Source organism: Streptomyces sp. DSM 15324 (genome assembly GCF_001514285.1).
Classification (GTDB): Bacteria; Actinomycetota; Actinomycetes; order Streptomycetales; family Streptomycetaceae; genus Streptomyces.
Window position 1 is genome coordinate 1 of the sequence record NZ_KQ949040.1, and the last position, 43,513, is coordinate 43,513.

39 protein-coding genes, 1 tRNA gene and 10 pseudogenes are annotated in these 43,513 nt (G+C 68.2%); 22 read left to right on the plus strand and 28 right to left on the minus strand.

The window, feature by feature from the left end:
* Positions 1-1,148 (minus strand): annotated as a pseudogene (locus tag AQJ58_RS37700) (FtsK/SpoIIIE domain-containing protein); the annotation flags it as partial.
* Positions 1,148-1,498, minus strand: coding sequence for an SCO3933 family regulatory protein (locus AQJ58_RS37705; RefSeq protein WP_067258828.1), 351 nt, complete (start codon positions 1,496-1,498; stop codon positions 1,148-1,150). The pseudogene AQJ58_RS37700 and the gene AQJ58_RS37705, both read right to left, overlap by 1 nt.
* 167 nt (positions 1,499-1,665) lie before the next feature.
* Between AQJ58_RS37705 and AQJ58_RS37710 the strand changes: the two genes are divergently transcribed.
* A complete protein-coding gene (locus tag AQJ58_RS37710; RefSeq protein ID WP_067258830.1) occupies positions 1,666-2,445 on the plus strand; it encodes a GntR family transcriptional regulator in 780 nt (259 codons plus the stop codon).
* Positions 2,446-2,855: 410 nt separating this feature from the next.
* Here the strand turns inward: AQJ58_RS37710 and AQJ58_RS37715 are convergent, their stop codons facing one another.
* Positions 2,856-3,074 carry a hypothetical protein gene (locus tag AQJ58_RS37715; RefSeq protein WP_324613858.1) on the minus strand — a complete coding sequence of 73 codons (219 nt, stop codon included), beginning with the start codon at positions 3,072-3,074 and terminating at the stop codon, positions 2,856-2,858.
* Positions 3,075-3,470: 396 nt separating this feature from the next.
* Positions 3,471-4,031 carry an ATP-binding protein gene (locus AQJ58_RS37720; protein WP_067258834.1) on the minus strand — a complete coding sequence of 187 codons (561 nt, stop codon included), beginning with the start codon at positions 4,029-4,031 and terminating at the stop codon, positions 3,471-3,473.
* 211 nt (positions 4,032-4,242) lie between these two features.
* On the opposite strand from AQJ58_RS37720, the gene AQJ58_RS37725 reads away from it, so the two are divergent.
* Positions 4,243-5,616: an NsdA family TPR-like regulatory protein gene (locus AQJ58_RS37725; protein WP_067258836.1), complete on the plus strand. Its 1,374-nt coding sequence runs from the start codon at positions 4,243-4,245 to the stop codon at positions 5,614-5,616.
* A gap of 135 nt (positions 5,617-5,751) precedes the next feature.
* The gene (locus AQJ58_RS43625; protein WP_159056386.1) at positions 5,752-6,336 is read left to right on the plus strand and encodes a hypothetical protein; all 585 of its coding nucleotides are present in this window, start codon (positions 5,752-5,754) and stop codon (positions 6,334-6,336) included.
* Between the two features lie 12 nt (positions 6,337-6,348).
* On the opposite strand, the gene AQJ58_RS37730 is transcribed toward AQJ58_RS43625, so the two are convergent.
* The 4 genes and pseudogenes from AQJ58_RS37730 to AQJ58_RS45155 all read right to left on the minus strand — a co-directional run bounded on the left by AQJ58_RS37730 (position 6,349) and on the right by AQJ58_RS45155 (position 8,580).
* Positions 6,349-7,263, minus strand: coding sequence for a phosphotransferase enzyme family protein (locus tag AQJ58_RS37730; protein WP_067258838.1), 915 nt, complete (start codon positions 7,261-7,263; stop codon positions 6,349-6,351).
* Positions 7,264-7,528: 265 nt separating this feature from the next.
* Positions 7,529-7,729, minus strand: a pseudogene (locus AQJ58_RS37735) (phosphoribosyltransferase); the annotation flags it as partial.
* A 23-nt stretch (positions 7,730-7,752) separates the two neighbouring features.
* Positions 7,753-8,328, minus strand: coding sequence for a dCTP deaminase (gene dcd / locus AQJ58_RS37740; protein WP_067258840.1), 576 nt, complete (start codon positions 8,326-8,328; stop codon positions 7,753-7,755).
* 72 nt (positions 8,329-8,400) lie between these two features.
* A complete protein-coding gene (locus tag AQJ58_RS45155; protein WP_079079471.1) occupies positions 8,401-8,580 on the minus strand; it encodes a hypothetical protein in 180 nt (59 codons plus the stop codon).
* Between the two features lie 274 nt (positions 8,581-8,854).
* Here AQJ58_RS45155 and AQJ58_RS37745 point away from each other — a divergent pair.
* Positions 8,855-8,928, plus strand: a tRNA-Gly gene (locus AQJ58_RS37745).
* 89 nt (positions 8,929-9,017) lie between these two features.
* Here the strand turns inward: AQJ58_RS37745 and AQJ58_RS42055 are convergent.
* From AQJ58_RS42055 to AQJ58_RS37760, 4 genes and pseudogenes are all read right to left on the minus strand, one after another.
* Positions 9,018-9,537, minus strand: a pseudogene (locus AQJ58_RS42055) (site-specific integrase); the annotation flags it as partial.
* Positions 9,512-9,988 (minus strand): annotated as a pseudogene (locus tag AQJ58_RS42060) (DUF2637 domain-containing protein); the annotation flags it as partial. The pseudogenes AQJ58_RS42060 and AQJ58_RS42055, both read right to left, overlap by 26 nt.
* Before the next feature lie 55 nt (positions 9,989-10,043).
* Positions 10,044-11,417 (minus strand): FtsK/SpoIIIE domain-containing protein, encoded by a 1,374-nt coding sequence (locus AQJ58_RS37755; protein ID WP_067258844.1) that lies wholly within the window; start codon positions 11,415-11,417, stop codon positions 10,044-10,046.
* A 5-nt stretch (positions 11,418-11,422) separates the two neighbouring features.
* Positions 11,423-11,623: pseudogene (locus AQJ58_RS37760) on the minus strand (hypothetical protein); the annotation flags it as partial.
* 441 nt (positions 11,624-12,064) lie between these two features.
* Here AQJ58_RS37760 and AQJ58_RS37765 point away from each other — a divergent pair.
* Positions 12,065-13,343 (plus strand): annotated as a pseudogene (locus AQJ58_RS37765) (IS110 family transposase).
* 141 nt (positions 13,344-13,484) lie between these two features.
* Here AQJ58_RS37765 and AQJ58_RS42065 read toward each other — a convergent pair.
* The 6 genes and pseudogenes from AQJ58_RS42065 to AQJ58_RS45160 all read right to left on the minus strand — a co-directional run.
* Positions 13,485-14,819 carry a serine/threonine-protein kinase gene (locus tag AQJ58_RS42065; protein ID WP_079079472.1) on the minus strand — a complete coding sequence of 445 codons (1,335 nt, stop codon included), beginning with the start codon at positions 14,817-14,819 and terminating at the stop codon, positions 13,485-13,487.
* Positions 14,820-15,900: 1,081 nt separating this feature from the next.
* The gene (locus tag AQJ58_RS37770) at positions 15,901-16,476 is read right to left on the minus strand and encodes a hypothetical protein (protein WP_067258846.1); all 576 of its coding nucleotides are present in this window, start codon (positions 16,474-16,476) and stop codon (positions 15,901-15,903) included.
* A gap of 512 nt (positions 16,477-16,988) precedes the next feature.
* On the minus strand, positions 16,989-17,423 hold the full coding sequence (locus tag AQJ58_RS37775) for an NUDIX domain-containing protein (protein ID WP_067258848.1): 435 nt from the start codon (positions 17,421-17,423) through the stop codon (positions 16,989-16,991).
* 330 nt (positions 17,424-17,753) lie between these two features.
* A complete protein-coding gene (locus AQJ58_RS37780; RefSeq protein WP_067258850.1) occupies positions 17,754-18,092 on the minus strand; it encodes an XRE family transcriptional regulator in 339 nt (112 codons plus the stop codon).
* Positions 18,089-18,475: a type II toxin-antitoxin system RelE/ParE family toxin gene (locus AQJ58_RS37785; RefSeq protein WP_234360440.1), complete on the minus strand. Its 387-nt coding sequence runs from the start codon at positions 18,473-18,475 to the stop codon at positions 18,089-18,091. Before AQJ58_RS37785 ends, AQJ58_RS37780 begins: the two co-directional genes overlap by 4 nt.
* A gap of 425 nt (positions 18,476-18,900) precedes the next feature.
* Positions 18,901-19,106 (minus strand): annotated as a pseudogene (locus AQJ58_RS45160) (hypothetical protein); the annotation flags it as partial.
* On the opposite strand from AQJ58_RS45160, the pseudogene AQJ58_RS37795 reads away from it, so the two are divergent.
* Positions 19,101-19,720 (plus strand): annotated as a pseudogene (locus tag AQJ58_RS37795) (methyltransferase domain-containing protein); the annotation flags it as partial. The pseudogenes AQJ58_RS45160 and AQJ58_RS37795 sit on opposite strands and share 6 nt — an antisense overlap.
* Positions 19,721-20,159: 439 nt before the next feature.
* Here AQJ58_RS37795 and AQJ58_RS37800 read toward each other — a convergent pair.
* Positions 20,160-20,807 (minus strand): TetR/AcrR family transcriptional regulator, encoded by a 648-nt coding sequence (locus tag AQJ58_RS37800; RefSeq protein ID WP_067258856.1) that lies wholly within the window; start codon positions 20,805-20,807, stop codon positions 20,160-20,162.
* Positions 20,808-20,990: 183 nt separating this feature from the next.
* On the opposite strand from AQJ58_RS37800, the gene AQJ58_RS37805 reads away from it, so the two are divergent.
* Genes AQJ58_RS37805 through AQJ58_RS37820 form a run of 4 tightly spaced genes read left to right on the plus strand, consistent with a single transcriptional unit; the run spans position 20,991 to position 25,564 of the window.
* The gene (locus AQJ58_RS37805) at positions 20,991-22,547 is read left to right on the plus strand and encodes a bifunctional 3-(3-hydroxy-phenyl)propionate/3-hydroxycinnamic acid hydroxylase MhpA (RefSeq protein ID WP_067258858.1); all 1,557 of its coding nucleotides are present in this window, start codon (positions 20,991-20,993) and stop codon (positions 22,545-22,547) included.
* The gene (locus AQJ58_RS37810; RefSeq protein WP_067258860.1) at positions 22,544-23,638 is read left to right on the plus strand and encodes an alpha/beta hydrolase family protein; all 1,095 of its coding nucleotides are present in this window, start codon (positions 22,544-22,546) and stop codon (positions 23,636-23,638) included. The genes AQJ58_RS37805 and AQJ58_RS37810 overlap by 4 nt, the downstream gene beginning before the upstream one ends.
* Before the next feature lie 7 nt (positions 23,639-23,645).
* Positions 23,646-24,515, plus strand: a complete 870-nt coding sequence (locus AQJ58_RS37815) for a dioxygenase family protein (RefSeq protein ID WP_067258862.1) — start codon at positions 23,646-23,648, stop codon at positions 24,513-24,515.
* Positions 24,512-25,564: a maleylacetate reductase gene (locus AQJ58_RS37820; RefSeq protein ID WP_067258864.1), complete on the plus strand. Its 1,053-nt coding sequence runs from the start codon at positions 24,512-24,514 to the stop codon at positions 25,562-25,564. The genes AQJ58_RS37815 and AQJ58_RS37820 overlap by 4 nt, the downstream gene beginning before the upstream one ends.
* 537 nt (positions 25,565-26,101) lie before the next feature.
* On the opposite strand, the gene AQJ58_RS37825 is transcribed toward AQJ58_RS37820, so the two are convergent.
* Positions 26,102-27,109, minus strand: coding sequence for a hypothetical protein (locus tag AQJ58_RS37825; RefSeq protein ID WP_159056387.1), 1,008 nt, complete (start codon positions 27,107-27,109; stop codon positions 26,102-26,104).
* Positions 27,110-28,486: 1,377 nt separating this feature from the next.
* On the opposite strand from AQJ58_RS37825, the gene AQJ58_RS37835 reads away from it, so the two are divergent.
* Both AQJ58_RS37835 and AQJ58_RS37840 read left to right on the plus strand, forming a co-directional pair.
* Positions 28,487-28,900, plus strand: a complete 414-nt coding sequence (locus tag AQJ58_RS37835) for an RICIN domain-containing protein (protein WP_159056388.1) — start codon at positions 28,487-28,489, stop codon at positions 28,898-28,900.
* Positions 28,901-29,135: 235 nt separating this feature from the next.
* Positions 29,136-29,594, plus strand: coding sequence for a hypothetical protein (locus AQJ58_RS37840; protein WP_067258874.1), 459 nt, complete (start codon positions 29,136-29,138; stop codon positions 29,592-29,594).
* Between the two features lie 117 nt (positions 29,595-29,711).
* Here AQJ58_RS37840 and AQJ58_RS37845 read toward each other — a convergent pair whose 3' ends face one another.
* The 3 genes from AQJ58_RS37845 to AQJ58_RS43630 form a co-directional block, all read right to left on the minus strand.
* The gene (locus AQJ58_RS37845) at positions 29,712-30,086 is read right to left on the minus strand and encodes a winged helix-turn-helix domain-containing protein (protein WP_067258876.1); all 375 of its coding nucleotides are present in this window, start codon (positions 30,084-30,086) and stop codon (positions 29,712-29,714) included.
* Positions 30,083-30,856, minus strand: a complete 774-nt coding sequence (locus AQJ58_RS37850; protein ID WP_234360434.1) for a hypothetical protein — start codon at positions 30,854-30,856, stop codon at positions 30,083-30,085. Before AQJ58_RS37850 ends, AQJ58_RS37845 begins: the two co-directional genes overlap by 4 nt.
* A 133-nt stretch (positions 30,857-30,989) precedes the next feature.
* Complete coding sequence (locus AQJ58_RS43630) at positions 30,990-31,181, minus strand: hypothetical protein (protein WP_159056389.1); 192 nt, start codon at positions 31,179-31,181, stop codon at positions 30,990-30,992.
* On the opposite strand from AQJ58_RS43630, the gene AQJ58_RS37855 reads away from it, so the two are divergent.
* Both AQJ58_RS37855 and AQJ58_RS37860 read left to right on the plus strand, forming a co-directional pair.
* Positions 31,170-31,382, plus strand: coding sequence for an oxygenase MpaB family protein (locus AQJ58_RS37855; protein ID WP_107122258.1), 213 nt, complete (start codon positions 31,170-31,172; stop codon positions 31,380-31,382). The two genes, AQJ58_RS43630 and AQJ58_RS37855, sit on opposite strands and share 12 nt — an antisense overlap.
* Positions 31,346-31,762 (plus strand): hypothetical protein, encoded by a 417-nt coding sequence (locus AQJ58_RS37860; protein ID WP_067258882.1) that lies wholly within the window; start codon positions 31,346-31,348, stop codon positions 31,760-31,762. Before AQJ58_RS37855 ends, AQJ58_RS37860 begins: the two co-directional genes overlap by 37 nt.
* Before the next feature lie 74 nt (positions 31,763-31,836).
* Here the strand turns inward: AQJ58_RS37860 and AQJ58_RS37865 are convergent, their stop codons facing one another.
* On the minus strand, positions 31,837-32,550 hold the full coding sequence (locus AQJ58_RS37865; protein WP_067258884.1) for a TetR/AcrR family transcriptional regulator: 714 nt from the start codon (positions 32,548-32,550) through the stop codon (positions 31,837-31,839).
* A gap of 51 nt (positions 32,551-32,601) precedes the next feature.
* A complete protein-coding gene (locus AQJ58_RS37870; protein WP_067258886.1) occupies positions 32,602-34,218 on the minus strand; it encodes a gamma-glutamyltransferase family protein in 1,617 nt (538 codons plus the stop codon).
* A 184-nt stretch (positions 34,219-34,402) separates the two neighbouring features.
* Between AQJ58_RS37870 and AQJ58_RS37875 the strand changes: the two genes are divergently transcribed.
* From AQJ58_RS37875 to AQJ58_RS37890, 4 genes are all read left to right on the plus strand, one after another.
* Positions 34,403-35,278 (plus strand): ABC transporter substrate-binding protein, encoded by an 876-nt coding sequence (locus AQJ58_RS37875; RefSeq protein ID WP_079079474.1) that lies wholly within the window; start codon positions 34,403-34,405, stop codon positions 35,276-35,278.
* 41 nt (positions 35,279-35,319) lie between these two features.
* Positions 35,320-36,165 carry an amino acid ABC transporter permease gene (locus tag AQJ58_RS37880; RefSeq protein ID WP_067259002.1) on the plus strand — a complete coding sequence of 282 codons (846 nt, stop codon included), beginning with the start codon at positions 35,320-35,322 and terminating at the stop codon, positions 36,163-36,165.
* Between the two features lie 85 nt (positions 36,166-36,250).
* Positions 36,251-37,018 carry an amino acid ABC transporter ATP-binding protein gene (locus tag AQJ58_RS37885; protein ID WP_067259004.1) on the plus strand — a complete coding sequence of 256 codons (768 nt, stop codon included), beginning with the start codon at positions 36,251-36,253 and terminating at the stop codon, positions 37,016-37,018.
* Positions 37,019-37,478: 460 nt separating this feature from the next.
* Positions 37,479-37,829: a helix-turn-helix domain-containing protein gene (locus tag AQJ58_RS37890; RefSeq protein WP_067258888.1), complete on the plus strand. Its 351-nt coding sequence runs from the start codon at positions 37,479-37,481 to the stop codon at positions 37,827-37,829.
* Between the two features lie 99 nt (positions 37,830-37,928).
* On the opposite strand, the gene AQJ58_RS37895 is transcribed toward AQJ58_RS37890, so the two are convergent.
* From AQJ58_RS37895 to AQJ58_RS43635, 3 genes are all read right to left on the minus strand, one after another.
* Complete coding sequence (locus tag AQJ58_RS37895; RefSeq protein WP_067258890.1) at positions 37,929-38,822, minus strand: nuclear transport factor 2 family protein; 894 nt, start codon at positions 38,820-38,822, stop codon at positions 37,929-37,931.
* Between the two features lie 36 nt (positions 38,823-38,858).
* Positions 38,859-39,062 carry a hypothetical protein gene (locus AQJ58_RS37900; RefSeq protein WP_067258892.1) on the minus strand — a complete coding sequence of 68 codons (204 nt, stop codon included), beginning with the start codon at positions 39,060-39,062 and terminating at the stop codon, positions 38,859-38,861.
* A 109-nt stretch (positions 39,063-39,171) separates the two neighbouring features.
* On the minus strand, positions 39,172-39,393 hold the full coding sequence (locus AQJ58_RS43635) for a hypothetical protein (protein ID WP_159056390.1): 222 nt from the start codon (positions 39,391-39,393) through the stop codon (positions 39,172-39,174).
* 622 nt (positions 39,394-40,015) lie between these two features.
* Between AQJ58_RS43635 and AQJ58_RS43115 the strand changes: the two are divergent.
* The 4 genes and pseudogenes from AQJ58_RS43115 to AQJ58_RS37915 form a co-directional block, all read left to right on the plus strand.
* Positions 40,016-40,084 (plus strand): annotated as a pseudogene (locus AQJ58_RS43115) (DUF2520 domain-containing protein); the annotation flags it as partial.
* Positions 40,085-40,823: 739 nt separating this feature from the next.
* Positions 40,824-41,879, plus strand: a complete 1,056-nt coding sequence (locus AQJ58_RS37905) for a LacI family DNA-binding transcriptional regulator (RefSeq protein WP_067258894.1) — start codon at positions 40,824-40,826, stop codon at positions 41,877-41,879.
* Positions 41,880-42,047: 168 nt separating this feature from the next.
* The gene (locus AQJ58_RS37910; protein ID WP_067258896.1) at positions 42,048-43,292 is read left to right on the plus strand and encodes a sugar ABC transporter substrate-binding protein; all 1,245 of its coding nucleotides are present in this window, start codon (positions 42,048-42,050) and stop codon (positions 43,290-43,292) included.
* A gap of 20 nt (positions 43,293-43,312) precedes the next feature.
* Positions 43,313-43,513, plus strand: a pseudogene (locus AQJ58_RS37915) (sugar ABC transporter permease); the annotation flags it as partial.

Consider the following 43,513-nt stretch of genomic DNA (forward strand, 5'->3'; position numbering starts at 1 on the left):
ACGGCCACCCCGCGCTCTTCCGGTGTGATCGCTTGGGCGACGGCCACGGCGTCCTTGTTGAGGTCGCCGAGGGTCATTTCTGCCGTGCCGGGGTCGTTGACCCGGTGGCAGATGCGGCCCCCGAGCTAAGCACGCAGCGCCGTCACGCCAGGGCCGAGGTCGGACCCGACGCGTTGGCCGGCCACGACCAGGTGGATGCCGAGGGCGGCGCCGAGCTGGGCCAGCCGCAGCAGGAGCGTGGAGCACTGGTCGGCTTCCGCCTTGCTCTCTCGGGTGCCGTCGGACAGGTACAGCTCCGCGATCTCGTCGACCAGGACCACGACCGGCACGGGCCGGAGCTTGTCCGGGAGCTCCCAGATGGAACGGACCCCGGCCGACCGGCACGCACTCATCCGATCCTGCATGTCGACCACCAGCGCGGAGAGCACCGCCACCGCCTCACGCCTGCACGTGGCCAGCGCGGTCAGCCGTGCGGTGAACAGGCCAAGCTCCATGCCGCCCTTGCAGTCGATGCCGACCAGGGCAACGCGCTGTGTGGCGAGTTGGGTGATAAGCCGGGCCAACAGGGTCGACTTGCCCGAGCGGGTGGCCCCGACGATCAGCCAGTGCGGCACCAGACGCAGGTTCATCACCCACGCCCCTCCCGTCTCCAACGCACCGATCAGCGCGGAGAGCAGTTCGGCCGGAGCCGTGGCTAAGCCCGGCCGCTCCAGCGGATCACTTGCCATGGCGGTCAGCAGCACGAGGCCGCGTTCCGGCGAGGTGACCCGCACCGCGTGGACCTTCCACGCGTGCACGAACGCGTCCGCCGCCTTCAGATAGGTCGCCGGGGTCTGACCCGCGTGCAGCCGCACCAGCACCGACAATCCCATCGGGGTGACGTGCGGAAAGGAACAGCGCGGGGCCACCGGCCGCACCGGGTCCCCCTTCACCAGCAGGTGACCGACGAGCGTGCGCGCCGGAAGCCGCGACACCGCCAGGTCGTTGAGGACCGCGACCCGCCGCCAGGTCGACACCACGCGCCACGCGGTGACCGGGTAGCCGACGAGGTACCAGTGCCAGAGCGGGCGGTGCCGGCGCACCAGGTCACCGGCCACGAGCATCCAGGCGAGCACAGCCAGGGCGAGGGCGATGACGTACGGCTCCATCACGCCTCACCACCCTTGCGCGCCGCCGCCGGTGCACCGTGCACGGGCGTGATCGCGTCGGCCCGGAAGCTGACGCCGTGGCGGTCGCCCATCGACCACATGAACGCCACCAGCCCGGTGACCTTGACGATCTGTCCTTCCTCGATCCCGGTCGGCTGACCGCTGACGGCGATCTCGATGACGGAGATCCGCCGCCGGTCCTGCCGCACGGTCACGGCCACGGTGTAGACGGGGTTGCCGTCCCGGTCCTTCTTCACCTCCTGTGTCTCGGAGTTGCTGATCTTCACTTCAGGCGCGATGGCGCACCGCAGTACGCCCAGCCGCGCCGTGTCCACGGGAATGGACTGCATTTCTTCGGCCTCCCTGGCCAGTCACGACGCCAGACTCCTTCTGACGTCACTTGTCCTTACGAGTGAAGAGTGTGGAGTGCTGTACGGCGAGTGCGCAACTACTTATGCTGACGAGTGACGCCGCACGTGCGACGTGCCTATGACCCCGACCCGTCGGAGATGCCCAGATGTCGGAGATCCAGCGCCCCGGAGCCCTCTACCAGCAGGTGGCCGCCGCCATCCGCGAAGCGATCCTGTCGGGCGAGTTCGCACCCGACTCCCTGTTGCCGTCCGAGGCCCAGCTCATGGCCCGCTACGCCGTGTCCCGCCCGACCGTCCGCAACGCCATCGCGGCCCTGCGCGCGGAAGGCCTGATCGATGTCCGGCACGGCAAGGGGAGCTTTGTGCGCTCCGACGGACAGCCGTCGTTGACGATCGAGCGCAGGATCAGCCGCACCGCCGACGGGAGGTTCGTCATGCCCAACGGTGACGTGTGGCAGGAGACCGAGGAGCCGAGCACGTACCGCACGCATACCAGCGAGGCGACCGGCCGACTCCTTGAACTTGGCAAGGAGGAAGCCCTGTTCGGCTGTGACCGGCTGCTGTTCGACCCGAGCACGGGCACGCGCGCGATGCACCGAACCCTGATCCCGTTCGTCGTGGCCGATGAAGTCCAGCTGCTTACCGAGGAGCCGTGCAAGCGCCCGGCCGCGTTCTACCGGCTGCTCACCGAGGACGGCCACAAGCTCACGTGGTCGGAGTCCGTACGCGCCCGCATGCCCCTGCCCGACGAGCGCACCACGCTCCAGCTCCCCGACGCGACCCCGATCCTGCACCTGTCCCGCGTCACCCACGACACCGACGACCGGCCCCTGATCCTCGAAGAACTCCGCATCGGAGCAGACCGCGCCGAACTCACCTACCGGATCACCGCCGACAAGCAGCCCGCGCGACGCACCCGAGCCTGACCGGCAAGCCGGATCGGTCGAAACAGCCTTCACTTCCTCAAGGGCGCGCCTGCGGCGCGCCGGGTCGCCCGACCGCCCCGGCCGGGCGTGCGGCGTGACCGCCGGTCCCGGCCGAGCGCCGGACGCCCCACACCGCAGCAGGCCCGAGGAGTCGAGGCGACGAACGGTCACCGAGGGCCGGAGCGCACGGGGCCGGGGGTCGCCGGCCGGAGAGATTTTAGGCAGCTCCCATGGGGCGAGCCTCGAAGAACAGGGGGCCCATCGGGCACAACCGCGGGCAGGTGCACCACCTGCCCGATTCGCCTGAGCAGCGTAAGGCCCCCTGTTCACTCGCCCCATGGCAGCTACCGCCCAAAATCTCTCCGACCGACGACGTGCCCACGTGCACCGCCCACCGGCGGACACACCCCTCACAGCGTCCCGCCGTCATCGTCGACGAGCCCCGCCAGGAGCCCCGCGAGCCGCACGGCCGCACCGGGGGCGCCCACCAGACGGACCACACCGCGCCCCACGTCGTCCGTCGAAGCCACCGCGCGTAGCTGCGACGGATCGAACTCCGCCGCGAGAAGCGCAAGGTTCACCTGATCAGCAGCCGCCCGCGCCACACGCCAGCCCGCCATGTAGTCCACGCCACGCACCCAAAGGCCGTGATCCGCCCCTGTCACGTCGGGCCCGTCGTCCGGCCCGTGATCACCAGTACCGATTGCCTTACTCACTTCAGACCCCGATCTAGGTAACGGATCGTCAACTTCCTTTGACCGGGGCAGAAATGCAGCACGACGGCCCCGGTACCATCAGGCACCGGGAACCGCCGTGTTCCCAGCCGGGCCACCCTTCGCTTTCCAGGGCATACGGGGTGGCCCGGTCTCGGTATTGGGTTGTGAAGCGCGGCCCCTCACTCAGGGGGATTGGGAGAGCCCCGGCGAGGGGCCACACCTCTTGGCCGGAGTGGTCACCTCCAGCCGGGGACCGAGCCGTCGTCCGCTCCCGATCGCGTGGGAGTGGCGGGGGTGACGGCCCGGAGATCAGCAGGGTTTTCGCTCGATGGCGCCGCCGTCACGGTCGAAGCGGCACCAGATGGTCTTGCCGCCCTGATCGCCAGGACGCCACCAGACCGACGAGGCCAGCCGCTGAACGATGAACAGTCCACGGCCGTTGTCCGGCAGAACTGCTTCCGACAGCTCACCCGCCAGACCGGGCGAGAAAGCGTCTCCCAGCGGCAGGAGCGGGGGCGAGGAGTCCTCATCCGCGACGCCGATGAACACCCACTTGGGCCAGACCTTGAACGTCAGGTCGATACGCCGGGCACCACCAGGACGAGCGAGACCGCGTTCCGGCACCACGTGGTTGACCACGTTGCCGACCAGTTCGGACACGACCAGCCGGGCGTCATCCACGAACTCACCCGCGCCCGCATCCGTCAGGAACACAGCCGTCATGTCACGGGCGACCCGCGCCGTGTTCGGTGACTCGGCGAACAGCGAGGCCGTCAGGAAGTGCCCGCCGTCCGACGGATCCGGCGCGGCGAACCAGTGGTCGAACGCGTCGACCTCACGCGCAAGGCGTTCAGCTCTTCTTGCCTCCATCACGTCCCTCTCCGGGCCCCGTACGGCCCCTCATGGCACCGCTTGCATCACGCAAGCCAGTAGACGGGCAGACGGGCGTGACCGGGAGCGTTCACCAGGGGGTTCACATGAACACCGGCAAAGGCGAAGGGGGTTCACCAATGAACCCCCTTGGGCGAAACTCCCGTGACAGGATGAACACTCGCCGTCATTCTCGGGTTGGCAGGGGAGCATGAGCCGGGAGCAGAACGCGCAACTGATCGCAGTCATGGCCGAAGCTCAGGTCTCGAACAAGGGACTGGCCAAGCGCATGCAGGACGCCGCCGCACAGCGCGGCACCAGTCTCGGGACCACACATATCGCAGTGCAGCGATGGCGCGACGGCTCAGGTATCAAGCCCGAGACGGCAGCGATCATGGCAGACGTTCTCTCGGCCAAGCTAGGACGACGAGTCTCCCCCGGCGATCTCGGCTTTTTCGGCCACACCAGGGCAAGCGCTCCGGAGCCGACCGGCTACCCCAGCACGCTCCCGGAAGCCCTTGATGTTCTTGACGGACTCGCCCAGGAGCGCGCCGACGCGCCTACGACAGGCCGGCTGATCGTCGCTGACGCAGACCTCAGCTCGGCAGTCCTGTCATGGATGATCGCCCGTCCCGACGGCATCGAGGCCGACCGGCCGGCGCAACAGCGCGTCGGCATGCGCGACGTGCGCGCGATCAGGGACGCCGCCGCCACCTTCATGCAACTCGACTTCAAGTACGGCGGAGGCCACGGCCATCGGGCGTTACGCCACTACTTCCGCTACGAGGTCCTGCCCCTGCTGAGCGTGAGCTACAGCGCGAAGGTGGGAACGGCCCTGTTCGGCGCCGCAGCCGAGGTCTCCCAGTTACTCGCGTGGACCGCGTACGACACCGGCAACCACCGACTTGCCCACCGCTACCTCACGTCCACGCTGCGCCTGTCCCAGGTCATCGACGACCGCATGTTCGGGGCCCGCATTCTCGGCAACCTCAGCCACCAGGCGAACTACCTGGGCAACCACGCCCAGGCCATCCAGCTTGCCCGCGCAGCCGTCGAGGGCGCCAAAGGACGCGCCACCCCACGCGCCATGGCGAACTACTCGGCCATGGAGGCACGCGCCCTGTCCAACGCAGGCGATCGCATCGCAGCCACCCGAGCGATGAACGAGGCCGCACGACACTTCGAGCGCGCCGACACCGCCGAGGACCCGGCATGGCTCAGCTACTTCGACGAAGCCGAACTCATGGGCGAACTCTGCCACTGCTTCCGCGACCTCAAGATGCGACGCGAAGCCGTCGAACAGGCCCAGCGAGCCGTGGACAGCACCGATCCGAAGTACGCCCGCACCCTCGGTTTCTGCCGCATGGTGCTAGCACAGAGCCAGCTACTCAACGGCGAGTTGGAAGCCGCCCTCACCACCGCGAGCCTGGCGATCGAGGCTGGCGATTCCCTCCAGTCCACCCGCTTCCAGCGCTATGTCACCGATTTCCAGCGTGAGGCCGCCGCACACTCCGGGAGCCCCACCATGGTCGCCTTCAACGAGAGGGTACGCGACGCGTTCGCACGTTTGGACGAGGACGAGTAATGAACCGCAAGAAAACACCCAGAGCGGCGAAGCGAAATAGGCAATCTCAAGCAATATAACGACACCATCAGAAGGGTTCGACCAATCAATGCCACCGCATAGACAAGACACCGTGCGGATTTTTAGCATTAAATCATGAACTTATTTTCATTCCTTGCCGGCATCGTCACATCCGCTACCGCTTTCGCGGGTGTCGCATATGCGTCCTGGCGGCAAAGCATCACCACCGAGACCGCCGCCCGCGAAGCGGCAGATTCCCAACGAGCCGCTCGAATCATCGATTACCTACAGAATCGCCATGGCCCACGGAGGGAGGCTTACTCCGCCCTATCTCAGCGGTTCCGCAAGTTTCAGCGAGCCATGGAGAGCTGCCACGAACAAGCTCAGGAGGGAAACGCCCAAGGATTAAGTACCCATTTGCCATCATACCCGCAACAAACCGACGAGTTCGAACTCGCCGTTATCAACGTACAGCTAGAGGGTCCCGGAAAAGTTTCCCGCGCAGCACTGAACCTTTCCTCGGCCTGCATTCAATGGTACGACGAAATGCGGGAATGGGAAAAGGCGCTGCGCGGCGACCCTGATGCAAATTCCGAACCGAATTACCCCTTCCTGGTCGAGGTAGCAGGGATGGAAGCAGTAAGAAAATACTCCGAGTTCATGGACGCCGCGTCTGGAGGATTGAATGAGGATGACTCTGATCCTGACGGAGCGCTGTAACCCCCCACCGCATCACCAAGGACACCAATTGCGCGGAGCGTCATCGTCGCGCAGTCCAGCAATGCGTCGGCGGTACTCGGCCGCAGTCTCTTCGTTCTCCTGAACGTTCTGCATGAGCCACGTCGTCATACCGAACTCTTGGATACCCCGCAGCGTCTCGTACCCCTGCCAGTCGTACAGGTCGCGTCCATAGGCAGCCACAAACTCGGCGTACTGTTCATCGGTCTGCCAGCCAAGGCTGTGATGCTCCACCGCCGTGACCATCAGGTCCCATTCCGGATGGTCGTAGCAGAAGGCTTCGAAGTCGATCAGGATCACCCGCCCGTGATCGTCAACCATGAGGTTCTGCACGTGGGCATCCCCGTGAACCGGCCCCTTGGGCGTCTCGAACCGCAACTCGGCGTACCGGTCCTGAAGCTCACGCCACCGCTTCCGCAGGAAAGTCCTGTCGCCGTCCGGAATCACGGCCCGGTCGAGCCGCAGCTGTTGCTTGTCGAACGGCGCGAAGGATGGGAGTACGAGCCCATCAGGGACAGTCAGCGAGTGAAGATCCCGCAGGATCCCGCCCAGCTCCCCATACGTCGCCTTGCGGTCGCCCTCCATGATCAGATGCCAGAACGTCACGGGGTGGCCATCGATCAAAAGCGGCTGCTCCAGGTCCTCGATGATGCGAGCAGCCGGGAACCCCTCCGTGGCCAGCCAGCGCGCCACGGCGACCTCTGTGCGGGCCGTACGCAGCCACTCTTCCCCTCGCGCCACCCGCACGATGACTGGAGCGGAGGAAAGCCGGAACAGCGCGTTTTCCCCGAGTCGGAGCAGCTCTGCGCCTCTGTCATCGAGCCCCGCAGCCCGGCACGCGGTAACCATCACCCGCGTAGCCCTCGCCGACGTGAACCCCTCTTGCGTCCGAGCAGCGTCAGCCGCCATGCCCGTACCAGCTCCCCTAGTCGTGCGCGATCAACCGGCGCACGCTCAGGGGTGACCAACCCCTACGTACACCGGACACAAGCACGACCGTACCCAGAGCCCTCAAGTCACGACGAGGGGGCATCTGGGGGTCAGCACCTACTCAGCACATGGACCATGATCAGCAGCAATCAACACCAACGGACGACAAGATCAAACCGACGTGAAGTGCCGTTTGATCTGCATGTTTGCCAAGGTCAGAGGCTATGCGCTAAGCAACAAGCCCAAAGTACTCGACGTTCACCAGGTGGAGGTTCTTGCAGTCGAGGGCGTAGGCGAGCCCTCCGGCGACGAAGACACCGCCGCGGGCGATGCTGAGGACGACGTCGGGCACGTACCCGTCGTCGGCGACGGCCTGCGCGAGCTCACGGACGGCGATGCCGAACTGCTCGTAGCTGAGATTCTCCCGTGCCAGGGGATCGCTCACCTCTCGCCCACCTTTTCTTCCGCTCAGACCTGGGTGCGGTGGAAGTTCAGGAAGGAACGCGAGGCGGTGGGCCCGCGCTGCCCCTGGTACCGGGAGCCGTACCGCTCGCTGCCGTACGGGTGGTCCGCCGGCGAGCTGAGCCGGAACATGCAGAGCTGGCCGATCTTCATACCGGGCCAGAGCTTGATGGGGAGCGTGGCGAGGTTGGACAGCTCGAGGGTGACATGCCCGGAGAAGCCGGGGTCGATGAAACCGGCGGTGGAGTGCGTGACCAGCCCGAGCCGTCCGAGGGAGCTCTTGCCCTCCAGCCGGGACGCGAGGTCGTCGGGCAGGGTGATGACCTCGTACGTCGACGCGAGCACGAACTCACCGGGGTGGAGGATGAACGGTTCGTCCCCCTCCGGCTCGACCAGCCGGGTCAGATCCGCCTGCTCGACGGATGGATCGATATGGGGGTACCGGTGATTCTCGAACACCCGGAAGAGGCGGTCCAGCCGCACGTCGATGCTCGACGGCTGCACCATGGATTCGTCATACGGATCGATCCGCACCCGCCCGGCGTCGATCTCGGCCCGGATGTCCTTGTCTGAGAGAAGCACGTCCTGAGGATACGCAAGACGCGCGGAGCCCCAGTCACCAGGACGACTCCGCGCGTCCGCCCGCCGGCGCGGCTACCGCTGTACGGCCCCTACCGCCTCTCGATCAAGCGTCACGGGCACGGCACTGCGGAGCCGCGCACACCGGGGACACCGGACGAGCCGCCCGGGGCCGAGCCGCTCGGCCTGCTGCATCGGGAACGAAGCGGTGCTGAACACGTGCCCATCGGCACAACGGACGACGGTGCGCTCCATCAAGTCCTGAAGTCCCTTCCCCAAAGAACCGCGTCCGACTGCTGCTCGCCGGACGACGAAAGCCACATTACGGGACGAACGGGACGAGCCTCCAGGCGGCACTCCGACCCCGCCCGCCCCCTCTTCGGCACCCCCACCGTACGCCCCAACTCCCGCCCCTCGCAGCCGAGTCCCACCCCCGAAAACACACACGGACCCCTCGGCTTCAGCGCCGGGGGCCCGGGATGTTGTACAGTGACGAGGCAATCGGACACCGGCTCGGCCGGCGTCTTACGCGGGTGTAGTTTAATGGTAGAACATCAGCTTCCCAAGCTGAGAGCGCGAGTTCGATTCTCGTCACCCGCTCCACGACAAACCCCCAGGTCATTGACCCGGGGGTTGTTTGTTGTCTAGACCAGCTGTCGGTGCGCGCACCACATCCGCACCATAGGGCGCGATTACGTGCCCGTGGGCTCCTCGTTGTGGTGCGTGGTGTTGCCCTTCTGGTGCTTCTCCCGTTCGGCGCGGACAAGGTCATCCAGCCCGGAGGCGACCTCGCGTTGCCGCTCTTCGTCGGAGTGCTGATAGATCAGCGCGGCTCTCTCGGAGGACTGGCCGGCGCGGACCATCGTGTCCTTGAGGGTGGCGCCCGAACGGGTCGAGAGCGTGTGTCCGGACGACGGCCCGAACACCGGCGCCCGACTTGGTCTCGCCGGGAGCGCGTTTGCCGTTGGTCCGCTCCGGTTCGGCGAAGCGGACGCGGATCACCATGTTGTCGGGGTCGACGTCCCGGCGGCGGAGGCTGGCCAGCTCCTCGGGGCGCATCGGCCCGTACGCGCCGAGATAGACCATGAGGCGCCAGCGGATGCCGATCGCTTCGGCGAGGGCGTCGACCTGGGCGACGGTGGCGATACGACGTTCCGCGGCCGACTCCTTGCCCGCGCCCTTGATACGGCACGGGTTGCGGCTGATCAGTTTCCGGCGCAGCTTCTACGGCGACCAGTTCCGTCGTCGGGGTCGGCACCGCTTCCGGCTCTTCCGTAGAGCCGTGGGAGAGGAGCGTGCCGCCGAGGAAGGCGACCGCGGGCCATCCGGCGACGAGGATGCGCAGCCAGGCCGGTACGGCGTCCAGGTCGAGCAGGCCGGCCGTGGCGATGTTGGCGCCGAGCGACGCAATCAGCGCAACGAGAAACCAGCACCACCCCGCCGCTTTCGACCCGCCGGAGCGCAGCCGCCGCCAGGCCGCCACCAACAGCAGGTCGACGGAGACCGGGTAGGCCCACGCCTTCCAGCCGTCCTGTCCGGCAGCGGCGGCCAGGTCGTGAAGGTGGGCGAAGGAGAGCGCGGCTGCGATCAGGGCGTGGACGAGTACGGCGTCGAGGCGGACGGGCAAGGCACTCACGGCGCAACTCCTTCCTGTTCCGGGCATGGCGGGGTAGGGACTTGGCGCGGGACGGTCGCGCCGACCGTTGGTTCGGATGCGGTTACTCGGTGACCGGGCGGGGCGCCGTCGCCGGCCCGGATGTCTCGACGGGCACGGGCAGGACGTACGGCTGGAAGGGCGCGAGCGCGGGAACGTCCGGCGAGAGACGCGCTGATTCCCGGCAGGTGGCCGCAGCATCGGCGAGGGACAGGTACGGGGTGCGGATGCGGGACCAGCCGCCGGAGGTGTCACCGACGACGGCCAGCCCAGGCAGCTCGGAAGCGATGGCGCAGGCTGCCATGACCGCTTCCGGGGCGATGTCGCCGAGGGCCATCTTGGCGGAGGCTTCGTCGTTGACCCGGTGGCAGACGCGGCCGGTCAGCTGGGCCCGGAGCATGGTGGCGCCCTTGCCGAGTTCGGCGCCGAAGCGCTGCCCGCACACCTCCAGGTAGATTCCGGCCGCGCGGCCAAGCTGGGCAAGGCGGATGAGGTGCGTGACCATCTCGTCCCGCCGTTCCTCGTCCTTGCGGGTGGCGACGAGGAAGAGTTCCGCCACCTCGTCGACGAACAGCACGATGGGGGCAGAGCGTTCGTCCTTCGGGAGGCCCCACACATCCGAGGTGATCTCCTCGTCCGTGGTGCCGGATGCGATGCCCTGCCGAGCTTTGATCAGGTCGTAGCGATCCTCCATTTCCTTGACCAGGACAGGCAGCAGCTCGGCCGCTTCATCCGGATCGGTCGCCGGCGCGGAGAGCCGAGAGGCGAAGGGCGCCAGTTCGACGCCCCGCTTGCAGCCGATTCCGACAAGGGCGACAGGCTGAGTCGCCAGGCCGGATACGAGATGCCGCAGGTACATGGACTTGCCGGACAGCGTGGCACCGAGGACGAGTCCATGGGGTACGGCCCGGTAGTCACGGACGAACGCGGTCGCGTCCTCCCGCAGAGCCACCGGCACCCGCAGAAGCCCGCTGTCGACACGACGCGGCATGCGCACCTTGCGTAAGACGTCGTAGCCGACGAGCCGGAGTTCGACGACACCGGGCTTCACGTCCCTCACGTACACAGCGTGAACGCCCCAGGCGTGCCGAAGCCGTTCAGCCGAGGCGGCGACGTCCGCCAGTTCCTGCCCGGGAGCGTGCCGCAGCCGTACCCGGAAACCGGTCGAGTTGGGCCGGATCACTCCGCGACGCGGGGGAACCGGCCGAACCTCCCGCCGAGTAGTGGCCCGGACGGCCAGGGCCCGCCACCGGGACGGCTCGACGGTGAGCCCGCACGCGTCCATGGTCGAGGAGTACGAGGCCAGCAGCCGGGCCACCGAGAGCGGCAGCCCAACCGTGGACCAGTACGCCGCCGGGTGGGCGTGCCGGGCGTAGGCCGCGCCGCCTATCACGGCGAGCGGTCCGCCCAGCTCGGCCAACGTCACCAGGTCGGTCACGTCGATCAGCCCGCCTGAGCCATCTGGAAGACACCGGGCATGACGGCCGTCGCCCGGTAGGCGATGCCGTGCCGCTCGCGCCCGTTGAACACGCTCTGCCAGGGCCGGGCGACGAGCCCCGGGAGCGAGACCGGGGCACCGACGGTCAGGCCGTCCGTCACTCCGCTCTCGGGGATGGTGACCTGGATCAGCGACGACTCACCCTCGCTCCTAATGGCGTCGTAAGACGTTGGTCTTGATCCTGCTGGCGAACGTCTTGAGCGAGCCGGCCTGCGGTGATCCGTAGCCGCTCCTGAGGCCTGACCTCCCGAGACAGAGTCGGCCCCGCATGCCGGCTCGTTCGTTTTTCATCGTGTGGAGGTGGGGGCGGCCCGCGCTCCTGCCTTCGTCCCGCGCGGACCGCCCCCGCCACCTCCACCGAAGGACACAACAGCGGCATCGTTGGCTCGTGGTCCAAGCCGCCGCCAGGGAACACCTCTCAAAGCTCGGCGAACTCCCAGTTCCGCAGCTGACCGAGACCCCTGACGACCGCTGGGATTGCGAACGATAGATCGGATGACGGGCCGTTGAGCCCTGCCATTAGGAAGACGCGCAACCCCTGCCCGGCGAGGACCAGCACACACCACCCCGACCAGAGGACGCCCCCTATGACCAGCGTGTTCTGCGGTATCGACTGGGCCACCGACCACCACGACATCGCCCTGCTCGACGAGACCGGAACCCTCCTCGCCAAGCTCCGCATCGACGACAGCCCCCAGGGCCTGACCCAGCTCCTCGACCTCCTGGCCCGCCACGGCGACAACCCCGACACCCCGATCCCCGTCGCCATCGAGACCTCCCACGGACTCCTGGTCGCCTGTCTGCGCGCCACCGGCCGACCGATCTACGTCATCAACCCGCTCACCGCCGCCCGCTACCGCGACCGCTACGCACTCAGCCGCAAGAAGTCCGACCACCTCGACGCCAAAGTCCTGGCCCACATCCTGCGCACCGACCCCGCCGAACACCGCCCCCTGCCCGCCGACAGCCACCTCGCCCAGGCCATCACCGTTCTGGCCCGAGCCCAGCAGGACGCCGTCTGGGACCGCGTCCAGACCGGCAACCGGCTCCGCTCCCACCTGCGCGAGTATTTCCCCGCCTTCCTCACCGTCTTCCGTCACTTCCGCGAGGGTCTCGCCTCGCCCGTCTGCCGCGCCCTGCTGGCCGCAGCTCCCACACCCACGCAGGCCGCCCAGCTCGCCCGCCCGCAACTGCGGGCCATCCTCAAGAAGGCCGGCCGCCAGCGCGAGATCACCGGCGAGGTCGAACGCCTCCACGGCTTACTCCGCGAACCCCAGATGCACCAACCGCCCCTGGTCGAGCAGGCGATGGGGACCAAGACCCTCGCACTGCTGCGGCAGATCAACGCTGAATGCGCCAGTGCCGACGAGCTGGAAGCCGCGGTCGTCGACGCCTTCACCGCCCACGAGGACGCCGAGATCATCACCAGCTTCCCCGGCCTGGGCCACCTCACCGGCGCCCGCGCCCTGTCCGAACTCGGCAACGACCACACCCGCTTCGCCACCGCCCGCGCCCTCAATGCCTACGCCGGATCCGCCCCCATCACCAGATCCTCCGGACGCAAGACCACCGTCCTGGCCAGGCACATCAAGAACCAGCGCCTCGGGCTCCTCTCATGAGACCCATCTGACCTGCTGTCACCTTTCCCCGCATCTCGGGGGAACCTCAGCCGGCTACAAGTGGGCCTTCGCCGCCCTCACATCGTCCCCCGGAGCACGAGCCCACTACGACCGCCGCCGAGCGGCCGAAGAACGCCACGTCGCAGCTCAACGCAACCTCTTCAACCGCCTACTCGGCTGCCTGCACCACTGCCTCACCCACCACATCCCCTACAGCGAACAGACCGCGTTCCCCGACACCGCTTGACTGATCAACCGCATCGGATGTCTGTCTCCGCCCCGCTCCAGCCCGGCCGGCGGCCGGGCCGCGCTCCAGGCGATTTGCCGCCTGATTGATGTCAGAGAAGGCCTACTTGAAGATCATGGCCCCAACGTTGCACTTACGGATTTAATTAGAATCCGCGAGCGTATCCTGCAAAATCTGATCTCGCCGGAGCAGTACGCCTTGAAGGTCTTCAATTTCCCGGGCAGTCGGATTCATGTTCAGGCCAACATGATTACTGGGATCGATATGGAAGGCCTTGGGATTGACTCCAGAACGATTTGGATGCACAACGGCCACCAGCGACGACTGGCTAAAATTGGGGACGTTCGCACGCGCGGGGCTGACTAGTTTCACCTGCATCAAATCCTCCCATGGATACTCCACGCGCTTCCTTCCATATCGCAACTCCACCCCCCACCCATCGACTTTGGCGCGCACAATAATCCGGAGCATTGCGTGCACTCGCACCATAAGGAAAAGCAGAGGGGGAGGGGCAAATGTTACAACCGTCATGGAAAAAAGAATATTCTGCCGCACCACTGTTGTAGCGCCGAGAAGCGCAACCGTTCCGTATGCCAAGATGAAGATGAGGATCTGGTGGGCTTTTTTCATGGGTGGCTGGACTTTCCGCTCCCATGACCAAGTGCCAGGATCGGCGCACATCTTGAGCAGCTCATCCGCACTTGGTCGCAAACCCGGCCGCTCGTTAAGGCAGGCTTTCACTAGAGGCCGCAAGGTGTCAGGGATCCCGCTGAGTTCGACCTGAGATGCGACAGTTTCCTCCCTGGAGAGATTCTTACCTGTCGCTGCAAACGTAAGCAGCAAACCGAGCGAGTAGATGTCACTCGCCGACGACACTTTTTTCCCCATTAATTGCTCAGGGGACATGTAATCCCTGGTGCCGGGATTAAAGCCTTCTTCTGTGATTACCGTGAATCCGGGCGCTAACGGCTTAGCGATCCCGAAGTCAAGAACCAGAGGGCCATTGGCTGTGAGAAGGATATTTTGTGGCTTAATATCCCGATGAACGAAATTTGCCTTGTGGATCATTTTCAATGTTTTGGCCAATTTCCTGACCATGGTCCGAAGTTCCCTTTCTTTCAGAACTCCGAACTGTTTGACGTGACTGAATAAATCGCACCCTTCCACGAATACGGTCGCAAACCATGGAGATTCCGCGTGTGGTTCTGCATCGACCACGACAGGTGTACCGGAGCCGCTAAATTCACGTGCAGCCTGAACCTCTCTACGGAAACGTGAACGGAATTGCTCTTCGTTCTCGCCCTGGAGGTGTTTTGTGCTGATCCGTTTGACTGCCACCAGATCCCCGTCGCGGGAGCGGGCTTGATAAACCTCGCCCATTCCGCCCGCCCCAAGTCGCTTGATCACCTGGTAGGGCCCGATGTAAGAGAGGTTTTCCTCGCCTCCTCGGCTCTCCGCCGTAAACTCCGCCCCCACGAGCCCTCCGCACACCCTATGTCCAGTTCACCGACGGTCTGGAGCATTCTTACCGGTCGGCGCCAATCATGCCGGAAAAGGAACGCTGACGCTGCCGCGTTGCTCAGGACGTTGGCTTGACCTGAACGGCGACCGGGACTCACCGAACGCGCCTCAGCCCCATGTCGTTTGAGGGCGGGGATGTCAGCCGCGCCGAGTGAGGCGGAGACGTGAGCGTGGTGCGGACAGCGGCCTGCGCCTGCCAGTAGGAGTGAAGTGACGGCTGGAGCCTTGTCTCCGGGGCGCTCGATTATGTGGATGAGGTCTGCGATTAGACAGATGATCACCTTCTGGTAAGCAGCTTCGGCCTCGACTGGTTCGACCTGGTGACTGTCCCCGTCCAGCAGCACCCCATCCCGCAACGCCGGTAGGCGGGCTCACGGACCATGGGCTGCCTGGTCGAAGATCGCAGGGCAAGGATCTCCACTTCAAGCGTGGGGGCGCTGCAGACCCTGCACGAGACCCCAGAGGAGTTCATCCCGAGGCGGCGCCTCCACCTAGGATACTTCGGGATGAAAAGGTCATAACTCAGGTCTGGCTGCCTCGCTTCCATCGGCGCGGCTCGCTCTAGTCGACGGCGTCGGCAGCGGGGCTGAGGCTGGTGGGGGTGCGGCGAGGCACACGCGTGCGTGGTCGGTTGGCGCGCCCGCCGTCCTGGCTGACTTTCGTCGGCTCAGGTTCAAGCGAGCCCCGGAACCACCTGAAGTGAGGGCCGTGTCGCAGATCGAGTGGGTGAGTGGCGAACCCTCTCTGTCAGGTCCGTCCCTGGCGGCTGACACCACCGCCTGACACCAACAGCCCCGGACGGCAGCGATCAACGCCGAACCCCGGCGAACCCTGAGCCGAGCACCACAGCCGGTTGGCCAACGTCGCCGACCCCCTGTAACCGACCTGATAAGGATGAGGCTGGCCGTAAAACCTGCGTACGGTTCGGGCCATCCTCAACCGACGGGCCCCGATCACGCAGGCGCCCCAAGCTGATGGCGCACCCGGCTGAGGAGACCGGGCCCTCTGTATGCAGTCGATCCCGATTCTGTAGCGGTCAGCTGTCCTCGGGGCTGTCGCTAACGCCGTCGGAGTCCGCTTCGGTGGTCGTGCCGGTGACGCGGTCGTGTGCCTTCCCTGCGGCGACCATCACGAGCGCCACCAATCCGCTTAGCTCCAGGAACTTGCCGAGGATGCCGTCCGCGGTCTCGCTGGAAAATGTCACCGTCATCAAGGACGTCATGATGACGGCGCCGACGTACAGAGCAAACTGCTGGCGGCTCACCTCGACCGGGAGGTACTCGATGGCTTCCGAGGCGGTGAAGTCACGGACGGTGCCCTCCAGCTCGGCCACCAGTTCCTCGGGGACGTCGTCCTCGGGCACGGCCCGGTAAGCGTCTTCCACTGCGGCTGCAGCGGTCGTGAGCTGAGCCTGACTGAGGGTACGGAGCCCCTCCACTGTGCTCATCAGCTGGGACAGGCCGGTGGCACCGCCGGTCAGGTTGAGGGTGGCCTGCATCTGTCGCTGGGCTTCAGCGAACGACAGCAGGGCCCTGGACAGGCCGGCCAGGGCCGGGGAGTCGACGCGAAGGAGTTGCAGCGACGTCTCGGGCATCTCGGGTGTGCTCGCCATGGCGGTCACCCTGCCACAGTGCGGTGGGCCGGGATGTGGGGTCTGCAATTCGCGAGCGGTAAGACGGCAGAGTGTGCTCGCTGCCTTTGGGCAGGGCCCGGCAGGAGCACGCTCACTCGCCTCCAGCCACGACGGCCTGGACGCTCTATTCGTCGTGCTCGCTCAGCATCCGCATGACGGTCGCGGGGGAGTCAGCCCACCTGGCCCGGCTCGAACGGGCTGGCCCCCTCCACAACGGGCCGGTGCTGCGGGTCTACAGCGCGCCGGCCGACGCAGGCAGACTGATCGTAGGACAGCCGTCAGCACTCCCGCACCGGTGTTTCCCGCACCGGAAGGGCAGCGAGGGTGAGTGTGTAACTGCGTGACAACGCCGACGAACAACAACGGCCGACCGCGAACGTCAGCGGACGGTCAGCGCAGGTGAGAGGCACACCAGCCCAAGGCAGCGCCCCCACCCAAGTTGCTTCGGGACGAAGCAGTCATCGCCCAAGGTTTGGCCATCGCGCCACTCCTCAAGCCCCCCAATTTTCAGCGTGCTCCTGCAGGTAGTAGGCAAGTTCGGGCGGATGGAGTTCAAGCGCTCGCACGGCTGACGCGTCCAACGCGACTCGCACCGGCGAGAAGTCACCTGTATCGGGATCATCAAGCTCAGGCCCGCAGCGGCGGTTGAGATCCATGTCCAGCACATCAGCGCGAAAGAAGTGCTGTACGACGGTGACCTTGTCGCCGGGCTCGGTCAAGGTCAGGAATTCGTTCGCCGGGCCGATCGTGGCACCGATCTCTTCCAGCACTTCACGGCGCAGAGCCGCTTCGAGGTCGGCATCCTCAGCTTCGACGCCCCCACCGACGGTCGTGTAGTAGGAGGTGCCTCCCGGCCACCCTCGGCGCAGGAACACCAGCTGACCACCATCGAGCAGAACCGCACGTACGTTGTGACGGACCTTCATATGCCCGACGGTAGTGCGCCCACCCCGGCGAGGAGGTCCGAACCGAACAGACGGGGACGGGGATGGGCCCGGCGCACCACTAGCGCACCAGAACGAGCGGGGAACAGCGGTGAAAGCAGCCGCGCCCGACGGGGCCGCTTCACCACCGTTCGCCCAGGTCAGCGCCCGAACCAGCCCAAAATGCCCACAGCTTCCCAAGCTGAGAGCGCGAGTTCGATTCTCGTCACCCGCTCCATATTTAAGGCCCAGGTCAAAGACCTGGGCCCTTCTGCTTGTCGATACCCTTGGCCGCTGCTGGACTCAACGCCACGGCCTCTGGCGGCAAGCGTCTCAAGCGACGGTGTACTCCGCATCCCCGAAGTCTGCGACTACGCGAAGTCGACCGCCCAGCGCTTCCACGTAGGCCCGGAGGGTGGCGACCTCCGCGCGATCCAGCTCGCCATGCTCGATCGCGGAGACCCGAGGCGCTGAAACCCCCATCGACGCGGCCACTTGGCGCTGCGTCAGCGCCTGTTCACGCCTGACCTCCGCGAGCTTGTGAGCACGCACCTCGGCGGTCAGCCGGTCCATCGCCGCTTGCTTCTCCTGAGCCGACCGCACCGGCAACCCAGCGGCCGCACGCCGCTCGCGCGCCCTGCGCCTGGTTTCCTCCCAGCTCACGGTGCTCATTCATACTCCCTGGTTTCAAGATCGGCCAGATGGGTCCGGTACCGCTCCTCAGCAAGCGGAATGTTGATGTCGTACCAGCGCTGCCAGTTCCCGGCTTTGTCGCCGGCCACCAGCAATACTGCCCGGCGCACCGGATCGAAGGCGAAGAGGATGCGGATCTCGCTGTTCCCGGATGACCCTGGTCTCAACTCCTTCAGGTGATGATTCTCAGCACCCTTGATCCGATCGACCAGCGGACGGCCGAGCGTCGGGCCGGTGGACGCCAGCATGTCGATCGCGTCTTCTACCTGTTCAGCGCCGTCCCAGTCCTCTTCGGCCAGCGCCTCGAACCACGCCGCGACCTCCCCGACAAGGACCACTTCCCATTGAGCCACGTCCGTGATGTTAATGCAAGCGTTAACCTCGCCGCGGCGATCTGCGAACCCTGCGCCAATGCACGAGCCAGATGCCGGACGGGCTCGGACAGGCCGCGCCCGTTGCAGGACCCGCCTAAGGAGGCCACGAGGGGGGCGTAGGCGCTCGCGGGAGGGTCGACGGCCGGGTAACCGAAGAGAGCGGAGCGCACCACAACCGCACCAGATCGAGCGGGGAACAGCGGGGAACCAAGGTGAAAACGACCGAGCCCGACGGAGCCGCGCCACGACCATTCGCCCAGGTCAACGCCCTGAACCGGCCCCAAATGCCCGCAGCTTCCCAAGCTGAGAGCGCGAGTTCGATTCTCGTCACCCGCTCCATGATGAGACCCCAGGTCGGCGGCCTGGGGTTTGTTTGTTGTGCAGACCAATTCGGGGGTGACGTGGACCGACGATCAGGTAGCGGCTGTCATACATACACGGGACTGCACTCCGAGGTCGCCGAGCAGGCCGCGGATGCGGTCCTCGATCTCGTCGCGGATGGGACGTACGGCGTCGACACCCTGCCCTGCGGGGTCGTCCAACTCCAGTCCAGGTACGTCTTGCCGGGGAAGACACGGCACGTGTCCCCGCACCCCATGGTGATCACGACGTGATGAGCGAGCAGTCCACCGACCTGCGCGAAACCGTCCGCCGGCGCTACGCCGCCGCGGCCGTGAAGGTCACCGAGGGCGGTACCAGCCGTTGCGGGCCCGAGCCGGTCGAGGTCGACGAGAACTTCGGCTCCACCTTGTACGCCGCCGACGAGCGCGACGCCCTGCCTGGCGAAGCGGTCGCCGCCTTCCTCGGCTGCGGCAACCCGACCGCCGTGCGGAACTGCGCGAGGGCGAGCGCGTCCACGACCTCGGCTCCGGCGGCGGCATCGACGTCCTGCTCTCCGCCCGCCGCGCCGGCCTGACCGGCAAGGCGTACGGGCTCGACATGGCCGACGAGATGCTCGCCCTCGCCCTGGCCAACGCCGAGAAGGCGGGAGCCGCCAACGTCGAGTTCCTCAAGGGCACCATCGAGGCGATCCCGCTGCCCGCGGACACGTTCGACGTCGTCATCTCCAACTGCGTGATCAACCTGTCCGTCGACAAGCCCACCGTCTTCGCCGAGACCCACCGCGTGCTCAAGCCCGGCGGTCGTATCGGCGTCACCGACGTCGTCGCCGACGACACCCTCACGCCCAAACAGTGCGCCGAGCGGGGCGACTGGGTCGGCTGCATCGCCGGATAGCCATCGTTCGCGCGGTCAAGTCCTCCACCACTGATGAGCCGGGCTCCTCGGACGCCGCGACGGGCGTGTGCTGCGGCGTCGCCGCCTGCTGCACCTCGCGGACGAGCAGGCCACCGATCCCACCACCACGATGGCGGAAGCCAAGGCCGCCTCTGGGTGCGGTCGCCAGGGCTGACCACGAGGCTCACCCGCGATTGCTGGGTCGTGGTTCAGCAGGCCATATTGCGGACTGTGACTGAACGAGATGGGTGCGGATCCTTTCGAGGCGCGACGGTGCCGCATCCGTGGAAGAGAGCCTGAGTCGGCACGAGGCTGTGGGAAGGGAGTGAACCTGTGTGTGAGTCAACACTCACACTTGTGGTGAGCGTGGGCTCACACCCCCTCGTGCCGCGTCAAGTCCTGCGCCCGCACTTGTGCGCAACGGCGAGCCAGGAGATCAGCGGCCGTCTGCGGGGCCGAGGAGGTAGGAGATGACCGCGGTCTGGAGGTGACTGCGCAGTTCGTTCCAGGGCAGTGGGCGGTCGGACTCGAGCAACTCGCCCTGGGTGACGCGGTGCGCGATGGTGGCGTAGACCAGGCGGTAGGCGAAGTCCAGCGCCGCCGCAGGATCCGGGTGTGCAACGGGGACGTGACGCAGGGCCTCGGCGAAGTGGCGGTTGCCCTCGACGCTGACGCGCGAGCCCTCCACCCGTACCGCTTCGTGCCTGGTGCCGAGCAGCAGGAAGACGCGGAGCAGGCCCTCGTGTGCCTGGAAGGCGTCGGTGATCGCGCCGACCGCCTCGGCGATCGCCACGGCCGGATCGCGCAGGAGGCGCAACCGCTCCAGGGACATGCGCTGCTCGATCTCGGCTTGGAGGTTCTCGGTGAAGGCGTGCTGGATGGCCAGCAGGAGTCCTTCCTTGTCGCCGAACCGGCGGTAGATGCTGCCGACCGCCATGCCGGCCCGCTCGGCGACCGCGGCCACGGTCAGCGAGTCCACTCCACCCTCCTCGAGCAGCGCGTACCCGGCCCGCATGAGGTCCTGCTGCGAACGGCGACTGCCTTCTCGGAGGGCGGCGGGCCTGCGGGTGGGGGACTCGGTCATCTGCGCAGTTTATAGACCGGGGTCTTGACGTCCATGTTGCCGTCGTGTGAATCTCGCTTCACACCGATGTGTGAATCCGAATTCACACTAGGCTGCGGCGTGTACCGCACGGTCGAGCCGCACCTCTCTCCCGTCCCACCACGACCCCTCGCAACGGCGCGGGGCTGTCTCTGGAGGTGTCCGATGGCTCCGCACTTCGACATCGCCGTCGTCGGCTATGGTCCGACCGGACTCACCGCGGCGTCCCTGCTCGGCCGGCTCGGCCACCGGGTGGTGGTCTGCGAGCGCTGGCCGGCTCTGTACGGGCTGCCCCGGCTCACCCACATCGACGACGAGACCGCACGTACCGTCCAGGCGGTCGGCGACGGCGACGAGGCGCTGCGCGACTCTTCCCCGTGCGAGTACCTGTGGGTCAACGGCAAGGGCGAGACGCTGGTGCGCATCCCGGCGAACCCCGACGGCCCGATGGGATATCCGGACCACATCGCCATGTACCAGCCGGACGTGGAGAGCGCGATCGACAAACGGTTGCGCGGTTACGGCACGGTCGACATCCGCCAGGGCTGGGCGGTCACCGGCCTCGAACAGGACGACGACGGCGTCACCCTGCGCCTGTGCGGCTGGAACACCGAGACCAACTGTGCCGACGGCGCGCGCGACGAGGTCCGGGCCCGCTATGTGATCGCCGCCGACGGCAGCCGCAGCGGGATACGGGAACTGCTCGGCGTGGAGCGTGAGGACTTCGGGTTCAACGAGAGTTGGGTCAACATCGACACCGAGTGGCTGCGCCCCCAGCCACCGGAGTTCGCCTACGGCACCCAGTACTGCGATCCCGCACGGGGGCACATGACCATCAACATCGGCACCACCCGCCAGCGCTTCGAGTTCGCCGTGCTGCCGGGCGAGTCCCGCGAGGAGATGACCGCCCCTCAGGCCGCCTGGCGGCTGCTGCGGCACTACCACGAGCTGGGGCCGGACGATGTGCGGATCACCCGTCAGCTCGTCTACGGCTTCGAGGCCCGCATCGCCACCCGCTGGCGCACCGGCAGGGTCTTCCTGGCAGGCGACGCCGCGCACACCATGCCCCCCTACCTCGGCCAGGGGGCGTGCAGCGGTCTGCGCGACGCCACCAACCTCGCCTGGAAACTCCACCTCGTCCTCGGCGGCCTGGCGCCCGAGGCTCTGCTGGACACCTACGAGCGCGAGCGCCGCCCGCACGTCACCGCCCTCACCCAGATGGCGATCGGCCTCGGCAAGGTCGCCAACACTCACGACGTCGAGGCAGCGGCGGCCCGGGACGCGGCCTTCTTCGCGGGCAAGGTGCCCCCGCCGCCCCCGTTCCCGCCCCTTGCCGAAGGAGTGCTCAGGCCGGACGGGGACACACCCGTCGGCACCCTCACCCCCCAGGGCCGCATCCGCCTTGCCGACGGCCGCACGGGACGCTTCGACGACCTGACCGGATACGGCTTCGCCCTGGTCGCCGCCGAGGACCCCACCCCCGCCCTCGGCCCCGACCGGCTGGCCAGGCTGACGCGCCTGGGCTGCACCGTGGTCGCCCTCGACACCGTCGACGACCTCGACGGGCGGCACCTGGAGTACCTCCAGCGGCTCGGCGCGGTCGCCTACCTGGCACGCCCCGACTTCGCGCTGTTCGGCGCGGCAACCGACACCGCGGACCTCGCCGCGCTCGTGGACGACCTGGACGACGTACTGTCCGGCACGGCCGAGGCGGTCGTATGACGGCCGCGGTCCCCGGGACGGCTTCTCTGTCGCCGCTGGTGGCGGCCCAGCACCGGGCCATGCCCTTCACCCGGCTCACCGACTGCGGCATGGACCCGGCCGACGCCCGGCGCCTGCTCGCCGACACCGCGGCCGGGACGCCGTGGCAGGACGCCGCCGCGACCGTCGCGGAGAGGCAGTGGGAACGGGCCCGCAGCGCGGAGGAGGCGGGGCACCGCACGACCGCCCGGCAGGCGTACCGCCATGCCTCCGCGGCCTGGATGTTCGCACAGATGGCGCATCAGACGGACAGCGTTGAGAAACGGGATCTGTACGCACGGCACACCGCCGCGACCGCTGCTCTGGCACCCGCCGTGGAGCGTGTCGAGATCCCGCATCGTGACGGGCGGCTCGGCGGCTGGCTGTGCCTGCCGCCGGCCGGCGAGGCCCAGGCCACCGTCATCGTCTGGGGCGGGCTCAGCGGCTGGGGCGCCGCGTACTTGCCGGTCGCGGACGCCTACACCGCCCGCGGCCTGGCCTGCCTGCTCGCGGAAGGCCCCGGGCAGGGCGAGTCGCGGCTGCGGCACGGACTGTATGTCGATGAGCGCGTCACCGAGGGCTTCGCCCGCTTCGTCGACCTGGTCGAGGCCGATCCCCGCCTCGGCGGCGCGCTCGGGGTGCAGGGCGTCAGCTTCGGCGGCCTGTTCGCCGCCCACCTGGCCGACGCCGACCCTCGCGTCGGCGCGGTGGTCGTCAACGGCGCCCCGGCCGCGCCCACTGTCCCCGAATTCCGCACCGCACGCGAGCAGATGGCCGCCGTGGTCGGCACCGACGAACTGGACCGGGTGACCGAGGTCATGGACGCCCTGCGGTTCGACCCGGCCAAGCACCGCATCACCTGCCCACTGCTCCTGCTGCACGGCGGCCGGGATCCCCTGGCCCGCTACGAGGACCAGGAGCCCTTCCTGCGCGCCGCCGACCCCGCCACCGCGACCGTTCGCATCTGGCCCGACGGCGAGCACACCCTCTACAACCACGCGGCCGAACGCGACGCGCTCACCGGGGACTGGTTCACCGACCACCTCACCGGCCAGGGCACCCCGAAAGGTTAGGACCACAGTGGACTTCACCGTCGAGACAGCCACCGACGCGGTGGTGGAGAGCTTCCGGGAGACCAAGGACCAGCGGCTGCGGCAGGTCATGGAGAGCCTGACCCGCCACCTCCACGACTTCGTGCGGGACATCGAACCCACGATGCAGGAGTGGGAGGCCGCGATCGGTTTCCTCACCGCCGTCGGCCACACGTGCGACGACACCCGCCAGGAGTTCGTCCTGCTCTCCGACATCCTGGGCGTCTCCATGCTCGTCGAGACCATCAACGGGGCCGAGGAGGGAACCGAGAGCACCGTCCTCGGCCCCTTCCACATGACCGAATCCCCCCGCCGCGAACTCGGCGACTCCATCGACCTCCTCGGCACCGGCCGTCCCTGCGTGGTCTCCGGCCGCGTGCTCGCCGCCGACAAAACCCCGCTTCAGGACGCGGAACTCGACGTGTGGCAGTGCTCGCAGGACGGCTTCTACGACGTGCAACAGCCCGACGTGCAGCCCCCGGGCAACGGGCGCGGCCTCTTCCGCACGGACGAGCACGGCCGCTACTGGTTCCGCACCGTCGTCCCCTCCCACTACCCGATCCCCACCGACGGCCCCGTAGGCCGCCTCCTCGAAGCGACGGGCAGGCATCCCTACCGGCCCGCCCACATCCACTTCATCGCCGGCGCCCAGCATCATCGGCCGGTCACCACGCACGCGTTCGTGGCGGGCAGCCCCTACGTCGACTCGGACGCCGTGTTCGCGGTCAAGCGGGGCCTGATCACCGACTTCACCGAGTCCCACGACGAGCAGGACGCCGAGCGCTTCGGCGTGACCACGCCCTTCGTCCAGGCCATGTTCGACATCGTCCTGGCGCCCGAGGCAGAGGCGACTCGATGACCTTCACCTACGAGGCTCTGCCCATGCGGGTGGTCTTCGGCCCGGCCAGTCTGCGCCAACTGCCGGCGGAAGCAGACCGCTTGGGCCTGCGCCGACTGCTGGTGCTGTCCACGCCCGGTCAACGCGCTCTCGCCGAGCACGCGGCCACCCTGCTGGGCGACGCATGCGCGGGTCTCTTCACCGAAGCCAGGATGCACGTGCCGGTCGAGGTCGCCGAAGCGGCTCGTGCGGCGGCCCACGAGGCCTGCGCGGACGGTTGCCTGGCCATCGGCGGCGGCTCCACCGTCGGCCTGGGCAAGGCGATCGCCCTGACCTCCGGCCTGCCCGTGATCAGCGTGCCCACCACCTACGCCGGCTCCGAGATGACCCCCGTGTGGGGACTCACCGAGAACGGGCGCAAGCGCACAGGCCGCGACCGGGCCTGCCTGCCGCGCAGCGTGGTCTACGACCCGGAACTCACCGTGGGCCTCCCCGCGGATGTGTCGGTGACCAGCGGCTTCAACGCCATCGCTCACGCCGTCGAGGCCCTGTACGCGCCCGACACCTCGCCGATCGTGTCCCTGATGGCCGAGGAAGGGGTGCGCTCACTGGCCGCGTCCCTGCCGGCCATCGCCGCCGATCCCGGCGACATGGCGGCGCGCACCGACGCGCTGCGTGGGGCGTGGCTGTGCGGGGCGTGCCTGGGAGCCACGACCATGTCACTGCACCACAAGCTCTGCCACATCCTCGGCGGCACCTTCGACCTGCCCCACGCCGTCACCCATACCGTTCTGCTCCCGTACGTCGCCGCCTTCAACCTCCCCGCCGCACCGGCCGCCGAGCAGGCCCTGAACCGTGCCTTGGCCACGGACGACGTACCGAAGCACCTCGCGCACGCATCCGCCGAGCTCGGTACTCCACACTCACTGGCCGAACTCGGCCTGGCGGAGCGCGACTTCGGCGAGATCATCGCCCAGGCGCAGGCCCAGCCCTACGCCAATCCACGCCCCGTGACCGCACAAGCCCTCCTCTTCCTCCTCACCCAGGCCCTGAAAGGAACCCTCGCCTGATCAAGTTGGTGGCCGCCGTACGGCGGCGCCCCGGCATGACGCCGCGTGCGGTGCTCTGCGCACGAGGGGCCGACGCGGGCCACGTGCCGGCGGGCTCGGACAGGCCGCGCTCGTCGTGGGGCCGTACGGGCAGGCCGCGAGGCGGGCGGAGGCTCTCGTCACGAGGGTCAGCGGCCAATATCGACGAGACGGGAGCGGAGCGCACCACAACCGCACCGGATCAGGCGGGGAACAGCGGGGAATCATGGGGAAGGCAACACAGCCGAGCCAGGACGCACCCCTGCCGTTTGCCCAGTTCAGCGGTCTAACCGGTGGCGTCGAGACCGGCTGCGACTTCCTGCATCACAGCCGCCCCAAGGGCGCCCCTGGGGCCGCAGCAAGTTACGGCCCCGAGTAGAGGCCTGGGCACGCGGTAGCCACGGCCAGAACATGCCTCCGGCGGGGGGATCAGCCGGCACCGGGATGGGGGGGGCGCCGTACGCCACTGCGGACCCGTAGGGGGGTGCGCGGGGTGCTGCGGTCCTGCTCGCGCTCCTGTCACAGTTGCCGGTTGAGCGCTGCGAGGGTCGCGCCGTTCGGGACCCGGCGGGCGCGGAGGGTCAGGCCCGGTGAGCCGTCGGTCGTGTGGACCGTCAGTTTCCGCTCGCTGTAATCGATGCCGCGGACCTTCTCCCAGCGCACGGAGACCGAGCGCGCCCTCACCCCTTGCCGGTCTGCCGTGATCGGTCCGAACGCGACCTTCCCGCCGTCCTCGATCGTCGTCAGGACGCCGGGGAGCTGCGCCGCGACGACGCCCTCGCAGATCTGCGGGCTGAGGTTGTCGTACGTGCTGCCGACCGCGGTCGATATGAAGCGCAGGCCCCGCCCGCGCCGTACCCGAAGGCGGTGCCAGTGGCGCTCGGCGTAGCCGGGGTACGGGTCGGAGTTCAGGTTGATGTTGAGTCTCTCCAGCCAGCTCTCCAGCCGGCTCTGCGACCACTCGTCGTACCGGAGGGTTTTGACGTCCGCGTAGCGCACCACCCGCCGCCGGCCGCCCCAGGAATCGCCTATCAGCAGGCCGCCGCTGAACGTGTACCAGGGCGCGTACGCCAGGAAGAGCACGTCGAAGCCGATCGCGAGGACGGGCACGGCGGCGGCGACGGCGACCACGGTCAGCCAGTCGCCGAACGAGTTGTCCGGCCATCCAAGGCGCCACTGCCAGGCTAAGTAGCCGCCGAGCAGGGCCGTGTACAGCGCGAGTTTGCCGAGATCCCGGGCCAGTGCGGTCGCTGGTACCAAGTCGTCGGGGGAAAGGAGTGGGGAAAGTCGCCAGCACCCGACGATCCCCGCCAGCAGGCACACTGGCGGCGCCAGCCAGCCCCAGGCGCCGTCCGGCCGCCCGGTGTCCGACGCGTAGAGCAGGATCAACGGCGCCACGAGCAGCGCCAGCTCGGCGGCCATCCGCCAGGCGGGCGTACGGCGGTCGTGCCGGTGTCGGAAGTGTCCGAGACCGGCTTTCTCGGCTGCGCGCGCGACGCGCGGGGGTGGCACGGATGTGGGCGGCATTTCGCCATCGTCGATCACCCGAGCACGGCCGGACAAGGATGTGGTGCCGGCCGTCGCCAAGCGGTGACGCGGTCGGGCACGAGGCGGGAAGGGCAGAGGCGCGCCTCACCTCTTGAGTATGGAAGGGCGGCTTGATGTGCTGCGCACATGATGACGGGCGTGATCACGGGGCTCTGGGCCTTCGTTGGCTCAGCGATCGGGACGATCCTCGTGGCACGGCGAGTGCGGCGGACAACTGCTCGGGCCGAAGCAGGGGAAGCAGTCTTCTTCCAGGTCGGGGCCAACTTGCCGGACGAAGGACGCCGCCGATACAGCCTTGGCCAGGTACCGGCCGGAAGTGAGTTCCGGTGGAAACCTCGCCGGTCGTGGACGCGACTGCGCGAACTCCCGACAGATCTGAGCTACGTCTGCGCACGCGAAGCGACCTCTCGCGAAAGGTTGTGGCTCCCGAGCGACGCGCGGGTGATCGAGTGTGAATCGTCTGCGGGATCCGTACGGCTATGGGTCCACGCGGAACACGCGGCGCACGTTGCCAAGATGATCCGGCGTACAGACACCCCTGACTCGTCGAGGCCTTAGCCGGGTACGACGGTGGGCTGCTCGCGGAGGACGGGAGGGCCCGCGGATTCGTGATCGTGACCAGTCGGCATGCCATCGCTGCGCGAGAGGTGCTGGAACACCTACGCCAACGAGACGGCGGAAGCCGATGGCGCCACGGCCCCGCCCAGGCCGAACCCCGACCCCGACGACGTGACACTGATCGAGCCGCCACATTGCCCCGAATGCGGTCCTTTGGTGCGCGCGTACCCGACCGGCTACGACCGGTGGGCCAGCCTCGCCATGGTGGAGTTGCCCGCGAAAGACGTCCCAGCGGCCTTCCGCGGGGAGTAGCAAGGCGCTGCCCGATCTGCTGTCCTACGAGCCGGCCATCAGCCCCGGCGGCACCCCTCTCGGCGACGGGTCCCGGGAGCGCGAGGTCACACGCAGCGTGATGCGGCTCCGCGGCATGCACACCGTGGAGGAGTACATCGACAAGACGGCGGCCGCGGCGGTCAGGTCGGACGGGCGATCGGAACGCCGGGTGCCACTTCGGGAATGTGAATTACATCATGCGACCCACTGAAACCATCTGATCATTTGGCACCTCATACAGCACGCACGGAAGAGAAGGGTGAGAGAAAGAAAAGGAAACAGGGGGTCTGACCGATTCATCCCGGCATGGCGGACCTCTCACGGTTACTTGCAGAAAGAATGCCAGTGGAAGGAATTAACATGGGTGGCACATTAGCTCGCACTCGCACCCCGAACCTGGGGAATTTAGCGCGTCGCGGATGGGCGGCGATTCTCGCCCTCGGGCTTTTCATGGGACTGTCCCTCATGAACGCGAGCAGCGCGTCCGCATACGTCGGGCCGAACCTCCTGCGCAACTGGGAGAACGGGCAATGCCTGGACAGCAACTGGGACGGCCAGGTCTACATGAACGGCTGCTCGACGGGGAACGACTACCAGACCTGGACCCCGCTCTTCGCTCGCCACACGTCCAGTGACGTGGTCCAGCTGCAGAACAAGGCGACCGGACGGTGCCTGAGGTTCGACATCAACTTCCGCCTGCGCACCGACTCGTGCCTCGGCAGCGACGGCCTCCACGCCGGACTCTGGAACGCTGTCGGGTCGAGCTGGAACCAGGTCAAGCTCCAGAGCGCCCTCGAATCCGGCCTGTGCGTGAGCAACAGCGCCGCCCTGCATTCGTGCGGCAACGGCGGATCCCAGCTCTGGAAGCTGGGCTTCTGAAAGCCGGCCGCGTTTGGACCCTTGAATGGGTGGCCTTGAATGGGTGGCCTTGAATAGGTGGCCTTGAATAGGTGGTCTTGAATTGATGGTCTTGAATTGATGGTCCTGATCTGGCGGCCATGAATGGGTGGGTTTCTCGACCTCAGAGCCGAGGAACCCATCCGCCGGTGCGCTTGTGGCGCGGTCGCTGTGAGCGTGGGTTTCCCCGAACCGGTCGCAAGCCTACGATCGCACAATGAGCTACGACATCTACTTCTTGAACCGACGCGACGGGCAGCCCTGGGGTGAGGTCCTGGAGGCGATGGAGGACGCAGCCGAGGACAGCGAGCCGATCCCCGCCCACCTCCTTGAAGCGTGGGACCGGATAGTGCCCCAGGCTCGGACCCTGCTCGGCGAAGTGGAGATCACGGAGTACGAGCAGGAGTCGCGGGACCTGAGCCACTCGCGCACCGGCATCGACCTGTCCGTCTGCGGCGACGAGGTGAGCATCACGGTGCCCTACTGGCATGCGGGAGACGGCGCCGCAGTCGTGCTCGGCCAGGTGTCCGCCCTCGCGGCCATCGTCGAGAGGGAAACCGGGCTGACTGCCTACGATCCCCAGACGGAACGTCCGCTGAGGGAGACGCCCCCGGAAGGCTCGATCGGGCTGATGTCGCGCATCACCGAGGATCTGCGCAGCCGCTACGGCAGTTGATCACCGAGCACCGGCGGGGCCGGCCGGGTTCCGAGCCATCTGTTCGCCGCCGCTTGCCACGGTCTTGCCAGATCCAGCCAGATCCTGGGGTTCAGCCGACGAACTCCTCAGCGGTGATCACGTGTCGGGTGTGCCGGGCGCGGGCCGGGGAGCCTCCAGGCGCAGCACGAGTGCACGTAGGGCCCTCAGCTCGGCGTCCAGGGCCTGCGCGCCTTCACGGGTGAGGGTTACCCATGTCCGGGGGCGTCGACCGGCGTAACCCTTCTCCACGGTGATCATTCCGGACTCCTCCAGCACCTTCAGGTGCCGGGAGAGATTCCCGTCGGTGACGGCCAGTTGCTTCTTCAGGAAGCTGAACTCGACCCGGTCGGCTTCGCGGGCAACGGTGAGGACGCCCAGCCGCACACGCTGGTGGACGGTGTCGTCCAGCGCCTGGGTGGGATGCAGTTCCTCTTGGTCGCCCTGCGTAGCGGTCGAGTCTTCGAGGCTCATGAGACGACCGTACCCGCCTCTGCGACGCCGGGCGCGCCCCGTCGGCGGACCGCCGCCCACTCGCACAGACCGGCGAGGAGCAGGACAGCAGCGAGCAGAAGGGCCTTGACCTGTGGTCCGTCGGCCCAGCCCGGGTGGGCGGGATGCTGCCAGGGAAGCCATCCGCTGCCCCAGGAGGCTCCCAGGTACCCCGTGAGCAGCAGGGCGTGAGCGATGCCGGCCGCCGCGACGATCCAACTGCGTTCGGCAACGCCGAGGGCGATGAGTCCGATGCCGACCAGGTACCACGGGGAGGCGTAGCTGTTCTCCAGCAGCGCGGCCTCCCACGGCTGGTCCTTGCCGAACAGCAACACCACCAGAGCTGTCGTGATCACGGTGGTGGCTGCCGCGATCACGCGGACCCACATGCCGCGCCGGGGGACGACGCCCCGGGCCTCACCGCGCAGGCGGTACCAGCGGGCGAAGGCGAACCATGCGAGGGGGAGGAGCGCGAACCACACGCCCCATGCCGTGAAGCGCAGGAAAGCTCCGTCGAATTCACCCTTCAGACAGGGGGTTCCCGGTTCGTGGACGACGCACAGGCCGGTCAGCTCGGCGTAGGCGAACGTCGGATAGGACCCGATGTCGCGCCCGTGGGCTCCGAAGTTGAAGGCGTACCGGGCAACCGGAATCGCCGCGAGTGCAAGGAGTCCGAAGCCAAGGAGGGGAGTCCATGCTCCGTTGGTCTGCGTGCGGGTCCTCGCCCGGAGGCCTTCCGTCGCAGCCAGCAAGGCGGCGGCGTCCCCCCTCGGTTCCGATCCCGCGCTGCTCGGTGCGGATGTTCCCATCTGTCCCCCTTGTGGCCTGCGCTTTGGCAGCGCTTTGGCAGCGCTTGTGAGCGGCCCGCCAGATGGGCGCCCGCGCTTAACTTTGCATCACAAAGTACATGGCAATCAAGAGTGAGTCGGGTACGGCGGCCTCGTCGTCGAAGCCGGCCTCGGTGAGCTTCCCCGCGAGGGCCTCTGCGGGCCCGATGAACGGCGCGTAGAGCGAGTCGTCCGGCATGAGGTGCTCGGCGAGGGAGACTCCAAGACCGCGGGGCTCATGGCCAAGCATCTGCACACCATCCACAAGAAGGTCGTCGGAGACGTCATCGACACCGCCCGTCCCGGACTCGGCGGCTACGACGCGAGCGGGCCCCGCGACGCCATGTGGGCGGCGCTGACCGAGATGCACCCCATGCTGCGCGTCTACGAGGCGTTCGCCTTCCGGTCTACAGGATGCCCGACACCGGCGAGGACCGGTTCAAGCTGGTGATACGGACGGTGGTGAGGAACTTCCACATCTCCCACCTGCGCGCGGCGATCCCCTACGCGCTGCAGACCTCGCTCGTCGAACTCCCCGTCATGGGCACCCTTCCCGCCAGGATGCGCACGTCGATGGGGCTGTCACCGCCCATGGACAGGGCAGCGGTCCTGGCCGCGAAACTCTTCCTCCCCGTCGCGTGGCTGATGCAGCAGGGCCCGTACGAGCGCTACATGCTGCGCCGCATGTGGGGCCCCGACAGCATCCGCCTGCTCGAGTCGGCCCGCCGCCTCCACGAGCAGACGCTCGCCGCGCGCGCCGTCGGCCGACTGGCCGCGGGCGCGAGAGAGGCCGCCGCACCCGCCGAGGGCGCGGCCCCGAGCGTGCGGTGACCTCCCAGGCGTCCCAGGCGCCCACCGCCGGCATCGTGCGCGTGTCCGCGCCGTAAGGACGCGGCGGGCGCGGCTCAGGTGCGGCGGGCCGCGCGCTCGGTCTTCGCCCGGACCGTGTCGATGATCGCCTGGACGGCCGTCACGAAGTTCTGGGGGTCGTCCAGGCTCACGAACCGTGGGGCGACCCGCGCGATGTTGGGATATTTGTCGGACGGCAGGGTGCGGTAGTCCGTCTCCCAGGCTTTCAGGTCGGCGTCCCGGAGCTCCGGGGACAGCGCGGCCAGGCTCGCGTCCATGGCGCTGTAGGCCAGCACCAGGTCGGCGAAGACCCGGTAGTACCGGGCGGCTTCGGCGTCGTCGAGACCGGCCCGGCGCATGCAGTCCAGTTTGCGCTCCACGGACCGGAACTCGTTCTCCCGCCGGGCGGTGCGCGCGGCGGCCAGGGCCCCGACCCGGGGATGGCGGAGAAACGCCTCGTGGGTGTGGATCGCGATCTGCATGAGGTCGTGGGCCCAGTCGTCCGTGGGCGGTGGGGTGTGGGCCAGGGCCTCCTCGTGCAGGGCGTCGATGAGTGCGAGCAGAAGCTCGTCCTTGTTGCGGAAGTGCCGGTAGATCGCCGTCGGATGGGCGGACAGCTCCCGGCCGAGGGCCTGGAACGTCAGCTTCTCCATACCGGAGGAGTCCGCGACCCGGAACGCTGCCTGGACGATCAGCTCCTGGCTCAGGGTGCCGCGCGGCAGCCGGCTCCGGCTCGCCCTCTTGGTCGTCCTGGCGCTTCTCTCGGTCATGCTTCCTTCCCCACGTCGCTCGCTCCCATGATCGCGTATCCGGCCATGGCGTCAGCCGGCCACCGCCGAACCGTCCGCGCGCGGATCGGTGGCCGCCGCCAGGTCCGGTCGGCCGTCCCCGGGGACCCGCCGTACCACCTGGCCGTGGCCCACCCCGTCGTCGTTCGCGCCGAGCGGCCGGACGGTGAAGCCCGCCCTCTCGATCGCGTGGACGCCCACGGGAGGGACGTCCCGCTCGGTGCTGACGACGCCCGCGCCGGCCGTCACTCCCGCCTCCATGGATCCGAGGACCCAGCGTGGCATCGACACGACGTGTTCGGGAGAGGAGCCGGCGGCCAGGTGCAGGGCCATGTGGGTGTGCACCTGGGGTTGCGCGCGTCCACCCATGGCGCCGTGCGCGCCGACGAGTGCGCCCCCTTCGCGGACCAGGACCGGCATGAGCGTGTGCAGCGGCCGCTTCCCGCCGGCCAGATGGTTGGGCGAGGCGGGGTCGAGCGAGAAGGAGGCGCCCCGGTTGTGCAGGACGATCCCGGTTCCGGGGTCGAGCAGCGCGGCGCCGAAGCCGTGGAAGACGCTCTGGATCAGGGAGACCCAGGTGCCGTCCGCGTCGGCCACCACCACCGCGACGGTGTCACCGGTCGCCTTGCGCTGGGCGAGCAGGTCGACCGCCGTACCGGCCATGGCGTGCTCGGCGATGTGCCGCGCGTACGCGTCGGACAGCAGGTGGTCGACGGGGGCGCTGCTCCACTCCGGGTCGGCGCAGTGGCGGTCACGGTCACCGGCGGTCCAGGCGAGGACGGAGGCGACCAGGCCGGCGTCGCGGCCCAGCGGGTCGAGCGGCCCGCGGACGGTGCGGGCCACGTCGAGCGCCTTGAGGCCCTGGAGGAAGTACAGTCCCTGCGAGTTGGCTCCGGCCGACAGGTACTCGACACCGTCGTACTCCGCGGCGAGCGCCGGCGAGAGCTCCACGGTGTGCGCGGCGAAATCCTCCTCCGTCATCGCGGATCCGCCCGCTGCGAGCAGCTTCACGAGGCTCGCGCCCACCTCTCCGCCGTACATCGCCGCGGGGCCTTCCGAGGCGATCTGGGCCAGGGAACGGGCGAGGTGGGGCTGGCGCAGCGTCTGTCCGGCCGCGAGGACCTCGCCGTCGGCGAAGAACACGCCGCGCATGCCGGGATCGCGCGCCAGGTTGCCGCTCTCGCGGGCGAGGTCGTGGGCCAGTCCGAAGGCCACGGGCACTCCCTCACGGGCGGCGGCCTCGGCGGGCGCGAGCGCCGAGGCGAGCGGGCGGGTGCCCCAGGTCTCGGCGAGTACGCCCCACCCGGCGACCGCGCCGGGAACGGTCACCGGCAGGGCGCCGAGCACCGGCATCAGGTGGTGCGCCGCCGTCAGCGACGCCACGTCGACCGCTCGGGGGGAGCGGCCGCCGGCGTTGACGAAGCGGATGTCGCCGTCCCGGGTGCCCACCAGTGCCAGCAGGTCACCGCCGACAGAGCACTGGTTGGGGTACACCACGGTCAGCATGGCGGCGGCGGCGAGCGCCGCGTCGACTGCGTTGCCGCCCCCGCGCAGCACCTCGGCCGCCGCGTCGCTGGCCGCGGCGTGGGGCGTGGCGACGGCCCATGCGCCGCCCCTCGCGGCGAGCGGACGTTGGGTGAATGCGGACATCGTTCCCTCTCCCGAGTGCGCCGGAGGCCGCCTGCGGTGCGGCCTCTTTAACCGCCGCGTTACAGGGGACTTCTTGACAGTCCAAGAGCGGCGGGCCTAGCTTCCCAGTCATAGTCAACGTTATCGACTATGGCATTGACTTACATCGCCGCGCAACAGCGCGAACTCTCAGAGGGGTTCGGAAATGGCCAGGTCGCTCTCCTTCTCCCGTAGATCGGTGTCCGTGCTGACCGGCGCCGCCGCCGCGGCCGCCATGGCCCTCACCGGGTGCGCCGGCAGCTCCGGCGGCACCGACACCAGCGACGCGAAGGCGGCATCGGTCAAGGTGCCCGCGGGTGCGCTCGTGAAGGACGGTCAGATCACCTACTGCTCGGACATCAGCGCGCCGCCGCTGACGTACTACGACACCGCGCAGAAGCCGGTGGGCGCGGAGATCGAACTCGGGAACGCGCTCGCCGCCGAGCTGGGAGTCCGGGCGAACTGGGCCAACACCGGCTTCAACGGGATCATCCCGGCGCTCCAGGCCAAGCAGTGCGACGCGATCATCAGCCAGCTCTACATCAAGCCGGAGCGGGAGAAGGTCGTCGACTTCGTCCCGTACATGTACGCCTCCAACACCCTCGTCGTGGCGCAGAAGAACGCCGACGCCGTCAAGGGCGCGGACGACCTGTGCGGCAAGAAGGCGGCCGGGCAGACGGGCACCACCGTCGTCCAGTACCTCACCGACCAGTCCGAGAAGTGCGCGGCGGCCGGGAAGCCGAAGATCGACATCCGGCAGTTCACCAAGGACAGCGACGCCCTCCAGCAACTGCGCCTCGGACTGGTGGACGCCTACGGTACGACGCTGGAGACCGCCGCGTATGTGCTGAAGCAGCAGCCGGGCACCTTCGCCCTCGTCGGCGAACCGTTCAATCGCATCAAGGTGGGAGCCGCGACCCGCAAGGACGACACGTCGCTGCACGACGCTCTCACCCAGGCGCTGGCAGCCGTACGCAAGAGCGGCGCGTACGACGCGGTCCTCAAGAAGTGGAACCTGACCGGCGACGACATCGCCGGCTGACCCCCGCGGCACCCGCGCAGAGAGAAGACCACGTGACCCACGTGACCCACGCAACCGTGCTCGCCGACCCGGGGCCGCCGGCCGGCTTCGACTGGCCGTTCTTCTGGCACTACCTGATCTCCCCCTCCGGGGCGTTCCTCGACGGACTCTGGCGCACCGTCTACATCTCGGTGATCGCCCAACTGCTCGGTGTGCTCCTCGGTTTCGCCGTCGCACTGGCCCAGCGCAGCCGCCTTGCCCCGCTGCGCTGGGGCGGCCGGACCTATGTCTGGCTCATCCGCGGCACGCCCCTGCTCGTCCAGCTCGTCCTCGTCTACAACGGCCTCGCCGCGGCGGGCATCTACCGCTTCAGTGACGTCCAGATCGGCGGGCTCGTCCTGCTCGGCGTCGTGCAGGCGGCCACTCTGACCCTCGCCGTGAACGAGGCCGCGTACATGGCCGAGATCTTCCGAGCGGCTCTCGACGCCATCGATCCCGGGCAGGCGGAGGCGGCGCAGGCGCTGGGCATGACCCCGGCGATGACCATGCGGGTCGTCCTGCTGCCGCAGGCGATCCGGATCATCGTTCCGCCGCTGGGCAACGAGTTCAATCTGATGATGAAGTCGACCTCCCTGCTGTCGGTCATCGGCCTGCAGGAGATGTTCCTGACCGCGCAGTCGATCAATTCGGCGACCTTCAAGACCTTCGAGATCTTCCTCGTCGCCGCCTGCTACTACCTCGCGCTGACGACGGTGTGGTCGTTCCTCCAGCGGTTCATCGAGCGCAGACTCGCCGATCCCGGACAGGTGATCGCCGCACCTTCGCTGCGGGAGCGGCTCACCGGTGGCGGACTGGGACGCGCCCCCCGCCGCGAGGACGCCGCGCTCGTAGGCAAGGAGGCCCACTGACATGGAACCGATGACGAGCAATGCCGGGGAACGCGAGGGTCACGGGGCCCGGGTGTCCGCCGGGTCGGCCGACCCGTCGGCGGTGATGTCGGCACGCGGGGTGGTCAAGCGCTTCGGCGACGTCCGGGTGCTCGACGGTATCTCCATGGACGTCCGGGCCCGCGAGGTCGTGGTCATGGTGGGACCGTCCGGGTCCGGGAAGACCACGTTCCTCCGCTGCCTCAACCACCTGGAACGCATCGACGAGGGCGAGATCCTCGTCCACGGCCGCCCGGTCGGCTACCGGCCGCGCGGGTCCGGCTCCGGTCGGCCGCTGGAGGCGCGGCCGAAAGCGGTGGCCGAACGCCGCCGCAACATCGGTTTCGTCTTCCAGCGCTTCAACCTCTTCCCCCATCTGAGCGCGCTCGACAACGTGGCCGTCGCGCCGGCGAAGGTCCTCGGCACGCCGAAGGCCGAGGCCAGGGAGCAGGCGCAGGCGCTCCTGGCAAGGGTGGGCCTCGAACACAAGGCTTCCACGCGGCCGTCGGCACTGTCCGGCGGCCAGCAGCAGCGCGTCGCCATCGCCCGCGCCCTCGCCATGAAGCCGGAGTTGATGCTCTTCGATGAACCGACGAGCGCCCTCGACCCCGAGATGGTCGGCGAGGTCATCGCCGTGATGAAGGAACTCGTCGACGACGGTATGACGATGATCGTCGTCACGCACGAGATGGGTTTCGCCCGCTCGGCCGCGGACCGACTGATCATGTTCGACCAGGGGGCCGTCCTGGAGGAGGGCCCCCCGGAGAAGCTCATGACCGACCCCGCCCACGAACGCACACGCGCCTTCCTGCGCCGCATCAACGAGGGCCACTGAGCCTGCGCGCGGCGCGGACGCCGATCCCGGGGTCACGGCAGGGTTCCTCCTCCGCCGGAAGAGTGAAATCTTCTCTCGCTGAAGTAGCTTTTCGTTCCTGGCGTGGGTATGCTTCTTCTCGTAGACACGGTCGATGAGATCCGCCAGACACGAACTGGCGGGTGAATGAACACGAAGTACGCAGTTCCATCAGTGGTTGATTCAGAGAGGAACGGAGGAGCAGACGCCATCAGGATCGCCCGGTCCGAGACGCACTCGGCCCGGGTACCGCAAGACCCCGGAATGGATGGTGGTCCCCGGTCAAGCAGCTGCGATCCCCCCGCACCCCCCTCTGCCGGGCCGGGTAGCGGAAACAGAAGGTCGGCACAGCAGTAGGGCCGACAGATGGTGTTCAATTTCCTTCGGGGCCCTGGTGCCGTACGGCACCAGGGCCCCTCGACGCGTTGCACAGCGAGGTGACATGACATCGGACAATCCCCTGAACGATCGTCTGGACGACGACGACTACCCCGCGTACTCCATGGGCCGGGCAGCCGAGATGCTCGGCACCACCCCGGCCTTCCTCCGAGCCATCGGTGAGGCTCGTCTGATCACTCCGCTCCGCTCGGAGGGAGGACATCGCCGGTACTCCCGCTACCAACTGCGGATCGCCGCGCGCGCCCGGGAGCTCGTCGACAAGGGGACTCCGATCGAGGCCGCGTGCCGCATCGTCATCCTCGAGGACCAGCTCGAGGAAGCGCAGCGCATCAATGCCGAGTACCGCCGTGCCGCCGCCGAATCGGCGGGCCGTGCCGGCTCCGGCTCCGTCTGAACACACGGGCGCGCGCCGTGTCCCGAACGCCGTCCTGCGGCCGCAGGAGAGCACGGCTCGGAAAGTCGCCGGTTCCGCGCTCCATGATGAAACCAGGGGCTACTGACCGTCGGCCGCGACGTCCCAGTGCTCGATGATCTTTCCGTCGACCACCCGGAAGAGGTCCGCGACGACGTAGTCGGAGCTGAAGACCCACACCAGGTCCCCGTCGGCGAGAGTATTGCCGAACCGGGTCCCGCCGCCTGCGGTCATGCTGGGCGAGGGGGAGCTCTGCGTGTTCGGCTGGAAGAACTGCTTCAGCGGGCCCGTTCCGTTCGCGACCGCCGGGTTGTGCTGGTAGTACCGCGGATCCCAGCTCTTGTCGATCACCTTCGCGTCGCCGTCGGAGAGCTTGCGGTACGCGTCGACCGCGAACTTCCGGTTCTTCTCCTCCTGTTCCTCGGACAGGGTCGGTTCCCCGTTCGGGTACCGGTACACGTCGCTGAACAGCGAGTTCCCGCTGGCCGTCTTGGCCGGCACGGTCTGCGTGATGCCCCAGTGCTCGACCAGCCTGCCGTTGCCGACCCGGAACAGGTCGACCTTGGCCTCGCCGGTCGCCTCCTTCTCCGGGGTGGCCGACGCGTGCCAGTGCACGGCCACCAGGTCACCGTCGGCGGCCACGTGCTTGACGGTCGCCACCGCACCGGAAATCTTCGCCTTGACGTCCTTGAACTCCTTGACCTGCCCGTCCGCCCCGCCGGAAACCGACTTGTCGTGCTGCACGAAGTCGCTCGCGACGAGTTCCTTCACCACGTCGGTCCTGCCCTTGTTGAACCCCTCCGAGTACAGGCGCAGAACGAGCGCCTTGTTCCGCGCCTCGGAGGCCGACGACGAGCGGGCCGCGGCGGACGTCGTCGACGGGGCGGCGGCCGGGTCGGTGCCGGACGCGCTGCTGCAGGCGGCCGCGAAGCAGGCCACGGCAGCAAGCCAGGGAACGTTCTTCCGGTATCTCACTTGCGTCTCCTGTGTACAGGTTGGTTCGGTATTCGGTCAGTCGGTTCCGGCGCCGGCACCGGGGCCGCCCGCGCCATCGGAGTCCCCCGGTGACATCGACCGCCCGTCACGGTTCACATCGGCACGGATGTCCGCCCGTGCTCCGCCGGTGTCGGCAGCGACGGCCACCGGCACACTGCCGGAGACGACCGCCAGGGCGATCGCCGACCCTGTCGCGGCCCTGGCCCTCACACTGCCCATTCACGTACTCCTCATCGGTGGTGGCCTGCACCGCCATCCCATCGCGGCACCCTGAGGCATTCACACCGCCGACCAGCCGGACCACCCCCGCCGACAGGCTGGGCTCCGGTCATCCGAAAGGTGCAGCCGTGACGGTCAGCCGCAGTCCTTCCAGGCCACGGCCTCGCCACTGCCTGACGGCAACGATGGTCTTGTCGCTGTGCGCCTTGGCCTGCCCGAGGAGGTGGGCGGCGCGTGAACCGAGCGTGGCGGGGGCGGACTTGACGCCACGGTCGGCCGGGTGGTGGTGCCGGTTGCGGCGAGGGCTGCCCCGGGTGGGGGTGGGGGGCATGCGTGATCCCTGGTGCAGAAGGAACGTAGGCATGGGCGGCCGGACCGGGGCACACTCCGGGCTACTTCGACCGCCGAAGTCCGGGCACGAACCCGGGTGATCGCCAGCTTTGCACAAGAGGCCTATTTTTGTTGAGAGTTCACGTGTCACGATCGCGCCTCTGACACAAACCTTCCACACCATCGGGATGCCCCAGGCGGAAGTGACGCTGTCGCAGCAGGACAACCGGAAGTGGACCGTCACCCCGGGGAGGACGGGAGTGAGTGCTCGACGCGCGGGGCCTCGGCGAGATCTCCGTACATGGTCGGGGCGTCGCCTCCGTGTCGGCGCCGGGCCCGGGCGTGGCAGACACCCGGGGCCGGCCCGCGCCCGGGCGCTCGGCCCGCCGGCAGCGGATCAATCCGTCGGCAGCCGCGGCTCCGTATCCGCGCCCCCTCCAGGCGGTTGCGGAAGTTGACGTGCTCCCTGGCCTAAAGTCCAGGGATTCCGGCCTGGGTCGGCTGACCCTTCCGGGGGCTTCCTGCTTCACCGCGCTGTGCCGGGACTTTCGTCCTGGTCTTACCGGCGCTCCACGAGGCGTTTAGCGTCTCCGCCCGTCCGGCGGCGACGATGCGGCGTCCTTCACGCGCTGCGCTCCGGCGACGCCGCGCTGACCGGCCCCGTCGCCCGCGGTGACGCCGGCATGGTCGCACGACCATCACCTTCGCGCAGTCCAGCCCGGCGACCGCACAACGGGTCATCGCGTTCACCTCACGCTCGTCGGTCTCCACCGACGCCGCCCGGGAGAGTCCAGCCGGGTCACTTCCCACACGTCCTCCACCAGCCCGCGCAGCTTCCGCACGCTGTCCGCCACCGGTCGCCCGGCCGGGCGGGGTGCGCGGGTCGTACTCGATAGCGGCGGTCACCCGGCGCTCGGCCTCCAGACGGGCGCCGAGCGCGTCCGCCATGGTGTCGCCTCCCCGAACACACCGAAGGCGACCAACAGGACGGCCTGCGCCGCGCCTTCACCGCCCTCGAAGCAGGCGCGAGCAGCCGGGGCCCTGACCGTCTCGAACGGGGTCATGTCTGTCACTGGATTTCATCGAACCGGTTCGATGGAATCTAGCATCGAGGAATCTGGCCAGCAACAGCCTCGACACGAGTCGCCCGCACGTGAATGACCGACCGTTCGGGCCCAGACAGGGTGCGCCCCGTCCTCGCATCCGACCTCAGACCCGCCGATAAGGAGGTGCTTAACCAGGCAATCCAGGCACGCTTCTCTGTGCGGCGACGTTTCCGGGTCGTTACGAGAAATCGGCCACGAGGCGTTGACACCCCTCCGTGTTGCTCCTACCTTCACTTCACGCGAACCGGTTCGACGGTCAGTATTCGGTCGACTTGGTTCACCAGAAGAACCGAACCGGTTCGACTGTCTTCGGTGAGGAGTCCCCGTGAACATCGGTGAGATCGCCAAGCGGGCCGGTGTCTCGCGGAGCACCGTGTCGTATGCCCTGAGCGGCAAACGCCCTGTGTCCGAGGACACCCGCCGCACGATCCAGAGAGTCATCGACGAACTGGGCTACCAGCCCAACGCGAGTGCTCGGGCTTTGGCCAACGGCCGGACCAACACCATCGGTCTGGTCTTCCCGCCCGCCGGCAACCACTACACCGGCATGCAGCTGGACTTCATCGGCAGCGTGGTGGAGGCCGCCGCGGCCTACGACTACGACGTGCTGCTCTCGCCGAGCGGCGTGGACAGCGACCGTTCGTTCCAGCGGCTGCTGGGCGAGCGGCGGGTCGACGGCGCGATCCTGATGGAGATGCGGCTTCAGGACGACCGGCTCGACCACCTCACCGCGGTGGGCTTCCCCTCAGTCGCCATCGGCCGCACCGCCAACCCGCAGGGCAGCTGGTGGGTGGGCCTGGACCACACGGCGCTGGCGGCGGCCTGCGTACATCACCTGGCCGACCTCGGTCACCGCCGGGTCGCCTTCGTCAACCGTCCCGAGCCGCTTCTGCGGGCGGGGTACGAGTCCGCGCACCGCGGTCTGGACGGTTTCACCAAGGCCGCGGCGGAACGCGGACTGACCGTCCGGACGTACTGCTGCGGGGACGACGCGGCCTCGGGCCAGATCTGTCTGGAGCGGATCCTGCACGACGACCCCGCCACCACGGCCCTGGTCACGCTGAACGAGGCCGCGCTGGGCGGCATCTACCGGGGGCTGGCCCAGGCCGGCCGTCACGTGCCGCACGACTTCTCCGTCACCGGAGTGGTGGCCAGCAGATGGGCGGAGACGGTGACCCCGCAGCTCACCGCGGCGGACGTACCGGCGGAACAGATGGGCCGCCTCGCTGTGGAACTGCTCGTGGAGCGGCTGAACGATCCCGCCGCGCCTGCCCGCCAGCACCTGCTCGCGCCGCCGATCTCGTTGCGAGCGAGCACCGCGCCCGCCGGCTCCGGGTCCGCCGGCGCCGCCCCCGACCTCGGTGCCCCCGCGCACCCCTGACCATCCTTCCCGCGCGTCCCCCCCGCACCCCGCACCCCGCACCCCCACCCGATACCGGGCGAAGGCGCGCCTCACCGCGCCGAGCCAGCAGTCCCCGAACCCCGTCTCCGGGCACACCTGTGCCGATCCCAGGGCACACCTGTGCCGATCACTCGTGAGGAACCCGCAATGAACCGAACCGCCAGAAGGCGTCTCACCGCCGCAGTCCTGACCGTCGTCGCCGTCACCACCGGCGCCACCGCGTGCTCTTCCGCCGCGGGCGGTACCTCCGCGAAGTCCGCGGACGGCAAGACGTACACGATCTGGGACCCGTACCCGCAGTTCACCAAGGGCTCGGCGTGGGCGAAGCTGCTGGACGGCTGCGGCACCGAGGCCGGTGTGAAGATCAAGCGGACCCCGTTCGACACCAGCGACCTGACGAACAAGGCGCTGCTGGCGGCGCAGCAGGGCAACTCCGCGGACATCCTCATCGTCGACAATCCGGTGGTGTCGACGCTGGCCGAGGCGGGCGTGCTGACCTCTGCCGACGACAACAAGGTGGACACGTCGAAGGTCAGCCCGAACCTGCTCGCGGCCGGCCAGTCGGGCGGGAAGACCTACGGCACGCCGATCGGCGCCAACACCCTCGCCCTCTACTACAACAAGGAGGTCCTGAAGGCGGCCGGGGTGGACATCGCCTCGGTCAAGGACTGGAAGTCGCTGACGGCGGCGCTGGCGAAGGTCAAGGCGGCGGGGAAGAAGGGCATCACGTTCTCCGCGATCGGTACCGAGGAGGGCAGCTTCCAGTTCCTGCCCTGGTTCTGGGGCTCGGGCGCCCGGCTGACCGCGCTCGACTCCGACCAGGCAACCTCCGCGCTGTCGCTCTGGAAGGGCTGGCTGGACAAGGGCTACGCCCCCAACTCGGTGATCAACAACACCCAGACGACCAGCTGGCAGGAGTTCGCCGGCGGCGACTACGCGTTCAGCGAGAACGGCACCTGGCAGCTCGCCAACGCCGACAAGGCCGGCTTCGACTACGGGGTCATCCCCGTCCCCGCCTCCACGGGAGGCGCCGCGCAGGCCCCGACGGGCGGTGAGTTCGTCACGATGCCGGTTCAGAAGGACACCGGCCGCTACGCCACCTCCCAGAAGCTCGTGTCCTGCCTGACCAACAGCCAGAACCTGCTCGAAACCGACACGACGCTGTCCTACGTGGCCCCCACCACCGAGGTCCAGGACAAGCAGGTGGCCGCGAACGCCAAGCTGAAGCCGTGGGTGGAGGCGGTCAAGGCGGCCAAGGGCCGTACCAGTGACGACCTGGGCACCAAGTACCCCAAGATCTCCGAGCAGCTCTGGAAGGCCGTCCAGTCCGCCCTCAGTGGGTCGGCGTCACCGAAGGACGCGCTCGGTTCGGCACAGTCCGCCGTCAAGTAGTCGAGGACTCCGGCCAGCCGATGAAAGCCTCGACACAGGTGCCGGACCGCCGGCCGGTGCGGAACCGGAACGGGGCGGCGACCGCCGCCCCGCCCCCGGCCCGCACCACGACCCGGCGGCGTCCCACCTCCCAGCAGTGGATCGCCTGGGCCTTCCTGGCCCCGGTGACCCTCTACCTCGCCCTCTTCTACGCCTATCCGCTCTACCGCAACCTCGACCTG

Bases quoted from the DNA above. Each gene is read 5' to 3' on its own strand.
- AQJ58_RS37855 (WP_107122258.1), top strand. From the start codon at position 31,170: ATGGCCAAGCATCTGCACACCATCCACAAGAAGGTCGTCGGAGACGTC.
- AQJ58_RS37910 (WP_067258896.1), top strand. From the start codon at position 42,048: ATGAACCGAACCGCCAGAAGGCGTCTCACCGCCGCAGTCCTGACCGTC.
- AQJ58_RS37810 (WP_067258860.1), top strand. From the start codon at position 22,544: ATGACGGCCGCGGTCCCCGGGACGGCTTCTCTGTCGCCGCTGGTGGCG.
- AQJ58_RS45155 (WP_079079471.1), bottom strand. From the start codon at position 8,580: ATGGAGCGCACCGTCGTCCGTTGTGCCGATGGGCACGTGTTCAGCACC.
- AQJ58_RS37725 (WP_067258836.1), top strand. From the start codon at position 4,243: ATGAGCCGGGAGCAGAACGCGCAACTGATCGCAGTCATGGCCGAAGCT.
- AQJ58_RS37900 (WP_067258892.1), bottom strand. From the start codon at position 39,062: ATGGGCAGTGTGAGGGCCAGGGCCGCGACAGGGTCGGCGATCGCCCTG.
- AQJ58_RS37775 (WP_067258848.1), bottom strand. From the start codon at position 17,423: ATGAAGGTCCGTCACAACGTACGTGCGGTTCTGCTCGATGGTGGTCAG.
- AQJ58_RS37865 (WP_067258884.1), bottom strand. From the start codon at position 32,550: ATGACCGAGAGAAGCGCCAGGACGACCAAGAGGGCGAGCCGGAGCCGG.
- AQJ58_RS37720 (WP_067258834.1), bottom strand. From the start codon at position 4,031: ATGGAGGCAAGAAGAGCTGAACGCCTTGCGCGTGAGGTCGACGCGTTC.
- AQJ58_RS37875 (WP_079079474.1), top strand. From the start codon at position 34,403: ATGGCCAGGTCGCTCTCCTTCTCCCGTAGATCGGTGTCCGTGCTGACC.
- AQJ58_RS37840 (WP_067258874.1), top strand. From the start codon at position 29,136: ATGAGCTACGACATCTACTTCTTGAACCGACGCGACGGGCAGCCCTGG.
- AQJ58_RS43635 (WP_159056390.1), bottom strand. From the start codon at position 39,393: ATGCCCCCCACCCCCACCCGGGGCAGCCCTCGCCGCAACCGGCACCAC.
- AQJ58_RS37705 (WP_067258828.1), bottom strand. From the start codon at position 1,498: ATGCAGTCCATTCCCGTGGACACGGCGCGGCTGGGCGTACTGCGGTGC.
- AQJ58_RS37800 (WP_067258856.1), bottom strand. From the start codon at position 20,807: ATGACCGAGTCCCCCACCCGCAGGCCCGCCGCCCTCCGAGAAGGCAGT.
- AQJ58_RS43630 (WP_159056389.1), bottom strand. From the start codon at position 31,181: ATGCTTGGCCATGAGCCCCGCGGTCTTGGAGTCTCCCTCGCCGAGCAC.
- AQJ58_RS37890 (WP_067258888.1), top strand. From the start codon at position 37,479: ATGACATCGGACAATCCCCTGAACGATCGTCTGGACGACGACGACTAC.
- AQJ58_RS37835 (WP_159056388.1), top strand. From the start codon at position 28,487: ATGAACGCGAGCAGCGCGTCCGCATACGTCGGGCCGAACCTCCTGCGC.
- AQJ58_RS37825 (WP_159056387.1), bottom strand. From the start codon at position 27,109: ATGCCGCCCACATCCGTGCCACCCCCGCGCGTCGCGCGCGCAGCCGAG.
- AQJ58_RS37770 (WP_067258846.1), bottom strand. From the start codon at position 16,476: ATGGCGAGCACACCCGAGATGCCCGAGACGTCGCTGCAACTCCTTCGC.
- AQJ58_RS43625 (WP_159056386.1), top strand. From the start codon at position 5,752: ATGAACTTATTTTCATTCCTTGCCGGCATCGTCACATCCGCTACCGCT.
- AQJ58_RS37845 (WP_067258876.1), bottom strand. From the start codon at position 30,086: ATGAGCCTCGAAGACTCGACCGCTACGCAGGGCGACCAAGAGGAACTG.
- AQJ58_RS37860 (WP_067258882.1), top strand. From the start codon at position 31,346: ATGCCCGACACCGGCGAGGACCGGTTCAAGCTGGTGATACGGACGGTG.
- AQJ58_RS37805 (WP_067258858.1), top strand. From the start codon at position 20,991: ATGGCTCCGCACTTCGACATCGCCGTCGTCGGCTATGGTCCGACCGGA.
- AQJ58_RS37870 (WP_067258886.1), bottom strand. From the start codon at position 34,218: ATGTCCGCATTCACCCAACGTCCGCTCGCCGCGAGGGGCGGCGCATGG.
- AQJ58_RS37710 (WP_067258830.1), top strand. From the start codon at position 1,666: ATGTCGGAGATCCAGCGCCCCGGAGCCCTCTACCAGCAGGTGGCCGCC.
- AQJ58_RS37730 (WP_067258838.1), bottom strand. From the start codon at position 7,263: ATGGCGGCTGACGCTGCTCGGACGCAAGAGGGGTTCACGTCGGCGAGG.
- AQJ58_RS37780 (WP_067258850.1), bottom strand. From the start codon at position 18,092: ATGAGCACCGTGAGCTGGGAGGAAACCAGGCGCAGGGCGCGCGAGCGG.
- AQJ58_RS37885 (WP_067259004.1), top strand. From the start codon at position 36,251: ATGTCGGCACGCGGGGTGGTCAAGCGCTTCGGCGACGTCCGGGTGCTC.
- AQJ58_RS37820 (WP_067258864.1), top strand. From the start codon at position 24,512: ATGACCTTCACCTACGAGGCTCTGCCCATGCGGGTGGTCTTCGGCCCG.